Source organism: Moorena sp. SIO3B2 (genome assembly GCF_010692525.1).
In the GTDB taxonomy this organism is placed as follows: Bacteria; Cyanobacteriota; Cyanobacteriia; order Cyanobacteriales; family Coleofasciculaceae; genus Moorena; species Moorena producens.
In genome coordinates, this window is the sequence record NZ_JAAHHE010000023.1 from 1 (window position 1) to 57,671 (window position 57,671).

A 57,671-nucleotide genomic window follows, 5' to 3' on the forward strand; every position below is an offset into this window, starting at 1 on the left:
GGAGCGATTTTACGCCCTTGCAAAAAGCGATTTTCTTTGGTGGGCATGTTAGTCAAATCACTGGAGAAAACTTGCGCTTAACGACCGTTATAACTTAATGAGCAACATTCTGTAATCTCAAGATTGATGGTTCATGATTCATGAAACTGAGCACCAAACTCTATAATTTTTAGCTTTCCCTACAATTAGAGTTACTAGGTAAGTCCTGAGCTTAACTTGCGAGGGGGGTTGGGGGAGTCGATGTATCCTGCCGGATAGAGCGTCGGGATACATCGACTCCCCCAGTATTTTTCTCACCCCTTCAAGGGGTGAGAAAAATACATCTACGAATTTGTGTATTGATGGTAGACTGTAATGTATGTTGATGATGAACTATCACTACCGAATCTATCCAAGTGCGAGCCAGCAAGTTCAAATACTTGAGTGGTTAGAGACTTGTCGCGGCGTCTACAACTACGCTCTGAGGGAGTTGAAAGACTGGTTGGCAAGTCGAAAGTGTGATGTGGATAGATGTTCTTTGTCAAAGGAATACATCATCCCAGCTGATACTCCGTTCCCTAGCTACCATCTTCAACAAAATAGTCACGAACTCAAATAGGTATAACTCCTCAAACTCCGCTCATAATTTTCCAGCAGCCGTTGAGATTCTGCCAAAGTAATTCGGTTCTCTTGCAACGCCTGTTCTGTGCGGCGGCGCATACCTTCCACCAAATCTTCAGCATCATACTGCACATAACCCAAAACTTCCGTGATTGTATCTCCCTTAACCACGTGTTCAATTTCATACCCTCTGGGGCTTAATTTGATGTGAACTGCGTTACTATCACCAAAAAGATTGTGTAAATTCCCCATAATCTCTTGGTAGGCACCGACTAGGAAGAAACCCAAATAGTAGGGTTCTTTGGATTTGGGATTTGGGATTTGGGATTTGGAATTAGAAATTCTCTCTGGCTCCTCGGCTTTGCGCAAAGGATGTAGTTCCAGCAACGATTTAACATCCCGCAGGTCAATAAATTGGTCAATCTTACCATCACTATCGCAGGTAAGGTCAGCCAGGATCCCCCTTTGAGTTGGTTCTTCATCCAGCCGATGGATGGGCATAATCGGAAATAGCTGGTTAATTCCCCAGCAATCTGGCACTGATTGGAAGACTGATAGGTTGACATAATAAATTGATGCCATGATCGTTTCCAGGTCTGCTAGATCCTCAGGAACATAGTCTTGTGTTCTGATAATTTCCCGAATCTTTTGACAGCACGCCCAATAAAGCTGCTCGGCTTTAGCCCGCTCGGTAATGCTCAGATAGCCTAAACTAAACAGGCTTTTTGCTTCTTGGTTAAGCTCGATGGCATCATGATAAGCTTCCTGGTAATTCTCAAGGTCGATAGTACAGTAAGTTTCCCAAAGATTTCGGATAATTAGATGGTCTTGTTCCGTTGCCAGTGGAGGGGATTGAGATTCGACATCACTGGTACTCAAAACATCAAAGATCAGGACTGATTGATGGGATGCGATCGCACGACCACTTTCACTAATGAGTGTTGGTGCCGGAATTTGATGTTCCTCACAAGCTTCCTTCACCGCAGCCACAATGTCATTGGCATAGTTCTGCATGTTGTAGTTTTTGGAGGCATGGAAGTTTGTTTTGGAGCCATCGTAATCCACTGCCAACCCACCACCTACATCTAGATACTGCATATTCACCCCTAATCCCTTGAGCTCAGCATAAATTTGGCTGGCTTCGCGAATAGCATCTTTAATTGCGCTAATGGCAGAGATTTGAGAGCCGATGTGGAAGTGCAACAGCTGCAATGACTCAAGCATTCCAGCCTCTCGTAGCTGGTCAATGGTTTGGAGTATTTCTGGAATTTTCAGACCAAATTTAGCTCTATCTCCTACAGAGTTTCCCCAACGACCCATGCTTTGTGTACTCAGTTTGGCTCGCACCCCCAGCACTGGTGTGATGCCTCCTAACTCAGCAGCTACCTCGATAATTAGCTGCACTTCTTCTAGCTGTTCTAGGACAATTATCGGATTATGTCCCAATCGCCTAGCTAAAAGGGCAGTTTCAAGATATTCCCGGTCTTTGTAGCCGTTACAAATAATTAGGGAATCCGGAGTGAGCAATGTTGCTAGAGCAATCATCAATTCAGGTTTAGAACCGACTTCTAAACCAAATTGATAAGGTTGACCAAAATACACGACATCCTCTACCACATGTCGATGCTGGTTGCATTTAACCGGAAAGACTCCTTGGTAACGACCAGGGTATTTGTAGCGAGTAATGGCTTGGGCAAAACAGGCGTTTAATTGCGCTATCTGGTCTGCCAAGATATCTGAAAAATGGATTAATAATGGTAGTCCCAAGTTGCGCTGCTTCAGGGATTCTACCAGTTCCAACAAATCCAACGAGCCGCCCCCATTGCCTTTAGGGGAAACCATGATATGACCAGCAGTGTTAATGGCAAAGTAGGGTTCTCCCCAGCCTTGGATCTGATAAAGCTCCTCACTTTTCTCAATTGTCCAAGATTTAGAGGTCTTCTGATCTTGGTTCTGGTTAGGGATTTGAGAACAGGATGAGTCTATCAACTTAACACCATAATCTGTAGGATTTTGAGTCGAGAACCCTGTAGTAGTCTCATTAGTAGTCTCAGTAGTCGTCTCAGGGGTTAAATACTCTTGAAACTGGGATTTACGCTGTAGTGTCACCAATAACCTCCTTAAAGACATTGGTCGAACTGACAAGCCATGCTAAAATGCCGTCAGCGTGTTTTTTAACTAATCGTGAGCGTCGATGTCTAAACCATCTGGTCATCAGGCTCAAAAGCAAGATTATTTCCAGTCCATCCAAAAGCTAATATACAATTATCAGATTGCTGTTTGGGTTGGGCTTTGGGTTGTTATGGTCTTAGCCGGTAGCATAGCAACTATTGGTCTGATTGATCCTGGACCGATTGAGGAAGAAGCCAATAATCCACAACCAGCTCTGGCTCAACTGCGGGCATCAGCGGCCAAAGAGGCTGTGCCTCTGTCTTTGTTTGGTGTTGTTGCTGTAGGCTGCGCCAGCGGTTGCTTATTGCTTACTCAGGCTCTAAAATTTCCAAGCCGGAAAACGAAACCGAAAAGACCGATAACATCTAGTGTCAGCAGTAGAAGGCGACGCCGTAATTCTAGACGCCGTAAGGCTACTAGCAAACAACAACCAGTCAAATCATTACCATTATTACCATCACAAAACAAGAGTGATGACCAACAGACCGAGGTAACGGTTTTGCCACCAGAGCCTACTGATCAGACCAATCCTCAAGACGAGACTCTTGCCAACATGATGGATATGCGTAAGCGCCGCTCTCTGTCTTCCTTGATGCGGGATCAATAATCAGCTGATGCTAGTGGTGATTTATTTAATGTGCCCTTAATTTGCCCTTTGTTCACTCTTGACGCTTGACGGTTAACCGTCAATTGTTAGAAGTTCTAACCTCTAACAGGGATTGCCAATCTTTAATCGCTTGCTGTGACCAAAGCCAGTTCTTGCTCAAGGCATCAGGTTTGAAGTTAATGGGGTCATTGGTGAGCACCAGTTGCCGTAGCTTGAGGGATCGTTGGGACAAGCTCGCCCGCTTAGATCCGTTTTGTTCTTGAGCCGATTTCCACAAGCCTAGCCCTAAGCCAGCATAGGTATTCCATTTTTGGGAATTGCTGGATTTTCCAGATCCAACTGTTGTAGGTTTCTTGTTGCTACTCCTGTACAATGCATCATACCAAGCTTGGTTAGCTCGCTCGTATTTGCCTTCAGCGTAATAGGCAAACCCTAGGGCATTGCGGTAAGTCCAAGAGTCAGGTTCTTGTTTGACTGCTCTTTCCCAATAACGTCTGACATCATCGAAACTGTATTCATCCGAGCCTGTCTGGATCGACTGCCATGCCAGACGCCCTCTTAAAAAACTCACCATTGACTTATTCAATTGTTCTGAGGGAACTTCCTGAAGGGCAGCAGAAGCCTGGGGTAATGCACCCCGGTCTAGCAATGCCCTGACAGCTTCGGTTCCTCGAATAATATTCCCCTCACTGAATGCTTGAATTGCGATCGCTGTGACGGTCTTAGTCTTAGCCTTTGTCAAATTCACATTTGAGTAATCAACAGGTTTGGAGAGACCTGGTGGTAATTGTCTGCCTAGCCCAGGACTAGGAGGGTTCTGGAAAAACCAAACCCCCAAAAGTACCAAGGCCAGAGTTCCCGTTGCTCCTAGTCCGATCCACACTGGTGAACGTGGTAACCTTGAACCCTTCTGTTTAGGATTAGTGACCTTTTTCCCCTCAAGTTCTGCTGTAGAATCCTCAAGGTTTGGAGCTGATTGGGTTGAGCCCTCGCTAGACAAAGCCGCTGTCAGGGTTGCAGCTGAAGCTTTCGAAGCAGCAGGTAGTTGACTTGGGGTATGGACTGGTAAGTTCTTCTGAGCAGCCTCTGAGTAAGGGTTTTGGGATAACCCCTCTAAATTCGATGCTGCTATTTGTGATTCCCCACCCTGAGCCTCTGTATTGAGCTGATCCAGCAATCCCTTAATGAAAGCAGCGGGATCGTCTGCTTCTAGTTCATGGGATTCTAAACCCGGTGTTACACCAGTGAGACTTTCATGGTCATACTCAGCTTCTCCCCTAGAGACAAGAGCTGACTCTTCCTCAAATTCTGAGAATGTGGTAGAATTATTATCTGCTGGTGGTGTAAAAAACGCCTCTTCTGGGTCTAACCCTACAGACATTCCAGGAGGATCGGGCAGACTAAATATTTGAGTTCGGTCATAACTGTGGTCATCATTGGTCAGGAAACCATCAAATTCCGGATGCAGATAGAGAACAGGTAATGCCCAATAAAGCTGGTTCGAGCCATAAGCAGAAATGAGTCCTTGTCTAGCTCGCGAGAGGCTTAGGTCAATGGGATAACCCTGATTGATGTTACGGTATAATAGTCGGGTTAGGGTCAGGGCTACCTCATCGGGAATACGCTCTGCCATGGCTAGAACACCAGGAATACCGCGCTTAACCAGTGCTTGGGCGAGATTTTGATCGTTACCGTTTTCTTGGGTATGTGAAGCAGCTGTATGAGCACCACGACAGGAGTTGAATACAGCCAGCTGGACACCATTATTAACTAACAATCCCGCTAGATCATCACCCCTTACGGTCTCTGTCAAACCAGTTTTTTTACTAACCAGGTAGACATCACCACCTGATTCCCCTAGGTTAGAGTGACCAGCATAGTGGAAGACTTGATATTTTCCTTGTTCCAGGGCTTGGGTTAACTGTTCCCGTCCTGGCTGTTCCAGAATTGTCAGATGAATCGCTGGGGGTCCATTGGGTGAACGATGGCGGAGTTCTTCTTTCAGGTGAGATGCTTCTTGTAAGAGTTCTAAACTTTCTTGATCACTTGGACCCGCGATCACCATCAAAATTTTCAGAGGTTGATTCGGTGGAGACAAAGGCTTCGGAACTGGTCTAATCAAGCCTTTGGTCATCTGGTAGCGGGAGAAAGCCACATCAGTTCCTGTGGCTAGGGGACGATCCCCAGCATGGAGTACTTCCCAAGGTAGGCGGGGTAATTCTGTACCTTTCAATCCCAGACGCAGCCGCAAAACCGACCGTTGATTTTGAGCGATCGCTTGCGCCATCATCCAGCTATCGCGCAAGCTTCCTTTAAATAGGGCATTGTATAGCTCCTGACCCAAGGCAACTAAGTTTAAAGAGGATTGAGAGTACGGTTCTCCCCAAGATGGCATGGCAAAACTGCCATCCACCCCAGCTGCCCTACCCTGCAGGACACTAAATAGGGGGTCATTCATCAGTTGCTTGGCCTGGGTTAACCATTCTTCTACCGGCCAACTGACTTGTTCTTCTGCCAATGAGACTCCCGGTGCCACTCGTTCGATGCGCACCAGATAATCATCATGTTTTCCTAAGGGGGTTACGGAGATATGGAATTCCTGTGCCACTGTTGCCCAATTTTGCTCAATTTCAAGGGATCAATTTTGCTCATAGTGACGAGCTTTGGCTGAAGGTTTAAAAATTCTTGAATATTTGTTTAGTATTTGCTTATTGAGGAGTATTCCTTTAGGGGAAAATTCTTGTTGGCTCATGGTATTGATGCCGTTTTTTATTTAAGGTTTCCAAGGCATACTCTGTTAATTGTTTTGAATCAGAAAATTTCCTAATTCCAGCATTTGGGTGCCACTTTACCCAGATTTTTCCGGATTGCTATCACCAATCTCGGAAAAGTGAAATGGTAGATGCACCCTGATTGACACCCCCGGTTCACTTTGGTGAGCTGGGGATTTTTTTTCACTGGGTGGTAAGGTGTTACCCACTATATGTAGCCATCTCTATAGATTAGTTTGCTTGCTCCTTTTCCTCTAAACACGAACTGATTAAGCGATGCAGGGCGGTCTTGGGGAGGCAGTGCGGTCTTGGGGGTTCCACCCATGAGCAACTGCCGTGGTTTCCCCCACTCGCGCTTTGCATCAAGACACGGTTTTAAGCACTTAAAACAGGTGAAATTGCTTTGGCAAGCAGCTAATTTCCCCCTCGGGAATTGGTACTCATACCCAGCCTTGGATGTACTGAATCAGTAAGGTTTCCAGGAGGAAGGATTAGGGTGTAGGTTTATCCATACTATGATAAGCGTGTTATCAACTAGCTTAACATCTGAAATTTTGCCCAAGATACTCTTTTGGGGTTTCATCACTGTCTGCAGAGCATTTTAGTCAGCCTGATCCTCAACTTTGCTAATTCAGGTCAAGAGTGCCTAATCCTTGGTATTAAGCAGTTTTTCAGTCTTAGGCAGAAGCTCTAGGGGTATTCTTTGAGCTTTATTATGGTTTTTGTAAAGATTTTGACAAGACTCGTTGACACTCCCCGGCCTGTTCGCGTAGCGTCGGCTTTGCCGAAAGGCTTGGGGATTCTTGCTTGGCCGTAGGCCACGCTACGCGAACAACGATTCGACTTACTCAATCTGGTCGGAACCAGAAGGAATAGAGGCCAAATCTCCACAAGTGTTCGGGTCTACGACCCAGGTTCCGGTGTGCCCCACCGTACCCAAGGCTATGCGCGAGTATGTTGATGGCGGCACTGTGGTCTCTATCTAGCTGACAACCACACTTGCAGGTATGGGTTCGAGTTAATAGTGACTTCGTGACCACCTCACCACAACTAGAACAATTCTGGCTAGTATAGGCAGGGTTTACTGCAACAGTTATCCTGCCATATTTATCGCCAAAATGCTCCAACCATTTTCTAAACTGATACCAACCTGCATCATTAATAGACTTAGCAAGGCAGTGGTTTTTGACCAGATTTTTTACCCTTAGGTCTTGCCTTCGGCACGCTGCGCGAACGTAGGCGATCAAATCGTTAGACTGAGCTACGCAACGTGCGAGGGATTGCTCGCGCAGTGTTCTTCACGTTGCCTACTTATCCTTAGGTGTGCCCTACCTAGTTTGTTAATGGCTTTTCGACGGTTAGCAGAGCCTTTATTTTTTCGGTAAACCCGACGTTGATAAAACTTGAGACGCTTTTCACCCGTTCTATAAAACCGAGGGTTGGGTTGTGTATTGGCGTCGGAATCCGTATAGAAATCCTTCAGTCCTAGATCTAGCCCGACAGTGTTTCCAGTTGGTTTTAATTTTTCGTTGATATCAACTGAAACACAGAACTGGACGTAGTACCCGTCAGCCCGTCGAACTATCCTAACCCTCTTAATTTGTTTTTTGTCGAAGCGCCACAAGTCCCAAGTACCTTTGAGTTTTAGTTTCCCAATACCCTTATTGTCCCTAAACGTTATCGACTTTTTGTCAGGGGACAATTTCCATCCGGACTGCTTGTATTCAACAGAGCGGCAGTGTTTTTGGAACTTCGGAAAACCCTTTTTTCCAGGTACTTTTTTCTGGCAATTATCGTAGAAACGGGATATCGATGACCGGAGATGAAACCTTAGAATAGTGGAGCCTTTATAGGCGATAGGCTATGCAGAAAAGGGTTAAAACTCATGAAATAAGGCTCCACTATTCTTACGGTAACTTCTAACCATGCCCTTTCAGCCGCAGCTTGGCGGGCAGTAGAGTTTAATTCATTGGCAAAAGGGAACTGCTTAGCTAAAACTTTGCAGTATTTGCTTAAGTCATATTTACCAGTCCCTTTCTTGTCCATCCATAGCCTAATGCAACTATTTCGGATAAATTTCATTGTCCGAATAGCTTCATCAATGGCTTGGTATTGGTGCTTTTTACCTTTGGCTTTAAACTCTAAAATAATCATTTACCTAAGGTCACGCTCCGCGAAGGTATATCCACCTTTACCTGTAACATTTTATTATACCACACGAGCGCGAAAATCGTCAGGATAATTTTCAGTAAAAACCCGTCCTAGAATCCTAGAAGGGAGCAGGTCAATTTTGTAAGAACACTTGAACTACAAACTCTTGAACTATAGTGTTTTCCGGGATTGAGTACCAGTTATCAGTCGTTTTAGTACATTTATTCTACGAATTTGACATGCTCCCGTCCTACAAGGACGGGGCTTTAGACCCAGTTTTTTGGTAATTACTGAGTCTTGGGGTTTCACCCCATCCGTAGGTGAATTTTGAGGATAGCTTTGAGCGGCTGCATCAAGACAACTATAAACCTGGTTTTAACGGTCTTGATGGGTAAGTCCTGATTATCTTGCTTTAAGAGGTAAGATCCTCAATCGAGTAACTCAAAGGACTTGATCTCTAACACCGGACCAATCATCGCAAAGCTCATCACATCCTCTCGCACCTCTCCTGTAACCGTGACCTTTATTCCCGATTGCTTTAACTCTGGGGGAGTGTCCTTGAGTTCATAGGTTTCCCCTGAGTCAGAAACCAGTGCCCAGGCTCCTGACCCCATCTCTTTGCGCTCAATCACGCCTGTGATGCTGATCGTCATGCTGATTGTTTCTCCCCTTGAACGGCTAAATAAGCTAGTCCAAAACAGAGCAAGGCATTGGCAATCAGGAACACCCGAGACAAAACCCCGCCTCCTAGCCAAATTAGCTCAGGTGAAACCACAGCACTCACGGCTAGGCAACTGGCCACACCGAGAGCTGAACCAACCGCTAACCACTTCCATTGCGGATGTCCTAACAGTAGGGCGATTAAAATAAATGGAATCACAACACTGGCAAATAGAGGGTTGAGAAAACTGCTGCTGCCAATAGCGCTACCTAATTCTGGAATCGAACTGCCCATGACTCGGAAAGGCCATTGGGGTAAGTCAAATATATACAAACCTTTCAGGAAGAATAATCCTGAACTCCCCGCTACTAAGCCAGTGGCAAGAGACCAACTCCAAGTAAAAGGAAAATAATTGCGCAAGAACCAGGCCAGCAAATAGGAACCTAGTACCATAGCAATCTTTGGCCACAGGGCGATCACACCACCGTCAATCCAAAAGCGAGGATTGAGATAGCCGTTATCCCGTAACCAGCGGAAGAAGTCTTGGAAAGTAATTTGTCCTTTCAGAGCAAGTTGAACGGCAGCACCAGCATCTAATTGTCCAGCACCATAGTGGTTTAGGGGGTCATCTTCTATAACTCGGGTGGACTGCTTGAGTACATTCAATACATCAGCAGGGTCTTGAATCCCACTAGCTTTGATTAAAGCTGCCACACCAGCAACATGAGGCGATGCCATACTGGTGCCTTGGAAGCCAGCAAATACAGGGGTGCCTGTATCTCCATCAATCGTCTCTTGCAAAATCTTACCATTTTCACTGCCACCAGGGGCTGAGATATCTACCCCAGCACCAAAGTTAGAGTAGGGAGCTTTCAGACCTGCGGAATCAAGGGCAGAAACACCAATAACATGGGGATAGCGGGCGGGATAAGCGGCAGCATTTTGGTTAGAGTTACCAGCAGCAGCCACTAGGACAACACCTTTGTGGTAGGCATAGTCGATTGCCTCTGCCATCAGATTGCTTTCACCAGCCCCTCCTAAACTCATGTTGATCACATCTGCCCCATGATCAGCGGCAAAGCGAATCGCTTCTGCAATATCAGCCACTGTACCACCACCATGGGCTGCCAATACCTTCAGGGGCATCAGGCTAGCTTCGTAAGCAATTCCGGCAACACCGTAACCATTGTTGGTAGATTGGGCAATGGTACCGGCTACGTGAGTACCGTGACCTTGATCATCCCATGCTTCAATCCGGTCATTAACAAAGTCGTAGCCTTCAACAAATTCAGTATCTTTCAAATCTGGGACTGCGCTGACCCCAGTGTCAATCACTGCTACTGTTACCCCACTACCCTTGGTGTCATCCCAGGCAGATTCTATATTAATGCTGCGCAGGTTCCACTGCTTGCTATAGTCAGGGTCATTGGGAACCTCGAAGGCACTATAGGTATAGTTCGGTTCAATATATTCTGTTGCTTGGGATAGTCCTGATTGTTTCAGGGTATTCAGCAGTTGTTTATCTCCCTTTAGGATATATATGTGATCCGCTGCTGAAAATTCACTATTGAGTTGGGGATTCACCTCGTATTGTTGTGCGATCGCTTGCAATTGCTCATTAAGTTGAGCAGCTGGGATATCTTCCCGGAAGTCGATCACAATCGACTCAAAATTCCCCTGATTTGCCAATCCTTTAAAGTTAAACAGGGCAAAACCCAGCCCTACTACAAACAGACACAGTATCAAAAATTTTCTCATGGCAATCTGTCGCTGGTTCGCGAGTCTTTAATCACCACGATAACTTATATAGCAAAGGGAGTAGGGAGTAGGAAGTAGGGAGTAGGGAGTAGGGACTATGGCATCAAAAATTCTTACAATTGATTTAGGTACCCTATACCAATTTTAAAAAATATTGCTAGCTATTAATTCTCCATAAAGGGTGAAGGAGGGAATAGGCAATAGACAACAGGCAAGAGGCAAGAGGCAAAAGGCAAGAGGCAAGAGGCAAGAGGGAAAAAATCCTGTTGACCTCATTACTATGACAAGCGCTATATAAATTTGACCGTGTTGTCACCTGCTCAGGTTGTTGGATTTTCGACGTGAGGCGGATTTTGTGTCTTGGTTATATCAAAATTAACTCAAGTGCAGCACCTTTAAGGAAATAAAGAGCTATTTGAGGATTGAGATGGGATTGTTAGTAGTCGGACAAAAGTAAAATTAACTGTCGAAATAGGGAGCAGGGAGCAGGGAGCAGAGAGACTTTTAGCCACTTTACACAAATTAATACAGCGATGCAGCGCCGCCAAAGGGGGTTTCCCCCACTCGCGCTTTGCATCAAGAAGTGAGGTTTATTTTTGTCCAGGTACTAAGAGGTAAAGATTAATGCGATCGCAAAACTTGGGTTCGGTCAAGCAGGGGACAAGAAGCGGAAAAAGAAGACCTGGTGTCGCGGCTGGGGTTTCGCGGGTTGGGAAAATATCGATCGTTTTTTATTCCCAGTCGTGCCTACACCGGGTTTTAAAACTGCAATTTTTTCCTCCACCCTAATGCTGCAACTGATCTTTCCCTTTCCTCCAAGTAATACCCGCGTTCTTTGTTAAGCGGGTATCCACCTTACTTAGTGCCCTTGCTGCAGGTTCCTTTTGGGACTAAGGGCCACTGTTCGTAAGCCGCTTCATCACCTCCAAACGAATCAACCGAAACTTGACGTTGAGGCATCGGGTTGAGAGGAGCATTGATGGGAGTGTATTTGCAATAGCAAATTACAACAACATCAAACTCACCCATCGGAACATCAGGAGTGTAGGTTTCAACCTGTGTAACTTCCCAATCTCCCTGACGATAGTGAGTGCTGTACCCGTGCTCATCTCGGTTGTGAAGTGCATCAACTCGAATAAACTCAGTCGGTCGGTATCCCGGTTCTGGGATGGGCTGATCGGAAGAGTCGAAGTGTTCAGCCAAGATCCGAGTTAAACCTTGTGTGTGTTGCAGCTTCCGCTCTTTCCATCCTGGTTGACGCTTTTCAGCCCGAAAGATAATGTATTTACGCATCGTCGCCTTCCTCCTTATTGGTGTCATAGTAGGACTTTGGAAACTCGGTCTTGCCTTCAAACACACAATCAACCTCAAGAATGGGGTCCTCGGTTTCTTCAATCCGCACAAGATTCCATCCGTATTTGCGCTCCATTTCTTCGCAGCATCCCTCATCTGCTGCAGCATGACGAGACACATTTTCGTCTTGGTCGTATCTGAGTTTTAGCATACTTAAGCTATTCCTAGTTCGGTATACTCAGACTAGGTCGAAGCCCTCTCGGTTGAGTGTTTTCGCACTCGCAGGGGCGCATTCTATATCTATCATTATACAGCCCAGTGTCTGTATAATAATTCCTGAGGGGCCGCAGGTCAGCTATAATCTTTGTTACTTATTTACAAAATCCTGATTACTTGTAAGCATTCAGCCGTTGGCCACGCTACGCAAACGTTAGAATTTAAGACTTCGAGATTTTACCTCTTTAGCTGAAAGCTGATTGCTGACAGCTGATTGGTTACAATTACTTTAATTCTTTAGCCCGACCTGCCCCTGTTTTATTCACCCAAATTGAATTAAAATTTTTCAGCATAATGTCAGTAGCATTGATCTTTTTATCGGTTCCGATCGGTTCAAATGTTGCGTTGACATCTGGATAAACAAAGAAAGGAATCGAAATCCGACTCCTGGAGAGTGTATGAATCACTTCGTGGGGAGTACTCACAAACAAACCATTTGTCCAAAGTTGCAACATATCCCCCAAATTAATCACAAAAGCATCTTCTAAACAAACCGCATCAATCCAGGCATTTTTCGTATAAACCCGCAGGGAAGGGGTGGAAAAATATTCTTGGATTAACACAGTAAAAATGCCGTTGTCTGTATGTTTTCCTGCCACACCACTTTCAGAGGGGTAGTAAATGGTTCGATGGATCAGGATTGGATCGTCAAAATAAGGGTCAAACCAATCCGGGTCAAGGTTCAAAGCAACAGCCAGTGCCCTGAGAAGGTGGGGAACAATTTTAGTCATAATTTCCCCTTGAAGCTGATAGTGGGATGCCGCAAAACCAGGGGCTACAGTATGATCAGGAATCAAGGTCGGGCCAGTAAACGGCTTGTCTGAAGGTGGATGTTCGATTGCCTTGGTCAAACAGTTCCTTGGAATCAGGACCAACGTCTTCATGGAGGATTTCGCCGTCAACGGGAACGTAGCCCCTAGAGGTGTTGGGATAAACGGTTTGTTTGTCTTGGCCGTAGGCTTTTTTAATGTCCTGTGGCAACTGGAAAAAGTTACGAGATCTGTCGATGGTTTGTTGAAATAAATCAGCAGAAATGCCATGATATTTCAAATAGAAAAAACCATGATCTAAGCAGATGTTGGAAAGGCGTTTGTGTTCTTCGTTACATGAGTTTAAACCATTGATGTATTTTAACTTTGCTAATGAAATTACCGGTAAGGTATTCATTTATAATTCTCCTAATTTATGTAGCAATTAGCGCGATCGCAACTAGGGCAAAACCAATGCCAATCATTTGTTTCAGGGTCAGTGTTTCGTGCAAAACAACTAACCCCAGGACAATGACCACTAAGGGATAAAGGGCTGATAGGGTAGAAACGATTGCCATAGAACCTTTAGAAACTGCCTTGATATATAGCAGAAGTCAGAAGTCAGAAGTCAGAAGTCAGAAGTCAAACTCTTGCGCTTACTTAGGTTTGAGACTTTTGTCATGTCCTAACTGCCCTGGCGACTGCTATAAAATAGCACCCCCAAAAAGTTCAGCATACCTGCAATAATGGCTAAAATAGCGCCTTTTGGATGGTTTTTCAAGCTATTACCAAGGTTTATCAGGATAAGTAAGGCAAGGATTGTTCCCCCTAATCCCTGGTAGACAATGGCACTTTTAGCGCTAATGTACTGATCAGAAAATTTAGGTAAGAAAGCCCAAAATCCCCAAGATAAAACTGTGCCTAATGTGGGTATAAACCATTCTTTAATCTATTTATTTATACACCGCGATCGCTTCACCCAAAACATCAAGTATTGGCTCTACACCCAGCCCTGGAGCTTCTGGCGCAAAGGTTTTACCCCCTTGATTGCGGGCACCACCTGTAGCTGTGTCAATAGTTAGCATATCATTACATAACCAAGTCGCACGCAAAAACATTCGTGGAGTTGCCTGGGCAAGATGCACCGCTGCCGTATCTGCAATCACACTACCCCCAGTTTCTTCAATATTCATCCGAATCCCAGTTTCCACACAAAAATCTCGGATGCGCTTGGCTTTAGTTAAACCAGCAACCCGATTAATTTTTAACCCAATTGCTTCACAAGCATGGTCACCTTGAGCGCGGACAATATCCCCATAGCGCTGAATACATTAATCTAAGATAATCAGATGAGATGTGACGCGACGGACTTGAAGACATTCTTCATAGGTTTCACAGGGTTGTTCAAAATAACAAATAGAGTCAGTAAGTAGGTGGGCATCACAACAAGCCTAAAAGCGATGCACCACGGCCAAAAGGAAGGTGTTTCCCCCATCAACGACTGCATCAAAATAAGTAGACAAGGGTTAGACTGTGAGTCAAATACAAAAACAATCCGAGACAGTTCAAGACAGTTGCTAACGATCGCCTCGATTGTCTTAAGCATTCAGCTATCTTAAGCATTCAGTTATCAGCCATAGCCCAAGACTCACGGCTGATAGCTGACAGCTGAATGCTTAGCAATTGTCTGTTTTCTTAGTCTGATTGGCAATCACTGCGCCTAGTAAAGCTCTACAATCTAACCGTAGCCCCATTCCTCGTGGCCTTAGCTAACACACACGCTATGCCCGCCTATCTGTCATGCTTGATACAAATTCAGTTTTAGACGTATTACGACCGGTACAAGACCCCGAACTCCAGAAGAGTTTAGTGGAGTTAAATATGATCCGCAATGTCAAGGTTGACAACGGTACAGTCAGTTTTACCTTAGTGTTGACCACCCCAGCCTGTCCCTTGCGGGAATTTATTGTAGAGGATTGCCAGAAGGCAGTGAAACAACTATCGGGAGTAGAAGAGGTAGTGGTGGATGTTACCGCTGAAACACCTCAGCAAAAATCCTTGCCTGACCGCACTGGTATTGAGGGGGTAAAAAATATTTTAGCCATTTCCAGTGGTAAGGGAGGCGTCGGTAAGAGTACTGTTGCGGTAAATGTCGCAGTTGCTTTGGCTCAGTTGGGGGCTAAAGTCGGTCTCCTAGACGCTGATATCTATGGTCCCAATGCTCCAGCCATGCTGGGATTAGCTGATGCCAAAGTCATGGTTCAGAAAGGAAAACAGGGGGATGTGATCGAGCCAGCCTTCAACCACGGTGTCAAGCTAGTGTCCATGGGATTTCTAATTGATCCAGACCAGCCAGTTATTTGGCGCGGACCAATGTTAAATGGAATTATTCGCCAGTTCCTCTATCAAGTAGAGTGGGGTGAATTGGACTATCTGATTGTGGATATGCCACCAGGCACTGGGGATGCTCAGCTAACCTTAGCCCAAGCAGTACCGATGGCAGGAGCAGTAATTGTGACAACACCCCAAAATGTCGCTCTTTTAGACTCCCGCCGAGGCTTGAAAATGTTTGAGCAAATGGGAGTCCCCGTGTTGGGAATCATAGAAAATATGAGTTACTTTATCCCACCAGACTTGCCCGATCGTCAGTATGACCTGTTTGGCTCTGGAGGAGGTGAAAAAACATCAAAAGAACTAGGGATTCCCTTGCTCGGTTGTATTCCCCTAGAAATTTCCCTACGGCAGGGAGGGGATCAAGGATTGCCCATCGCTGTTGGCAATCCAGAGTCAGCCTCCGCTAAAGCACTGGTAGCGATCGCATCTCAGATTGCAGCCAAAGTTTCCATTGCTGCCCTTTCTAATTAACAAAGACTTGCAGGCAATAATAACTCAAAAATAGAACATGGAAAATCACCATTAACAATTTTGTAATCCCTAATGCCTAATAGCTCATACCGTCAGCGGTCAGCGGTCAGCGGTCAGCTTTCCCTAACTTAGATTAAACGAATGCTTACTTGTTTTATTCAAAAGCTGTTCGGTGTAGCGTGCCCTATGCCCACGCTACTTGAGGTGCCGTCAGCCGTCAGCTCTCAGCCGTCAGCTTATTTTATTCAAAAGCACCTCAAGTAGCGTGTGCGTAGCACATAAGCTGATAGTTGATAGCTGATAGCTGAAAGCTGATAGCTGAAAGCTGATAGCTGAAAGCTGATAGCTGAAAGCTGATAGCTGATAGCTGATAGCTTAGCTCATACCTAATCGCTCATACCTCATAACTGATGGTACAAATTAATAAATTTAGAATTAGAAATAGTATTCGTTGGCGGCTGTTGTGGGCCCCCTGGCAGGACTTAGACTGGCAACTATTATTCCTGACTGTGGGGCTAACCATCTTTGGGGCAGTGATGATTCGCTCTGCAGCCATCGACAATGGTGGAAACTATTGGGTCTCCCACTTGCTCATTGGTAGTATTGGATTGTTCATCGCTCTATTCATCGCGCGATCGCGCTATCATTCCCTGATCCAATGGCATTGGGTAATTTACGCCATCACCAATCTGTCCTTAATTGCTGTAATGATGATCGGTGCCAGTGCTAAGGGGGCTCAGCGTTGGGTTACCATTGGAGGGTTTAATGTTCAACCCTCAGAATTTGCCAAGATCGGGTTGATTATTACTCTAGCTGCCATCTTGCACAAACGGCCCGCTACTACCATTCCAGCAGTAATAGCAGCTTTAGCAGTAACTATATTACCTTGGGCATTAGTGTTTGGGCAGCCTGATCTGGGAACATCCTTGGTGTTTGGGGCAATTACCTTGAGTATGCTTTACTGGGCAAATGCCAATCCCGCCTGGTTGCTCGTGTTGATTTCCCCTCTGGTGTCAGCCATTGTCTTCAGTCTATCTTCACCTGCATGGTATACCTGGGCTGCTGTAATCACACTGATTGCTTTCCTCAGTCTCCCTTGGCGCTGGTTGGGAGCCTTGGGTACCCTGGTTATTAACCTAGTTGTCGGACCGTTAGGAAAAGTCTTCTGGAATCTGTTGAAGGACTATCAAAAAGACCGATTAACGCTCTTTTTGAACCCCGATCTAGACCCTCTTGGAGGAGGATATCACCTAATTCAGTCTCGGATTGGGATCGGTGCTGGTCAACTTTGGGGAAGGGGACTAAACCAGGGAACTCAAACTCAACTCCACTTTATCCCGGAACAGCATACTGACTTCATTTTCTCAGCCATTGGTGAAGAACTAGGCTTTGTAGGTTGCTTGTGTATTTTATTAGCCCTGTGGTGGTTGTGCCTACGCTTGGTGCTGATTGCTCAGAATGCTAAAGACAACTTTGGCTCTCTGGTAACAATTGGCGTGCTCTCAATGATTGTGTTTCAAACCGTGATCAACATTGGGATGACTATTGGCTTAGCTCCCATCACAGGAATTCCTCTACCTTTACTCAGTTACGGTCGTTCAGCCCTACTAACCAACTTTCTTGGTCTAGGGTTGGCTCAAGCAGTGGCCAATTATCGACAGCGATTGAAGTTTCAATGAGTTATGGGTTATAAGATACTGGGTCAATAACCCCACCCTAAGAGGATGGATGGGGCTTGGTAGACAACCAACTACCGTGATTGACTAGACCATTGAGCCGAATCCTGGTAAGAACTTCCAGATGCTTCCCCAGTCTGGATCTCTTTAAAACTGTGTTGTCAGTTGCTGCTTTGGGCAGGACATCTTGGATTCGGTGGTCAAGGGGACAGGGTAACCTAAATACTTTTCTCGTGAGGTTTATCACCATGTTACGAGTTCCAGTAATTTCACCTGATGGCAAACCATTAATGCCGACAAAAGCTTCTCGCGCTCGCCGCTGGCTGCTATGCGGTCTTGCCGTTGTTTATCCAAACGATCTAAATGTTTTTGCTGTTCAGCTAGTTAATCAACCATCTGGAAATCAAACCCAGGATATTGCCATTGGTATTGACCCCGGAAAGATGTTTTCTGGTATGGCTGTTCAGTCAAGTAAAATCACTCTTTGGACAGGACATCTGATCTTGCCTGACAAGAAAGTTCGAGAACGCATGGATACTCGGCGAATGATGCGTTCGCGTAGCGTCGGCTTCGCCGAAAAAACTCGTAGAAGTCGTCGAATAGATCGCAAGGTTGCTTACTCACAAAGGTCTCATCGGCAAAAACGATTCTCAAACCGTAGAGTAAAAAGGGTTCCCCCTTCAATTAGGGCAAACCGTCAACTAGAAAATCGGGTAACAAAAGAGCTTTGTTTTTTGTATCCAGTAAATGTCATCGTCTATGAAGTGGTCAAGGCAAGAGGGAGCAAAGGGTTTTCTCCTGTGATGGTAGGCCAGTATTGGGCAATCTCTCAGTTGGAGCAAATAGCCCCAGTAATTCAAAAACAAGGCTGGGAGACCGCTTTAAAAAGAGAGGCATTAGGACTAATAAAAGACAAAACTGACAAAAGTCAGCAAACAGTTAATACCCATGCAGTAGATGGAATAGCCCTAGCTGCTACTCATTTTTTTCGACGCAAAAATTATTATCACCGCAACGGAAAACTGAGTGTTCCAAAAAACTGTGATGTAACTAATGCTGTGTTTTCAGTCATTAGACGTGCCCCCATAAGTCGTCGCCAGTTGCATCTATTGCAGTTTTCTAAGAGGTTGTCTGAGAAGTCTCATTTGCTACATCCAAGCCCCCTAAATCCCCCAATTCTGGGGGACTTTTAGAAGCAAATTGACTCTTGTTCCCCCCAAAGTTGGGGGGTCAGGGGGGCAAAATTCAGTATCAAAAAACTTTTCAGATATCCTCTAAGGGTGGGAAACGACGTAAATACGGTGGGACAACCACTAGCCATGGTTTTCGCAAAGGAGACTATGTTGAGGCGGTTAAGGCTGGGATAACCTATCGAGGTTGGGTGAGCGGTGAGACAGTAAGGCAAGTTTCTGTTAGCGATGTTAACTGGAAAAGAATTGGACAATTTACTGCCCGAAAAGTCCGACTTCTAAAACGTTCAACGGGATTAATTGTAAACCACTAATTGGAGGCGCGGCTTTCCTCCCCACTTTAAGAAGGATGGGGTATCCAGCCGCGAAGATTTAATGACTAATAAGTCCAATATCTCCTATCCTAGTAAAGGAAATCTAAGTTTTGAGGCAATCATGATTTTTCCAGGTTCTATAGTTCGCGTAATCAATGTTGACGATACCTATTATCGCTTTGAGGGGCTAGTACAGAGGGTTAGTGATGGTAAAGCAGCTGTGCTGTTTGAAGGAGGTAACTGGGATAAATTAGTGACGTTTCAGCTGTCGGAAATCGAAGAGGTGAAACCAAAAATTGGTAAAAAGGGTTAGTGGACAGGCATAGATCAAAGAGATCAATAATTAATGACTAATGACTAATCATGACTAATCGCTAAACCATGCGCCTTCCCTTACCCCAGTTTACTCCCAGCAATCGCTCAGAAAATCACCTTGCTGAGGTGATTGAAACAGCAACTACAGAATTTCTCGCTCAATGTTTAGAGCCAGAAGATCTAAGCTTTCCAGTCATGCCTCCCTTTGGCAGCTGGGTAAAATCTGTAGATGATGAGTCAGGTAATCAAATTTTTGCTGTAGTTTATTATGCTACCACTAGCCCCATTGACTCGGTTCATCGAGCAACAGCTTTAGGATTGTCACTGGCAGAATTACGTGAGCAGCAGCCTCAGATTTTTGCCATGCTCAAAACTGAGTTCCGTGCTGGCATCGTTGGGTTTATGTCTTCGGAAGAGGGTGTTAATGGTTTTAGCAACCATCACGGTCGAGTCTATCAGTATCTTCCACCCCGTCCACCGCAAATTCATCAACCTGTCTACCAGTGTGAACCATCAGAGGTTATTCACTTTAGTGAACAGTTGGATTTTTTGCGAACACTTTTGGAAGTGAATGGTGCCCCAGTAGACCCCCTGACAGCAGCTGTGATTAGAGAAGTTTATCGTCTTCGTCAGACTGACCGTGACTGGTTAGTCAAGGCCGGACGAACCTTGAGTGTCTTACTTAAGGATGATTATGACCGCTTGCGGTATATTTTGAGTCAGATTCATTGGTAGTAACCTCCTCCCTCGTTATCCCTTATGGGGATAACGGGTTACCCTACCCATTACTTATTGAAAGAAAAGAATTGAAAGTTTGGAAATTTTCCCATGCTGCATAAGCTGATAGCTGATAGCTGATAGCTGATAGCTGATAGCTGATAGCTTACGTTCCCTGTTCCCCGTTCCCTATTCCCTTTACTCATTACCGGCTTCATCAATTTTAGCCTCCAATTGAGCTACCTTTTGCTCCAGCTGTTTCTTCTCCAATTTCAAGTTTTCTGCTAAGGCTTCAATTTTTTCGCGACGTGCTTCTACTTCTAAATCGCGGATATCTAACCCTTGGCTTTTCAAGGTTAGCTCTTGCCGCCATTGTTCAGCCCGTTTCATTTCTTCTTCTAAAAAGGTAGACTTAACCTCAGCTGTTAAATACTTCTTGACTAAATCTAACACCCAATCGGTGGCAGATTGAATAGAGATTACCTCTTGAGTTTCAGCCAGATCGATTAAGACTAAGCAACCTTCTTTTAAAGCTTGGGAATTAGTAAACGCGACAGGTCTTGGCTCAATGACTTCCCAGAATTGATCAGAGTTTTGGCGGGCAAGTAGTTGCAATTGGAGCCCGCCAAAATCGTTATTGTCTTGAACTTGAGCTAGGTGTAGCATTACCGGTTTGATTGAAATATGATTAAAGTCTATTTAAGCGATCGCGTAAAATAGACTCTTGCTTTTTCGCCTCAGCTAATGCCTCTTGAGCACCCTTAACCACTGCTTCTGGAGCTTTACTCACAAAGTTCTTATTACCCAGACGCCCAGACAAGGATTTGACTTCCGCCTCCACTTTACCTAAATTCTTTTCTAACTTAGCCCGTAGAGCATCCACATCCACCACACCAGTTAGGGGAATTAGCACCTCGACAGTGCCGACTACACCCGCCATGGTATTCTTGAGCTCTTGGTCCAAGGCTGGAGTGATGGTTAATTGATTGACCTTACCTAAGTCTTTGATATAGGCAAGACCCGCCTCCAAAATTTGACGTTCCTCACTGTTGCTGCTTTGCAGAATAACAGGTGCGGTCACCCCTGGTTTAATCTCTGCCTCAGCCCGGAGGTTACGGATAGTACGGATTGTACCAATCAGCAGCTCAAACCTTTGCTCTAGTTCTGAGTCAATTAGAGAACTTGGCGATATAGAAGAGCGGGTATTGCTTATTGACGAAAGGTCATGGTCTATTTTAACGTCTCCCTCTTCTATATCTTTGAGATCTTCTATATCTTTAATATCTTCTCCCTGTTTGATATTGCCATCAATAATTGCCATTTTCGACTCGATTTCCTTCAATTCCGAGGATTGCTGAGTTTCTTCCTTACCAACAATTTCTGCTTTGATGGATTGAATTTTTTCGGATAACTCTTGACGATTCTCAGCCTTGAGCACATAACGGGAAACAAACCAAATGGCATATCCTAGACCAATCAGTTCTAAACTAGTTGAGACTAAGGAAATGCGATTGAGCGCACCCACGAAGGCTGTGAGGATATTCAGGGCAATAATTACTCCCACAACCAACCCTGCTGCGATTATCGGTTCTTTGTAGTCCTCGAACAACTTCCTAGAAATTTCTGGCACTTTAAACAATACAGCTACACTTTGCTTAGAGATTTCCTTTTCCTTAGACAAAGATGTTCCTGACCTCGGTGATTGGGCATCAGGATAATCGGATGTATTATCGGTTAGCAGTTCGCTCTCCGTTGTCTGTAGTTCCTCTTCCCCAGTTTGACCATCTAGGTACTCTATAGGATAAGGTTGTAGCGCCAACACCTCCCCAGATTTATGGGTCAAGGTGTGCCAGATTTCTTCAGTAATATGGGGCATGAAGGGATGGAGGAGCTTTAGGATACCCTCTAAAACGTAAGCTAGAGTTTGCTGTGCCACAACCCGCGACGGAGAATTGGCATCCTGACGCAGCCTAGGTTTTACCAGTTCAATGTACCAATCACAAAAATCACCCCAGATGAACTCATAAAGTCCCTTAGCCGCTTCTCCCAAGCCATAAGCATCTAGATCATCCCTAGTTTGACGCACCACTTGATGAAAACGGGAAAGAATCCAGCGATCGCATAATTCCAATGCCTCTACTGTTGGTTGACCCAACTCTTCGGGAGTCTTACCATCAAGGTTTAGCATTACAAACCGGGCTGCATTCCACAGTTTATTGGCAAAATTGCGGGATGCTTCTACAGAAGCTGACTCATCCGTCTTGCGGTCATACTCTAATCGGATATCTTGACCTGCACCTGCCACTTCCCGAACCAAGGTATAGCGCACGGCATCCGTACCATACTTGTCAATCAGGATTAAGGGGTCAATACCATTGTTAGCGGACTTAGACATTTTCTTATTGTTCTCATCCCGCACTAGCCCGTGGATGTAAACACTCTTAAACGGCATCTGACCCGTAAAATGTCTTGCCATCATGGTCATGCGGGCAACCCAGAAGAAAATGATGTCAAAACCTGTTACCAGGGTGGTAGTGGGATAGTAAGTCTTCAAATCCTTGGTCTGATCAGGCCACCCCATAGTAGAGAAGGGCCACAATCCTGAAGAAAACCAGGTATCCAGCACATCTGGGTCTTGCTCTAGCTTGACATTTTCTCCAAATTTTGCTATGGCTTTTTTCTTAGCCTCTGCTTCATGGTGAGCCACAATAAACGGAGTCTCGCTAGTGATTGTGCCATTGGTTTCACTCACCACATACCAAGCCGGAATTTGGTGTCCCCACCAGAGTTGGCGGGAAATGCACCAGTCTTTTAATTTCACCAGCCAATCTCGGTAGACCTTTGTCCAACGTTCCGGGATAAATACTGGTGAATGGTGCTGGTCAAGAGACTCTAGGGCTCTGTCAGCTAGGGGGCGAATTTTGACAAACCATTGCGTTGAGATTAGGGGTTCAACAGGAACCTTTCCGCGATCGCTATAGGGTACCGTATGTTTGTAGTCCTCTACCTTAAGCAACAGCTCTTCTGCTTCGAGCTGCTTCACCACATTTTTCCGGGCTTCAAACCGGTCTTGTCCTTGGAAAGGGCCAGCCTTTTCATTTAAGGTGCCATTCTTATTCATGATGTTAATGAATGGCAGACTATGACGCTGACCCATTTGAAAGTCATTAGGGTCATGGGCAGGAGTTACCTTGACACAACCGGTGCCAAACCCTGGATCAACCAACTCATCAGCAATAATCGGAATTTCTCGTCCCATAATTGGCAAGGTTACAGTTTTACCAATTAAATCCTGGTAGCGTTCATCATCAGGATTAACTGCAACCGCCGTATCCCCCAACATAGTTTCTGGTCTAGTGGTAGCTACTTCCACAAAACCATTGCTATCAGTCAGGGGATATCGAAAATGCCACAAATGCCCATCAACTTCCTTATTTTCCACTTCCAAATCTGATACAGCCGACTCCGAGGCTGGACACCAGTTGACCATATATTCGCCCCGATAAATCAGTCCCTGATCATAAAGTTGGACAAAGGCTTCAATTACCGCTTTCGATAAGCCTTCATCCATCGTGAAGCGTTCCCGCGACCAATCCACCGAGACTCCCAAACGCCTCAGCTGGTTAACGATGGTGCCACCTGATTCTTCCTTCCACACCCAAGCCCGTTCAAGAAACTTTTCCCGTCCCAAGTCATAGCGGGTTTTGCCTTCAGCTTCTAGCTGTCTATCGAGAATGGTTTGTACAGCAATACTAGCGTGGTCAGTTCCCGGTAGCCACAGGGTATTGCGTCCTGTCATCCGGTGGTAACGCACGAGGGTGTCAATCAGGGCACTCTCGAAGGCATGACCCATGTGCAACTTCCCAGTAACGTTAGGTGGGGGGATAACAACGCAGTAGGGTTCACCCTGGTGATTTGGGTCAGCTTTGAAGACTTGGTTTTCTTCCCAGTATTTTTGCCACTTGGCTTCGGTGGTTTTGGGTTCGTATTTGGTTGCCAGGGTGGGTGTGGTTGCGGTCATGCTGGGAATGGTGAATAGATGGGCTTACCTCAATTTTGCCACAGGCTCAAGGTATAGTTAAGGGAATGAACTGCAAAGACGGGAAGGATGCGTGCGGCATAAAAGCAGGGGAGCATGAGTTGGTGGGCAGTCACCAAATACCTGTGCAGCTAATATATCGATAAGTATAGAAAAGCGAGTCGTCTTCGCGGTTGATCAATCGAGATCAACACTTGAGAGTTACCCTATCAGCATTTACAAAAATTTCCACATCCACAGTCAGATAAAGTGTCATGCTTATCATATAACAAATGAATAGCAGAACAACTGAGGAGTTAGGAGCTTGAAAAAAGTAGAAGCCATCATCCGGCCATTTAAGCTGGACGAAGTCAAAATCGCCCTAGTCAACGCTGGCATTGTAGGAATGACAGTGTCTGAGGTCCGAGGCTTTGGACGCCAGAAAGGTCAGACTGAACGTTATCGCGGTTCAGAGTACACTGTGGAATTCCTACAAAAACTCAAAGTAGAAATCGTCGTAGAAGATGAACAAGTCGATATGGTCGTAGACAAAGTGATCGCTGCAGCTCGCACCGGTGAAATTGGCGACGGTAAAATTTTCATTAGCCCCGTCGATCAGGTGGTCAGAATTCGTACTGGGGAAAAAAATCTAGAAGCCGTCTAAATATCCTATATACCAATATACCAAGGGAGCTGAGGGATACTCTTAAACCGGTATAAGTTGGGATAAACCCAGATAATCCGGTCAAGGTGCAATTTATTGTTGTCCAAGTGAGGAGTGGTCGTACAGTAATTGGAGTTGAACCTCCCACTCGTCTATTTGGACGTTCCTGGCATCCCGGTCAGGAGTTGCTTGAAAGCCTGAGTTTTGCTATGTTTGGAGTCAAGCCAGCCAAGCTCAACTGCATCTAGCAAGCTCAGTCCCATACCTTTCAAGAAACGCGCGGTACGACGCAACAACACTGCCTGAACCTCAGCCCTAGAAGAGAACCGAGAAATTTCCTTGTCCGCACCCCTAGCAAGGATGTTCTTGGCGGCATTGTGGTCAGCCTGTAACACGACCCCATCAAATCCGGTAAAGTTATCCCCAGTCCTTTTCCCTAATAGGGTTCCATTCCTGGAGTCAACTTGCGACGTGTAACTAGGCTGAACTTCCGTGACAACCGAGCCAGTCCAATTCGCCCATTTATGCAAGGAGTCCCGCATAACTCCAATCATCCAACTATTGAGTTTGCGGGACATAGCCTTAGACTGACGCTTATTCTTAAACGGTTGTGTTAAATCTTCTGCAAATACTTTTAAGGATTTTTCATCAAAAAGAGACTTTGAGGCAGCTCCTATTATTGCCTTTAGTTCTGATTGGTTTCTCCTGTATCGTTTATTCTCGGTCTTTCTGCTCAGATTGTTTCTTAGTATTCTAGCAGACTTGGCTGAGTCTATCTTTTCTAGTTTCCGGTGAATAGCCCACAGCTTTCCTCTGTTTCGATTTTTTTTACATATTCTATCTGATTTTCTTGTAGCTACTTTACCTAGTCCTTTCCCGTGTCCCTGACCTTCTGAGTCATAGAATGCTTCAGTGTATCCCTTGTCTACTCCAATACTCTGACGGTCGGCAGGTATTTCTGAAGTGCCATGGTTTACTAAGAAGTGAATTTCAAATCTTTGCTGAAGTTTGTTGTAGATCAACCTAATCTGTCCTTTGATTTTTCGATTAGATCTGACCACTATCCTGTTCCTCTTCCCTCTCCTTAATCCCGCCAATTCCAGTTGATAGGTATTACGAGAGAGTTGCTGGCAGCTATAACCTCCTTGTTGATAAACTATCTGGTTCCTAACCCAAGAATGTCCTTTTTGGAACTCTTTTCTTACGAGTCTGTGCAGCAATGAACTTTCTAGGAAAGTCAAGGTTTTTAGTTGTTGACAAAGCTCTTTTCTGGTTTTTTTATTCTTATCTCCAGGAAATTTACGATAGACCTTCTTTATTACTACCTCTATACAGGCCGCCTGGCTCGCTGTAATGGCCTTGGCTACATCGCTAACCGTCCATTCCATCAATTTAGAGGGTAGTCCCAATGATTCGGGAGGTCTAAAACTTCTAACTTCTGGGTAAGCTTTCTTCCAGTCAAGTCCCCAATAGCTAATGCTACCTAGCTTGTTGTAAGACTCAGACCTAACTACCCCCAGCTTTTTCATAGTAGACAGCAACTCAATTTCAACCGATCCAGTCATCCCCACTACTGGGACAACTTGAGTTGATATCTTTTTTGTTGCTCCTACTTTCTTTGGCATTATCAACAGCTAAGTCCTATACCTTGATTATACACTAGCGCTATAAAAATATCCATGTCCATTTCATGCTGTTAAATACTGATTTATCCCTATTTTTAGGGGTTTAATTGCGAGGCACAGTTTACCGAGTTAGCGTGCCTCAGTTGATTTTTATAGGGAATTGACGGTTTAAGAGTATCCCACGCTAGTTAACCTAAATGTTTCAACTGAGGCAGTAGTAATTCAAAAGCCTTGCCACGATGAGAGCAGGATCGCTTGATCTCAGGCTCCATCTCAGCAAAGGTCAACCCCTGCTCTGGAACAAAAAAAATTGGGTCGTAGCCAAAGCCACCAGTTCCCCGAGGAGCTGGCAAAATTTCCCCCCGACAAATCCCTTCAGCTTGAAAAGCGATCGCACCATCTGGACGAGCAATCGCCACTACACAAACAAACTGGGCTTGCCGATTCACTTCCAAACCTAGCTCCCCCAGTAGCCGCTCAATTCGCTCTTGGTCGGTTTTGCAATAGCGTCCAGAATAAATCCCTGGAGCACCATCTAGGGCATCAACTTGCAAACCAGAATCATCAGCAATTGCCCATTTTCCAGTTGTCTGGGCTACTACTGATGCCTTCAGACAAGCATTGGCAGCAAATGTATCCCCAGTTTCTTCAATCTCTAGCTCTGGTGGCTTTAACTGCAATTCCCAGTCCAAAGAATCTAGGTATGTCTGCATCTCCCGCAGCTTACCAGGATTGCCTGTAGCTACAACCAGCAATTTTGGCAGCAAATTTGGGGTTTGATGTTGGGATTTTGGATTACTCAAAGCAACAAGGTCAGATTGTTTGATCAAAGGTTAACTGGCAATCAGAGTCAATTCGATACAGTTCAAGCAGCGTTTAATGCCCGATTGTGATCTTACTTAACCATTGCCCAGATTTTCAATATCGCACCCAAAACCAGCTAACCCAAAATCCAACACTAATCCAACATTTCAACTCTAAAACTGACTGGCCCAATCTTTAGCCCAGTTCAAGGTTTGAGTTACCTGTTCAAGGGTAGCTGCTTCACAGTAGAGTCGCAATAAGGGTTCAGTGCCACTAAAACGAATCAGCAACCAGCTGTCGTTAGCTAAACGGAATTTGTACCCATCGGTGGTTTGGCAATCCACCACTGCCTGACCATTAATTTCTTGGAGAGGCTGAGTTTGTAATTGTTCTTGTATACGCGATCGCACTTCCATCCCCGATAGATGTAAATCGATCCGGTCATAGGCAGAAGCATAGCCAGTTTGCTCTTGGAGACTCTTGTAGAGTTCACTTAAGTCTTTTCCAGATTTAGCGATCGCTTCTAATATGTACAGTGCTGATAATAAAGCATCTCGCTCAGGAATATGGTTGCCATAGCCAATGCCTCCGGATTCCTCACCCCCTAGCAAAGCAGGAGTGGATAACATCCGGTCAGCAATATACTTGTAACCGATAGCAGTCTCATAAACTGGCAAATTATACAGTGCTGCCACTCTAGGAATTAGGTCAGAACCACTAAGGGTTTTGACCACTTCACCACTAAAGTTACGTCGTGATGCTAGATGTTCAATCAGGATGGGAATCAGGATTTGGGGGCTAAGGAAATTGCCCTGAGCATCAGCCGCTGCAATGCGATCGCTATCCCCATCAAATGCCAACCCAACCGCTAATTCAACACCCGGTTCGCGGTGGTGACTCTGGAGCGCTTCAAATAGCTCAGACAGATAACCGGGTAAAGGTTCTGGGGATTTGCCACCAAATAAGGGATCCCGTTCGGCCTTAATTTCGATAATAGGTACCCCAAGAATCTTGTTCAAGCCTCCTGCTGCTGCACCATTCATCACATGGGCAAAGACAGTCAGTTTACCCTGACTAATCAGCTGTTGAATCAGGGCAATATCAACCTTTTGTCTTAAGGCATCACAGTAACTTGACCATGGGTCAAAGGTCTTGATACTACCCTCTTTCTTAGGTGTAGCTGGTGCTTGAGAAAGTTTGGCTTCAATCTGTTTAGTTATTTCTAGAGGAACTGATCCACCAAACGCTCCTTTGACTTTTAAGCCTAGGTAATTGCCAGGATTATGACTAGCAGTAATTACCAAAGCTCCCAAAGCATTTTGGGACTTGGCTGCCCAACTGAAGGCTGGTGTAGGAGCATAACTGTTAGAGAGTAAGACATCAAAACCAGCAGATTGAACCACCTCTGCAGTTTTTTTGGCAAAGTCTTCTGCCATGAAGCGTCGGTCATGACCCACTATAATCGTTTGGCTACCCGTGGTTTCCCCATAAGCATCTGCCAGAACTTGAGCAGCAACAGGGGCAACTATTGCCAAGCGCTCGAAGGTAAAATCGGCGGCAATGATACCTCGCCAGCCGTCTGTCCCAAATTTAATTGAATCTCCGGCAATCGCCATAATAGTAGTATATACTTACTTAAATTTTAATACTCTGACGGCAAAATCCTAGCATTGGAAAGAGTTAGTGTCTTGCTGACCCGCCAAAGCTTGATCTGGCTTGTCTCGCTATTTTGTCGTCATCTAGTAGTACTGATAGTAGTTACTTAACTTAAGTCACTCTGTCGGGATTTTGTCCAGTGGGTGTATTGGCTCCCACCATTGACGTTGGGCTATTGCCTAGCACCGATGACTTGCTCAGCAAGCAAGGTTTTTCCTAAATTTAAGCGGGATATAGTCTGGTTTTCACGCTCTTCCGGACTCTTCGGTCTGTTCTAAATCTCTATCAATCATCCCAGGACTTGGGCAACAGTTTCCTAGTGGTCGTCAGTGATACCCTGCTTAGATCGGGCTGACTCAGGCAGCTTATTAAGTACAGAGATTAGATTCATGCGTTCAATATAGGGCCAACCACCCTTTTCTTCAATATCCTTTAGAAAATCATATAGTTTCTGGCGAGTATCCGGCAATGAGGCTTGAAATAACCCGTCTCGAATCTCGCCATGGACTTCCTCTAAACCCCTGAGTATAGCCAACAGCGCTAAGTTATCATCTTGGTAATTCTTTGCCAAAGAACGAAGATCAGCGCTAATCTCTAGTAATTTAGCCTGTAATTGCTCTGAATCCAAATCTTTATCCCGATCCATTCCATCAAATAACTGTCGCAGTAAAGGCGGCTCTTCCCGTGTACAATGCTCTAAAGAACAGCTGAGGCTCACGGAATCGGTGCCATTTTTGCATGCCCTATGCCCAAATGGCAGTAGTTCAACCAAATAACAAGCTTCCCGATAGTTTGTGTGTAGCCCGACTTATAACATGGGTGTGGTGTGAATTGTGGATCATACTGGTCAATGCCTAGAGGGCAGCAGCTGTTTAACTCCTATGGCACCAGCAACCCAATTCCAGAACCAACCTAACATACATTTTTAGATCTGATTATTGACGATTGAGATTGACTATGAAGTATCGTGCTTTGATTTGTGCCTTCCTCGCGTTATGTCTGGGGGTCTTTACAGCTTCCTGTTCTCCAGATGTAGCCAGCTTGGAAAGTATCGAAGGACTTACCTATGACCAGATTAAAAACACTGGTTTAGCCAATAACTGTCCACAGCTGTCAGAAATGACTCGGGGTGCTATTCCTGTAGACCCTGACCAGTCCTATGAGATTGTCGATATATGCGTACAGCCAACCAACTTCTTTGTCAAGGAAGAAGGAACTAAGCGCAAAGAGGCAGAATATCTTCCCGGCAAATTATTGACCCGTTATACCTCTAGCCTGGTTCAAGTGCGAGGAGACTTAGTTTTTCAAGAAGATGGTAGTCTGAAGTTTTTGGAAAAGGATGGTATAGATTTCCAACCCATCACTATTCAGTTGCCTGGAGGTGAGCAAGTCCCATTCCTGTTTACCATTAAAAAATTGGTTGCCACAACTGAGCCTGGTTTGGAGAGCATCAATGCTTCCACCGACTTTGTTGGTGATTTCTACGTCCCCTCTTATCGGGGTGCTGTTTTCCTAGATCCCAAAGGTCGAGGTCTGGCTAGTGGTTATGATAATTCGGTTGCTCTGCCATCTCAAGCGGATAGCCAAGAGTTTGCCAATGTTAAGAGCGCAGATGTGGGAGAAGGCACCATTGAGCTGCGCATAGCTCAAGTAGATAGCGAGAGTGGCGAAATTGCTGGTACATTCATAAGTGAACAACCCTCAGATACTGACTTAGGTGCTGATGAGCCAGAAGAAGTGAAAGTTCAGGGAATATTTTACGGTCGCATTCAACCAAAACAAGCATAGCTGACCTTGGTTTGAGTCTTGGAAGCCACTGACTCCCAGCATGGGAAATTGGCAAAAACGTTAATTGCTAAGGGGCGTATGCCCCTTTTTTGATCGGAATGTGGCGTTTTCGTTATCCTGTATGTATTATTAATAAACTTTCATCGTTTCTAATTCGGGATTCGGGTGAAATTACTGTTTTAATAAACTTAATGGTAAATCTACAATTAAAGCAATAACACTATGACCAGGGCGGTGCTTTTGGAGATTAATAAACTAAATTAACTAAATCACCTATGTTATCAAACAAAACTTTAGCATAAACCCACGCCAATAAAACTGAACCCCTTGATCGAAAAGGAATGCAACATAAGATCTTCCGGGGATTGGATCCGGGAAATCGTCAATCGGGAATCCGACAACCATTACCAATTCAACCTGACCCATTAGCAAAAGGGAGTAAAAATTTGTTGCAGCCATCCAGGATAATTGGCACGAGTTAGCGGTCTCATAGCCGATTGTGATCTAATTGTGATCTACTTGTAATCTACCACCTTCAACTTTGTTATGGCGACTAACCTTAACCATAAACTTAAGTATCAAAGCTTAACATTATTACAAAAGTACCAGCAATATCCTGACCCTGAACTTCGCAATCAGCTAGTTGCTCTCAATTTAGGACTAGTGAGGAGAGAAGCTCATCATTGGGTCAAGCAGTGTAATGAAAGCTACGAAGACTTACTTCAGGTTGGCTGTATTGGCTTAATTGTTGCCATAGAACGATTTGATTCCACCAAGGGCATAGCATTTAGTTCCTTCGCTATCCCCTACATTCGTGGTGAAATTCAGCACTATTTACGAGATCGGGGTTATTCAATTCGCATTCCTCGACGCTGGCTAGCCCTACGGCAAAAATCTGTGGAAATTACTCAAAATTTACGAGCAACGTTAAACCGGCAACCGACAGAAGAAGAAATAGCAGCAGCATTAAACATTTCCCTAGAAGAATGGCAAGAAATTACCCTAGCTCATCAAAATCGGGAACCTCTGAGCTTAGATACACCAGTGGGAGATTCAGAGGACAGAAACACCAGCTTGGGTGAGTTAGTGCCAGATCCTCGCTATCGCAGTTTTCAGCTGGCACAGGAAGACCAAATCCGCATTCAACAAGCCCTAGCTCATTTGGAAAAGCGCACTCGTGAAGTGCTGGAATTTGTTTTTTTACATGACTTGACCCAAAAAGAGGTAGCACAGCGCTTAGACATCAGTGTAGTAACGGTATCCCGCCGCGTTAAAAAAGGCTTGGAAGCTTTGCAAAAGTTAATGACACCGACACAAGATTAAGATTAATTTTCACTACATACATTATTATAAATATAATATAAAATTATCTAGAATCCTATACAGCTGGCAAAGTAACTGGACTCTAGTTGAGGTGCTTTTGGATAAAATAAGCTGACCACTGACGGCTGTTCGCATTCGCGCAGCGTAGCCTTTGGCCAAGGGTGAGCCTTTGGCAAAAGGCTGACGGCTGACCTGCCCACAGCCTTTTGCTTAGAGTCTCCAGTTTTGGAAATTTGCCAAAAAAATCCTATCTTCAAAGAAGTTGGTGCCACAGATCGATAACTTCAAGGGTATGCTCGGATAAAGCGTTATTTTTAGGTGGTCATGGGTAAAGTATCATGCATCGTATGGGTGAGTGTGCTGGCTCTGCTTATAGGAGGCTGTCAACCGGGGAGAAAGGCTGATCAAGTGGAGCCGACTACCCCTAAACCTACTCCGGTGGCTTCCCCGGATAGCACCAAACCTTCTCCTCCTGTAGCTGAATTTGCTCCTAAATCCCCGGAAAAACCGGAGCAGGAAAAGGTAATACCAATACCACCGTTGATCACAACCTTGCCAAGCAATGAAGTAAGAAATCGGATTGATAAGGGACGTCTTGACCCGTTTGCAGCAATTTCAGTGCAACCAGAGGTGGAGATTTTGCCCAATCCTGGCAGACCAAGTAGTTCCCCTACGAGGGTACAGCCTCTGATTCCTACACCACCAAGACCGGCTTTGCGTCCGCGTCCTGGGACAGGAAGTAGTGTAGCAGTAAAACCCACCAGCCCCTCAAGAGCTAGCAGGCCGACCAGCCCTTCAAGAGCTAGCAGGCCGACCAGCCCTTCAAGAGCTAGCAAGCCCGACCGTAAGGCTCCAAGCTCATCAATCCCTAGAAAGTCTCCTGGCTCATCAAGAGGAAATGTTTTGCCACGGCCCCAGAAAACTCAGCCTACACAGACGAGCAAAGCTAAGCCTGGTTCAAAACCAGACAATAGCTCTGTTGTCAAGGATGGTATCCCCCCTATCCCTCCTGAATTTGATCTGCAACTGCCAATCCTACCAGAACCAGAACTGGCATATAAGATCAGTGTCACAGGGGTAGTTGACAATGGTAGGGGTGTCTATTACGCTATCCTAGATGTCCCTAATGAGCCTAGTCGTAGCGTTCAAGCTGGACAGTTTCTATTAGGTGGACAAGTGCTAGTCAAGCGGATTGAAATGTATAGAGGCTTAGATCCAGTGGTGATTCTGGAAGAAAACGGTGTTGAAGTCTCTAGACGAGTTGGAGAAACCTCAACATCAGCTTCTTGAGGTAACCTTAGGGCACGGTGTTAGGTGTTAGGTAAGCATTCAGCTATCAGCCGTCAGCCATCAGCCATTCCCGTACCGTGGCCCAAAAGCCTTTGGCCTTGGCTGACGCTACTAATTGTGCTGATTTTATGAAAAAGTATTAGTAGCGTACGCTATGGGCATAAACTGTTGCAGTAGCGTTGCCACAGACCTTTGGCTGATAGCTGATACGCGACACGCTGATAGCTAAAGGTGTTAGAAATTGGGTTAATGGTTCTGCTACTTAATCCCTAATACAAGGTACCCTAGGATCATGGAGCAGTGTAAACTATTGCGTTATCAAATTAGTTGTCCTGGTTTACCCTTGGCAGTATATCGAGAGGTAGCTGCCCATTTACGGCAAGTGACAGGGGTAGACGCTGATTTACTACCCCAAACATCCCAGCAGTTTGATTACAATCAGAGCCAAGTTGGTGGATTGTGGATTGAGTATGCCGAGACTGCTGATAAATTAGAAACAGAACGGGTCAAGCAAATTTTGTCCTATTATCAAAATCGCTATGGTGCCTGGGAAGAAGACACTTCCGATGGTGGACAGCAGCTCACATGATGGGGAAGCAAAAGGTTAATGGGTTTAATCCAGGCTTTACGAGGAACACGGGATATCCTGCCAGACGAAGTGGGATATTGGCAGCAAGTAGAAGCGATCGCACAACAGATTCTCAATAGAGCGGCTTATCGAGAAATTCGTCCTCCCATTTTTGAGCGCACTGAACTGTTTGAACGGGGGATTGGGGAAGCTACTGATGTGGTGGGGAAGGAAATGTATACCTTCAACGACCGGGCAACCCCTCCTCGTTCGGTGACACTACGTCCAGAAGGGACAGCGGGAGTAGTGCGAGCTTATATTCAAAATAGCCTCTATGCTGCTGGTGGAGTACAACGGCTCTGGTATACCGGTCCGATGTTTCGCTATGAAAATCCCCAAGCTGGACGACAGCGACAGTTTCATCAATTGGGGGTAGAGGTGATTGGTTCTCGTGATCCGAGGGCAGATGCAGAAGTAATTGCGATCGCAATCGATATCCTAAATACCTTGGGTCTAGTTAACCTGAAACTTGACCTGAATTCTGTCGGTAGTACCGAAGACCGTCAACAGTATCGACAGGCTCTGGTAGATTACCTCACTCCTTACAAAGATGAGTTGGACGAAGATTCTCAAGACCGTTTAACTCGCAATCCCCTCAGGATTTTAGATAGTAAAGACAAACGTACTCAAGAGATTGCTCAGGATGCTCCGAGCATTTTAGACTACCTCAGTTCAGAGTCCCAAAGTCATTTTGATCAGGTAAAGCAGTTGTTGCAGGATAATGGGATTAGTTACCAGCTCAATCCTCGCTTGGTGCGGGGGTTGGATTACTACACCCACACTGCCTTTGAAATTATCTCTGATGACTTAGGCGCTCAAGCAACAGTTTGTGGTGGTGGTCGCTATGACGGATTAGTCCATGAATTGGGGGGAAATAAAACTCCAGCCGTTGGTTGGGCCATTGGTTTGGAGCGTTTAGTGATTTTGCTGCAACAACTGCAAGCATCACCAACCCTAGCGCTAGATTTTTATCTAGTATCCAGAGGTGAAGTAGCTCAAGCTCAAGGGTTGAAACTGGCTCAACAACTGCGCCAAGCTGGGTTGGCTGTAGAACTGGACTTGAGTGGAAGTGCTTTTGGTAAACAGTTTAAGCGAGCTGACCGCAGTGGTGCGGTGGCTTGTTTAGTGATCGGAGATGCTGAAGCTCAGAGCAACACAGTGAATTTGAAATGGCTGGCCTCTGGGGAACAAGAAACTATGACCCAAGCTGATTTATTGGATAAAACTGACCAGTTAAAAGGGCAGATAGAACAATTGCGTTGAGTGTTGAGTGTTGAGTGTTGAGTTGCTTAGGGTGCGTTAGGGGGGCCTTCATATTTCGCCTCGTAGCCAGGGTTAGGTTGTTGCCCGTAACGCACCTTCGTATGGGTAGGGTGTGTTAGGGGGGCCTTGATATTTGGCCTCGTAGCCAGGGTGAGGTTGTTGCCCGTAACGCACCACTGCTGGGTCAAACTGTTAGGAGATGCACCCTTGACTATTCAGTGTTAACACTCAATAACCTCCTATTATTTCGTAGTTAAATATCAATGGTTTGAGATAAGTCTGGGTATGCTTAGGTTATAAAGAAATGGGTTATCATCCTGAGGATGCTGCGCTACCATTTCACCTATAGAGTTCCCCAGCTGCTGCTATGCTACCAATACCTGATTACTTAATTGCCCTGACTGTAGTACTGGTGGTAATCCCATCAGTATTCGTAATTTTACTACGTTTTGCTCTCCATACCCATCTTTTATCCCTAGGGAAGCGAGTAAGAAGACTAATCCATGGACAGCCTCGTGGGAAAAAACCCAGAATTGTAGAGGAGCTAGAAAGACGGTTCTCAGATGCTAGCCGACATTTAGAGCAGGTCAATACAGGCGCATTAATTGACCAAGCCTACAGCCACGAGAAAGTTGTTGGCATCTCTTGTGACCAAATTGATTACATTGGTCGGATTATGCCTAGCTTACTGTTATCCTTTGGCTTACTAGGTACCTTTATCGGCATCACCATCAATTTGTTAGCACTGAGTCAAACAATCAGTCAGTCTGATGCTACCGATATCAATACTTTAGTTAACCAATTACAGCAACCCCTAGAAGGGATGGGGATTGCTTTTACCACTAGCTTAACTGCGATCTTTTTTAGTGCTGTCTTAACCGTAGTTAATGTCGCCTTCAATACAGGGCTAGCCAAAAATAATCTAATTAGTTACTTAGAAGACTACTTGGATAATATTTATCAGCCGACTTTAGTAGGGCAAACACGCCTGGATGTATTGGTTCAGGGGATGTCCAATATCTTTGACAACTTTTTGGCGAAATTTGGTCAGACTGTTCGAGAAGCAGTGGAATCCTCACTACGAGAAAAAGTTCAAGAAATTGCTGATGCTAACACTCAAGTGCTTAAAATAGCAGAAAATTCTTACAATAGATTCTTCCAAGCTGCTAGTACTATCGCCAGAAGTGCTGAGGAATTTCAGTTAGCTGCTGCTCAATTTACCCAAGTGGCTCAAACCTTCGAGCATAGCCAGTTTCCTCAAAAATTATCTAAGGCTACAGTAGATTTAACTAGAACCCAAAGCAGTTTCTCTGAGTCAGCCAGTATGCTATCCCAATCAGTCCAAGCTATGGGAGTAGCAATGGCTGAACTTCAACTTCATGGGGTTAAGTTGGTAAAATTGGCAGAAGAAATCAGTGCCCTCAGACAATCTTCTATAGATGTAGTGAAGCAGCATCATCACAGTCAACAAGCCTTAGGGAAGATTATCCCCCAACTTCAGCAAGGAGCACAGGGATTTCAGTCAGCGATCGCTAGGCTTGATCAATTAGAGCAACGGATTGTTTCTCGAAGCGATAGCTTGAGTGACGTTCAGGCTGAATTGGCTAAGTTAGTGTCAAATGTGAAAAGCTATACCGAAGGAGTAAGTCTGGGCATTCAGGCTTTAGGCGATCGCCTTGATCAAAGTCTTACTCAGCAAGCTAATACTGACCAGCATAATTATGAAATTATGCGACACAATCTTGAAAAAGTTGTCAATCATCTCAATAACACTAATCAGGAAATTGCTAAGATTAGCAAAAAAATGATTGAGTCCAATCAAGTCGATGGTTCAACTCGCATAACCCAAGATATGACTGTAGGAGAGCTAGTCAGGCGTTTGAGCAGTGAACGATAAACCTGGCAAATGACAAATAATCACGTAAGCTATCAGCTATCAGCTATCAGCTTTGTGGCACAGGCTTCGACGCTGGAACCTAACTCAAATTAAACGAATGCTTAGCTCTTTTCTTGATGCAAAGCGCGAGTGGGTAGGGGCTGCATCGCTTATTCAAAAGCACCATTAGTAGCGTGCGCTATGGGCATAAGCTGACGGCTGACGGCTGACGGCTGAATACTTACATAATAACTATAAAATTGACAGGAAATTGATAAAATGCGTCGTTCACGAAATAATGATTGGAATGAAGAGATAAATCTCTGGCCAGCCTTTACAGACTTAATGTCTAATGCCTTCATGATCCTGATCTTATTTTTGTTGCTGTCTATTTTGAAGTCTGTGCTGGCACAAACTGCCTTGGAATCAACCATTGATGATCTCACCAGAAGTGAAGATGAAGTGGTGCAATTAGCAAGGGAGAATGCGGAATTACGAGCTAAGGCAGTTCGGGTTGATCAACTTGAGCGTGGCGTAGCGATTTGGAGAGCTAGGGCAAAGCGCTCAACTGACCGCCAAAAGGCACTAGAACAGCAGGTTAGGGCTTTGCAGGTACAGATTGCTGCAGCACCAAAACCACCAGATACACCTCCAATTATTGTAATCAAAGATCAGGGGGCTTACCGATTTGATTCCGGCAGTGCGGAAATTCCCTCAGCGATGAAAGACTATATTCGGCAGCAAATTGTCCCTGCGATTGAAAGCAATGCCAAGGACTATGAAATTAATGTAGTAGAACTGATTGGTCACACCGATGGTCAACCTAATCTTGGTGCTGGCAATATCGACCAGACCATTGGGAATGTAGTTAATAAAAATTCCTCTATCAGTCAACTTAGACCAGGATCTAATGCTGATTTAGGACTGATGCGAGCTTTGGCAGTTGTGCAATTACTCCGTGAGATTCAATCTAAGGAAGGGCGGCTGAAGGGGTTGCAATTTCGGGCTTATTCTGCAGCCCAGTTAATTTTACCTAATGGAAAAATTGCTCCGATTAGTTTAAAGGATGATCAAACTAGGCGCAGGATTGAAATTCGCTTTACTCGTCTCGGTAAGGTAACAAATGTTCAATAGCTGAAGAGGACATAATCTCGCTAATCTGGTAAGGAAAGATGCGTCAGCTGTTAGCCGTCAGCTGTCAGCCCTCAGCTGTCAGCTGAATGGTTACAAAGATGGTAGTCAGGAAGTTTGCGATCGCAAACTCCATGATTAGGCTTTCTATGGTGAACAAGGAATAATCGCCATGACCTATGTCGTAGATAAACAAACAGACCAACGGCTAGTCCACTCCGGGGTAAGTTGGCATAACTTCAAATCAATTCAAGCGGGGTTCGTCAACTCCCCAGGAATTCGACTGTTCTACTACAGGGGTGAGGTAGAAATATTGGCAGTTTCCCAAGACCATGAAGTCTTCAGTGGTGTCATAGCACTGTTGCTGGGTACTTATTTTGTTGAAAAACAAATTGAGTTCACTCCAACCGGTAGCTTTACCCAAGAGAAGGAAGGGGAAGCATCTGCACAAGCAGACCAATCTTACCTAATTGGTAGAGCGTCAGGAGTGATTGCAGACCTCTCTATTGAAGTTGTCTTTACCAGTGGTAATCAGAGCAAACTAAGTCGTTACCAATCATTAGGAGTACCCGAAGTTTGGTTTTGGGAGGATGGTGTATTTGCTTTGTATCACTTGCGCTTTGATGGTTACGAAAAAATTTCCCAGAGTGAAGTCTTGCCAGATTTGGATATTGACTTATTGTCTCGGTGTCTGATGATGGCTTCCAAAGTTGAAGCTATTAGGCACTTCAGACAAGCTATCTCTGAGGCTTAGAAAAATCCTTAAGATTAGTCGAGTAGGGTGCCTTAGGGGAGCCTTCATGTTCCTCCTCGTAGCCAGAATTGGGACAGCCCGCCCCGTTCCACCCACGGGCAAGATGCCCGTTCCACCCACCGGATCAAACAGCATGCATTGAGATTTACCCCCTACGGTTTTATAGCATTTGTATTTGAGATGTAAACTGAAAATGTCTTTTTTGAGTTTCCTATAAAACTCTGGAGCTCTTTTCCCTGTTGCTTTTTGCCTCTTGCTTCTTGTCTTTTTCGACAATCTATAATTTTACAACTCGTTTGAAAACGCTATTATCTATTTTAATTCAGCAATGCCTTAAATTTATACCCAATAAATATTAAGTAATTTTAAGTTTTTAAAAAACATCTTATTCTTATTGATTATTAAGAATAATCAATAAGAATAAGATGTTATAAAATTAGTTAACAAGAGATAAGGAGGAATCACGATGTTAAATAAATTAAGCATTTTATCTGTTGCAACTATTGTAAGTATGACCCTAAACCAAGGATTAGCTAATGCAATAAGCGCAAATGGAGGTAGTACAGGTTGGCATTCCGTTAGTAGTGGGAGTGAGACAAGCTGTAACAAGAAAGGTATAGAAAAAATGAATATTCTTGTAAATGGAGGAGAAATCGAAAAAACTGAATTTCACCCATGGCGCTATAAAAGAGGAAATAACGTTATTTTTAATCTTGTATGTGCTCCCAAAGGTGATTATGTCAGGGTAGATGTTATTTGTGTGAATCCTTGTGACCGGAACACTTATCGTATTCGCACTGTAATAGATGAACTGATGAATTGGTAAATTCTAGCTTTCGAATCAGCAACACTTTAGGCAGGAGATCTCTCAGGCTTAGAATAATCCTTAAGGTCAGCATTCAGCCGTCAGCTGTCAGCCGTCAGCCCTGAGCCATTCCCGTAACATGGGTACAAGCCTTCGGTTCATAGCTGATAGCTGATAGCTGAATGCTTACTTCTTAAGATTAGCCCTAAAATTTAGTATCAACAAGCACATCTTAAAGGTTAATTTTGTGGTATTGCTTTCTTATCCCCTTAAACAGAGTAGATGTCAGTCACTCTGTCGAATCCGGTGGTTGACAAATCCCGAGGGTGGGGATAAGCAAAATACTCGACTTAAAGTGTAAGCTAATTGGAAAAGCAATCAAGTCCATTAGCAGGTCTTTGGGTCATAGATATCGACAATGGCTAAGAAGTACTGGGAATTTCTACTACAGAAAGAGGGGGAGCGCTCCTGGAAGCCAATCAAGTCTTCTGAGATGGAGATAGAATCCGGTCGGTATCGGATAGTGGCTCGTTCCAACCGGCCCAATACTGATGTAGAAATTTGCGTCAGCTATGATAGCACAGAGCAAGTGCCACCCAAACGCAAGTCCCAGAAACGATGGCGTCGCACCAACTCAGAAGGGTTAATGGTGGTTATTCCTTTCACCAAGCTTAAACCTGGTCTGTGGAAGTTACGTTGCAGTAACGATATCATGGACGATTTTCTGGGTGAGTCCTGGCGAAAATCTTTAGCGCTACAAGTCATACCCAAAGTCAAAGATGTAGAGACACCCCCGAAAACCTCTGTATCCTCATCAGTAGCAGAATCCACGCCAGTAGAATCTACCCCAGTAGAATCTACCCCAGTAGAATCCACCCCAGTAGAAGCCACCCCAGTAGAAGTCACCGAAACTGATACTCAGCCGCCTCAACTAGACAATTCCCTGAGTACACCTGAGCTAGCTGTTGATTCTCCCTCCACCAATACTATTGCTAATGACCTGAAAGTAACAGATGCTAGCTCAGATGCTAGATCAGAATTATCTAACCCTCAGGAGTACGAGAGTCAGATAACACCACCAGAGCAACAACCCATAACCATTGCTGCACCAGAGTTACCTGTTGACCAAGCCCAAGCACCAATTGGGGTTAGCCCAGAGGAATCTAGTCCTAGCCCAGAGACAGTTTTGGAAGAGGTAGAAGAGGTTTACCCAGAGGCACCGGTTAATTCTGAGACCAACCAACAACTAACAGCAACTATCTCGGAAGACTTACCACTCCAATCGACTGTTGAGAATTCCATCATGGAGGAATCTCTGGAAACTTTGGAGCAACTACTACAACAGGTGCTTCAGCCAGTATTGGATGAGTTGGAAGATAGGGAATCTGAAGATAACCAACAGCTAAGAAAAACCTCTGATTCAGATTGGGTTTCAGATACAGATGTTAATCAGTACGGTTTAACCCTAAGACTAGATAAGGAAATTTTCCTGGCAAAGCGAGGAGAGTCGTTGACTATCAAAGGAGCATTGGTAGTAGATAATGATAAAATTAATAATAATGGTGATAGTATAACAGTTAGTGTTTTAGATAGTGTTTTAGAAAACTTATTCCCTGCTACTCTACGCTATCAATTGCGGTTTCCTCAAACAGGAAAACGTTTGTTAGATATTGAGTACTCACTATCTCAAGAGGAGTTATTTTTAGGATTTAGCCATAGTCTAGATATTCCGACGGATTGCCAAAGTGGTCTAATTTTAGGAAAAATCACCCTTTATAATTCACAGTCAACTCCTTTAGCAACTCAACAATTTACTGTTACAGCTAATGTAGAGGATTTATTAGAAGTAATTGTGCCAGGGAATCAGGGGATGCCCATGGAAACCATGGTAGTACTTGCTAATCGCATCGCTCAATCTGCCAAACCTGATCAACCTGATCAAGACCTTCTATTATTAGATGAATACCCCTTAGAGGAGACTACGCTGGATCTGGTTGAGCTACCCCAAAACCATCCATCTCTGTTCTTGCAACCTATCTCTGGACGGTCTTTACCACCAAAACTTTACCAGCATCAGCCGAGTGACATAACTGTTAAATCCCTCGAATTGCCCAATTTGCCTACAATGCAGTCGGTGGCTGACCCTGAGGCAAAGCACGAAGATGTCCAAGATCAGTCTAAAGGATCTGATTCCGTTTCCCTAGATGATCAAGAATCCTCGACTACAGCCAATCCAGAACTAAATAATCGAGAGCAAGATACTGGGTCAGAGTTACAGCCTCAAGACACAGTAGTTCAAGACACAGTAGTTCAAGACACAGTAGTTCAAGACACATTAGTTCAAGACACATTAGTTCAAGACACAGTAGAACAGTCCAAAGATAGTACTAAAAATACTACTGAAGATAGTAACTTAGAGATAAATTCTGAGGTCTCATCTAATTCTAATGATGCTTCTGAAGTGCTGATTAATTCCCTAACGGAATCTGAGGCAATCCAAACTATTGAGATTAGTGAGATTGATCAATCTCAGACAGATGTTCAGTTAGAGGATTCAGAATCCCTTGATACCCAGTTCAAGAATTCCAAGCTAAACCAATTATTGAATACTACTCGGTGGGAGACTCCAGATTCTGTACAAGATCCTGAGTCAATCGCTTTAGAAGATGCTTTCCGAGCCTTAAACATGGAAGAGCGTTTTTGGTCACGGTTGAGTGCTTTAGCGGAAGATGATGAATTGATGGAATTGCTGAGGTTAGAATTATCCCCAGAGAGTAATCCTGCTGGGCAAGATCACTCAGCAGTGGAAGATGAACAGAGGAATCAAACGGCTAGCAACCAAGAAGAGGTTAGGGAATTTCCAGAAAAGGTCTTGGAGTCAATGACAGAATCTGAGGATTTGTCGCTAGTTAGTTCAGAATTAGCAATGCCAAAGACACCCCCTAGAGTTGGTATTACTAGTCACGATTGGAGCACTCAGGAAATTGTAGTAGACGATATAGAAATAGCCCCACAAGCTACAAAAGCTACTGCAACTAAGCAACATGACGTTAAGGCGAAACTGGAGAATCTTTCATCCCTAGAGTTGGATGCGACCTTAACAGCACCCACTTTATCAATACCGACTACTAGGGAGTTGGTTGCTGGAGAAAAGGTAATGGTTACCATAAAACTTCCTCCTAGTCAATCTCGTCTATGTATTAAATTGTGGGTTAAAGACGTGCAAACTCGCTCTCTGCTCCAGGAAACCCGTTCTATTATAGATTTACTCCCCAATGCGGCTGGGGAGCTGGAGGCAATGACTCAATTAGTTATACCCGAAGGCACGACTCAAATCAGAATTGAAGCGATCGCAATTAATTTGGAGAACCAGCAGGAGAGTCACAAGGCGGAGTTGGAGTGTGTAGTTGTTCCTACTGATTTATCGAGTACGGTTGAAGGATGAAGTATTTTACATAGCATTTCTCAATTGGTTGAGGTACAACTTCCTAAGTTTTAGGAAGCAGGGAGCAGGGAGCAGGGAATAGGGAAAAAATCCTGTGTACCTCATAAGTATGAAAAACGCTAGACTGAGGCAATACCGTTTTGTTCCATATAATTCAGTAACCAGTTTGCTGCGGTAGCTCGGCGAGTTTGTCGAGGACCAAATTCCCCGATTTTGTAACCTTTGAAACCTAATTTTTCTTTCAATAGCTGTTTATTTTCTTTGGGTATTGAACGGGTTAGTTTTACCGTAGCAGGGCGGCTTTCTAGGAAATTGGGTGGCTCGGGATAGTCTTCTTGCCATTCAGGATTAACCTCAGTTATATCCCACTGCCCGGTAGTTGAGTTATAACGATAACCTAGATAGTACCAGAGTAGTTTATTAACGGTATCGTCATCAATTTCTTCGTTTAAAATTGACCAAATTGTATTAGTATTGAGTGGCGGTAGTTCAAACATAGTTTAAATTCTAAATTAGAAATTATCAAGGATTAAGTAGACTTCTTCACTTCTCACCTGGTACCTCTGGCGGAATAATGGTAATGGTTGGGGATTGAAGCTGTATGGCTATGAAAATTATAAAGCAGCCGCTGCGGTGGCAGGTGGGATTGGTTTTCTTGGCTGGTGTGTTGGCGATTTCGACATCAGCTATTTTTGTGCGATTAGCGATCGCATCGGCTGGGGTGAGTGGGGTAGGGTTTAGCCTGTTCGTGGCTGGGTCTCGCCTTACTATTGCGTCTATGCTACTGTTACCAGCTTGGCGCAATTTCAGGCAAGCTCAGCTAGGTCCAGGTGCATTACTCTATGCCAGTGGGGCTGGTATTTGTTTAGCGCTACACTTTGTGACTTGGATTACTTCCTTGTCTTTTACTTCCATTGCGGCATCTACTACCTTAGTTACCACAACTCCGATTTGGGTTGCTCTAGTTTCTTGGCTGTGGTTCAAGGAAAAACTAACTAGGCTGACGGTTTTGGGGATTGGTGTAGCCTTTGTAGGTGCTGTGCTGATTAGTTTGGGGGATGGGGGTGCTATTAGTGGTGGGAGTAATCCTCTGTTGGGGAATTCTCTAGCATTGATGGCAGCAGTGATAGCAAGTTTGTATGTACTTTGGGGACGTGAAGCACAGCAGCGGGGTTTGAGTATCGGTAGCTATAGTGCTGTCGCCTACAGTATGGGGGCTTTGGTGTTGTTACTGTTATCCTTACTCTGGGGTGTCAGTTATCTCAATTATCCGGTAGGAGTTTACCTCTACATCTTGTTATTGGCACTTTTCCCCCAAATGGTGGGACATACCAGTTTTAACTGGTTGGTACGCTGGATTAATCCTACCCTGGTGACCCTGGCTATTTTGTTTGAACCGGTTGGTGCTTGTTTTTTGGGCTATCTGATTTTTCAGGAAGTGCCGGGGGTATTGGTCTTGGTAGGTGCCGTGGTATTGTTAGTTGGGGTTGCAGTGGCAGTTTATGGAGCGAATGTGAAAATAGGTTGAAGGTTAATCGGTTGAAGGTTACTGGCGCACGGAATAAGAATATAATGATTTATTTGCAGCGAGTGGTTTTAAACTCGAACAACTCGTTTATACTGATAAAATGAGAAAAGTCCAACAGTGCTCGATTTTAGCCTTCAATAAAGATTTTTTTGACCTCAACTATTAGGTTTTACACCTCAACTTTCAGGTAGAAAACGTAGTAGTGTTAAAAAATTAGTTAATTGACTACAGTCGGCCAAAAGTAGGAGAAGCAAAAAAGAAATGAAAAAAATGATCAAAACTTGTTTTGTAACGTTATTAACCTGTATGCTAGTGCTAACAATCAATGGGATGAATGCCCTGGCGAGTAGTGAAACTGAGATGGAAATATGTGACTTAACTCTACATTCATTTTGTGACCGTGATCTGTTGCCGACGCAATATGTGGAACTTATTGCTCCCCCTAACCATATCTCATTTCTTCTTTTGAAAAATGATGCTCCAGGAGATAGAAACGGTCAAATAGAAAATGATGATGATTATGTTACTTACAGCGCTAGCGAAATAACAACTTACTTAGCCACGTTTTCCAATAGTGAAGACATCACAAAAAGGCTGAAAATATCCAACACTGACGCTATAACAGAGTCTCCGCAGCATTGGACATTTTATCATAGACCTGCACAAGTGGTCAAATTGGTTAACGTATTTGCTGCCAATAAAAATTAATCAATTCGGGAGCATACTATTTTGGTAAATATCTCTTATTCTATAGGCATTAACATCACGTTAATACAGCTTAATGTGGTATGTTTATTCCAAATTTGGATGCTCCCAGAAAGTCTGTAATGACTCATAAAGCTTGAAAAATAAATTGTTTTCGGCCTATTTATTACATCTTTATAAGTCTGACAAAATCTGGCAAAGTGGTATAGCAGAAGTCAAAAGTCAGAAGTCAGAAGTCAGAAGTCAAACTCTTGCGCTTACAAAGGGTGTGAGACTTTTGTCATGTCCTAACTGCCCTGTCTTGATGCAGTCGCTCATGGTTTGAAGTTACCGTAAGACAGTTGAGCCTTAATCAATAAGTTTTAACCCTTTTTTGCATAACCTACCAACCATAAAGGCTCAACGTAATCAGGTTTCGTCTCCGGGGGAAACCACGGCAGTCGCTCATGGGGGGGACCCCCAAGACCGCGCTGCCTCCCCAAGACCGCGCTGCATCGCTGGCGACTGCTATATTTTAAAAATATACTTAGTAATGTAAAAAATAAGTCGTCATAACAAGTAATTTAAATATGATTAGCTAGAAAGGGGGATTAAGTTAAAAGCCAATTATTTTTCATTTTCCGTTTCCCCAATGAATAGTAAACTACTTCAACAAGTCCGGGTTTTAGACCCAGTTTCTGGAATTGACCAAGTCGCTGATGTGCTGATTACTGATGGTGTAATCACGGCAGTAGAAACTCACATCAAGGAAATCTCTGGCGATACAGTGGTGCAAGATTGTCAGGGACACATTTTAGGACCAGGACTAGTAGACCTCTACAGCCATTCTGGTGCACCAGGACATGAGCAACGGGAAACCTGGTCTTCACTACTGGCAGCAGCGGCAAATGGAGGCTTTACTCGCTTAGCCATTTTGCCTGACACTAAACCCCCCCTAGACAATTCTGCTGTTTTAGCACAACGGCAAGAACTCCAAAACTCTCCCTATCTAAGCCTCCCCCCTTGCTCACCTCAACTCTATCACTGGGGTGCCTTCACCATCGGGTTAGAAGGACAGCAAATGACTGAATTAGCTGAACTAGCTTTAGGGGGAGTAGTGGGCTTTACCGATGAAGGTCCTTTATGTAATTTAGCACTAGTTCGACGGTTGTTGGAATACCTACAATCCTTGGGTAAACCAGTGGCACTTTGGGCTTGTGACCCTAAGTTGGCAAATGGGGGAGTGATGCGAGAAGGTATCCAGTCAATTGCTTTGGGTTTGCCAGGGAATCCTGCGATCGCAGAATCATCCGCTATCGCTGCCTTATTAGAAGTGGTAGCAACCACTGGCACGCCAGTCCATCTCATGCGTATCTCCACCAGTCGTGCTGTCCAATTGATTGAATCAGCCAAAGCAGCGGGGTTGCCAGTAACAGCCAGTACCACTTGGATGCATCTATTGCTCAATACGGAAGACTTATGCAGTTACAACTCCAATTTGCGCTTGGAACCGCCGTTGGGAAACCCAGTTGACCAAGCCGCACTGATCCGAGGTGTTCGGGAGGGGATTATTGATGCGATCGCAATTGACCACGCTCCCTACACTTATGAAGAAAAAACCGTTGCCTTTGCTGAAGCACCACCAGGAGTGATTGGTTTAGAGCTAGCCCTACCCCTGCTCTGGCATACTCTAGTCGAGACAGGGGATTGGTCAGCTTTAGAACTTTGGAAAAGTCTTAGCACAAATCCTGCTATTTGTCTACAGCAAGACCCCCCTAGCACTGCTACTGGTCAATCCGCTGAGTTAGTCTTATTCAATCCTCAATCCCCTTGGATTGTTCACCAAAAAAACCTCAAATCCCTTTCTAGTAATACCCCCTGGCTAGGGCAAGAATTAATTGGTCGTGTCGTGCAAACTTGGTGTCCAGCGAGCGAAGCGAGTGTAAAATATGAATAATGAAGTACTTAGACTTCATAAGTCAGTTGACTGATTTAATCCTTCAGGATAAATCGGATTTGGTTTCAATTTCCCCATTCGATTTAACGGCCAAAACCGCACTACAGCACGACCGATAATTTTGTCACGAGGGACAAAGCCCCAGTGGTGAGAGTCGTAACTATTGTTACGGTTATCTCCCAGTACTAGGTATTGGTCTGGTGGTACTGTTTGTGGTCCAAAATCGTACTGTGGTGCTTCTTCGATATACTTTTCCTCTATTTCTTTATCATTGATATAAACTCGCCCATTTTTCACCAAAACCTTGTCACCGGGTAAACCAATTACACGCTTGATAAAAGCATCTTTAAAGTTTTGCTCTTTCAGCCTTTCAGTGGGAGCAAATACCACAATTTCTCCTCGTTGTGGGTCTTGGAAAAAGCGATAACTTATCTTATCAATAATCAAGCGGTCGTTAATCTGTAGTGTCGGTAGCATCGATCCCGATGGGATGTATCGCGCTTCAGCCACAAACGTGCGAATCCCAAAGGCAAGAACAGCACTCAAGCTAATCGTTTTGATTCCTTCTACCCAAGCATTGTCTTTAGAAGGCTGTGTAGGTTTTTTTTCTGGTCTTTTATCTGGTACACGACTCATATCCATTCAACTACTACCGATACACAAGTTTGAGGAAATTTAAACAAATAGCTGATTGGGAAATTATCAGCAAGTTTAACAGCAAATTTAACAGCAAATTTAAACCTCTGGGGTTTTCTAGCTAGATCTTAAAAATTTAAAGTTAGTAGGGGAGCCTAAATCAAGATTATGTAAAGTTTTGTGAATAAAGTCAATTTGGCAGGACAACCCTGTTTGTTTGTGCCATGGTGGTAGGTTAGCTGCGGTTGTCTGTATTTAGCTATATATCAGGTTTGTATCTACTGTATCTACCTAGACACCGAGCAGGGAAACTGTCAAATTCTAACATCCTCCTATGTTGTCTGACTTTTGCTTGTTTATCCGCCATGCTCGTATTCTATTGCCCTCTGGTGAATTTTTACTGGGGGATATCCACACCTGCGGTCGAAGGATTGTTCAGGTTGCCCCAGAAATCCCAGTGCCAACGGACGTTACGGCATATAAAGAAATAGACGCTCAAGGCTTAACTTTGTTGCCAGGGGTAATTGATCCCCAAGTCCATTTTCGGGAACCAGGTCTAGAACATAAAGAAGACTTATTTACTGCCAGTTGTGCCTGTGCCAAGGGTGGAGTGACGTCCTTTTTAGAGATGCCGAATACTCGTCCGACGACGACGACCCAAGCCCCACTGGATGACAAGCTCAAGCGAGCGGCAGATAAGTGTTTAGTTAATTATGGCTTTTTTATCGGCGCAACACCAGCAAATCAGCCAGATTTGCACAATGCCCAGCCGACTTGTGGGATTAAGATATTCATGGGTTCAGCTCATGGTGCACTATTGGTAGATCATGAAGCAGTGATAGAACCAATTTTTGCTCAAGGTTTTAGCGAAGGTTCTCGGAAGTACAATCGCTTAATTGCAGTACACGCTGAAGACCAAGCTAGAATTAATCAGCGGCGTAAGGAATTTGCTGGAATTACTGACCCTGCTGTTCACTCTAAGATTCAGGACAATCAAGCTGCCCTTAATGCCACCAAGTTAGCCCTGAAGTTGTCTAAAAAATATCAGCGGCGCTTGCATATTTTGCACCTATCCACAGCGGAAGAAGCTGAATTGCTTAGGGAAGACAAACCTAGCTGGGTGACGGCGGAAGTCACTCCCCAGCACTTATTACTAAATACCGATGCCTATGCAGAGATTGGTACCCTGGCACAGATGAATCCGCCTTTGCGCTCCTGCCACGACAACGAAGTTCTTTGGCAAGCTCTACTCGATGGCGTGATCGATTTTATCGCTACAGACCATGCTCCTCATACCTTGGAGGAAAAAGCCAAAGGGTACCCCCACACTCCTTCGGGAATGCCTGGAGTAGAAACATCTCTGCCACTGATGCTGACTCAAGCCATAGAGGGACGGTGTAGTGTGGCTCAAGTATCTGACTGGATGTCTACAGCAGTTGCTAAGGCTTATGGAATTCCCAACAAAGGTGCGATCGCTCCTGGCTATGATGCGGATTTGGTACTGGTAGATTTGGAAAATTACCACCCAGTGTTACGGGAAGAACTTTTAACGAAATGCGGCTGGAGTCCTTTTGAAGGTTGGAACTTAACCGGATGGCCAGTGATGACCATTGTTGGTGGTCAAGTAGTCTACGACAGAGGAAAATTGAACACAGATGTGCGAGGTGAAGCTTTAACTTTTACCAGTTAAACACTATCGGATTTAACTATAGGATTTAATAATAGGATTGAATAGGTAGTGGGAAAAAATTAAAGTTGACTGTTGATATCAAGAAATAGGGAACTTCGGATCAGGAAACAGAAAGGGGTTGAGTAACTCTAATCAAGTTAACAACACAGTTAACGGAATTTATGTCCAGGTACTTAACCTTGGCCTTTCGGCCACGCGATCGCGTTCAACCTTTCTAACCTTAGACCTTAAACCTTCTAACTTATCAAACAGGCAACCTCAATCCCACTAACCTTTAACCTACTCTACACTCGACGCCAAGGGCGAACAACCAGATAACCTATCCAACAGCCAACCTAAATCAAACTGACCGTTACAGGTGAATTGAGCCTGACGTCCACCGTCCTGGGAATAGGTTAGTGTCAGATGTAGATAACTGGGTGGCAAATAGTGTAGGCGCTCAGCCCACTCGATGGCCACAATTCCCGGAGCAACCTCAATTCCCTCCGAGTAGTGTTCTGGGTTTAATGACTCTACTTCTGAGGTGGATAAGCGGTACAAATCGAGGTGATACAGGGGAAGACGTCCCTCTGTGTACTCATTGATCAGAGTAAAGGTGGGACTAACAATGGCATCAGAAATGCCTAGTCCCTCACCAATACCCTGAACTAGGGTTGTTTTGCCAGCCCCTAAGTCTCCCTCCAGCAAAATGATGCTACTAGCTGGGAGAGTTTTCCCCAATTCCACACCTAGCGTACGGGTTGCTTCAGCATCAGCTAGAAAAATTTTGGTCATTAGTTATTAGCAATAGAGTACCTCGAATAATGGTTATTCTGAGTTAACATCTCAGCTTTTATTTTCCTTTAAAAATTTTCATCGCACTCACCTTATCTAAGCATGCGCTCGACTATACCATCGTAATAAAACCCTTGCCAGCCTTTCTGAATTGTGCCGCACTAAATTAGTTTCCTCATCTTCATACATTACATTGGTCACTACAATCCGACGCCCTAATTTAGAAGTTTCTTCTCGATCTAGAAATACTGGATGAGACTTAACTTGAGCATACTTAATCAGTGAGCCAGCTGAGGGGTATTTTCGATTCACCAGTATCGCGTTAAATAGCCTTTTACCACAGGCTTCATCAATAGCTTTGATATGATCAGAGACACTATATCCATCAGTTTCCCCTGGCTGGGTCATGATATTACAAACGTAGATGCGGGGTATCAAGCGAGCTGCGATCGCATCGGTAATTTCTGGCACCAACAGATTGGGAATAATGCTGGTATAGAGGCTACCGGGTCCTATTATAATATAATCTGCTTCCTGAATTGCCTTGAGTGCTGCTGGTAAAGCAGGTGGATGTTCGGGAGTACAACCAATTTTTTTGATCACTCCCCGAGCATCAGTAATATTAGACTCTCCTTCAATCCGACGTCCATCAGCTAATTCAGCCCAAAGGCTGACATCAGTTAGGGTAGCTGGCAACACTCTTCCTCGCACTGCTAATACCTGAGAACTAGCAGCAACAGCTTGTTCTAGATCCCCAGTAATATCACTCATTGCGGTCAGGAAAAGGTTTCCAAAACTGTGACCGACTAAACCACTACCAGCTCGAAAACGGTATTCAAACAGTTCGGTTAACAACTTTTCTTGGTCTGCCAGTGCCGTTAAACAGTGACGAATATCCCCCGGTGGTAGCACTCCAATTTCCCGTCGCAGCCGTCCACTGGAACCGCCATCATCAGCTACCGTAACAATAGCAGTGATATTAGCACTATAAACCTTTAGTCCTCTAAGTAAGCTAGAAAGACCAGTGCCACCCCCAATGACTACAATTTTCGGTCCCCGGTTTAACCGACGATGATCCATCAGCACATCAATCAGTTTTCGATCGTGGTCGGGTTTTAAAACTTCCGTAATTGATCCTACCGTCCGGGTTTGCCCCCAGAAGATGAAAACCAGACCCAAGATCAGCGCAATTGGACCAGACACATGGTTAGGAATAATGGTGGTAATTTTCTCTAAAACTTGGGCTGTGAATTTAATGATGTAAAAAACTGGGGTCAGCTTTACCCAAATCGCTAATCCCAAACTTGTTAGCACTACACCACCAGCACTTAAAAGTATCCAACGCTTCACCAGTAATCCAGGGGCTAACCACTTAAACCAACGGTTGACCCGCTGAGGAATTCGACCTCTCGATTCATTTTGTAGGGTACGTAGAGCTCTTTTGAAAAGACTGATTGAGGACATAACTACACTGAGTATGGTAAGTACAAAAGCTGGATAGACATTGCTGGTCGAACTCCAGCACTTGACAAGGAGGCGATGCATGTAGTGAGGAACGGCTAAGGCTCCGGAAGTGCCTGTCAGATTGGTACTTTCTTTGCCTAATCAAACATTCGTGTGAAAAGCGCGTGATTCACATAGCCGCTCACCCTTCAGGTATAGCGGTTTTCATTGATATTACTGATCAAGGTGCGCGCCTCCAAGGGCGCGAGGGATTGCTCGCGCCCTTGGGTCGCACCTCAATGGTGAATTCACCATGAAGCTGGTACTGATCACCACAGTTTCAGATAATTAGGCTAAGGTGTGATTAATACAATATCCGGTACCTAAACGTTATGATCAGAATTTACCCGTGGATATGCCGAAAGTGGTGAGGTCGATTGAGTTGCCATTTAGGGTATGAGAGTAGTAGCGTAACCCCAAAAAATACGGGGTGAAACAGAATAATCCCAAGTAGTCAGCTACCCCAGACTTCTTTGATTCCCGTTAAGGTGTGGCTGCTTAGAGGTCATGACTTAATGCCGAACGCTACAGGTACTAGGGATCATAGCACTAGGTAATAGGGATGATAGCACTAACACCATTAACCTAATTTAGTGATTACACTCGAAAGGGATTAACTGCAGTGAGCCAGATGGAAAAGCGAATTTTGGGAATTGACCCAGGACTAGCTACTTTAGGTTTTGGCGCAATTAGTTGCCAAACCACCAAAATTAGTAAGTCAGCAAACACAAAAGGCTCCTTAGGAGTGGCCAAGCCTTCTAGGCAGTCACTAATACAGGCAACCCTTGAACCATTGCAGTTGCTAGATTTTGGCATCATCCAAACCCCTGCCAAGACTGATTACGGCTCACGACTGTGTACGATTTACGAGGATTTACACACCCTGCTTGAACACTGCCAACCGGATCTGGTGGCGATTGAAAAACTTTTTTTCTACCGTATGAGTACTACGATCTCCGTAGCTCAGGCACGGGGTGTTGTGGTGTTAGTAACAGCACAACATCAAGTTCCAATGGTAGAGTTTACACCGGGTCAGATTAAACAGGCAATGACCGGATATGGTAATGCGGATAAATATGAGGTTCAGCAGGCTGTTATGCGGGAGTTAAACTTAGACACCATCCCCAAACCAGATGATTTAGCAGATGCCTTGGCAGTCGCATTGACCGCCTGGTTTCATATGTCTTGAACACTTTACTATATCTGTGAACTATATCTTTGAACTATATATTATATTTGTGAACTATATCTGTGAACTATATCTGTGAACTATATCTGTGAACTATATCTGTGAACTATATCTGTGAACTATATCTGTGAACTATATCTGTGAACTATATCTGTGAACTATATCTGTGAACTATATATCTGTGAACTATATATCTGTGAACTATATATCTGTGAACTATATCTGTGAACTATATCTGTGAACTATATAGGGCGGTTTGCATAACTATCAGGTACACAGGATTGTTGTCCCTGTTCCCAGATCCGCTGTTCTCTGTTCCCTAAAAACCCAGAACTTTGTACCTAACTGAATTGCAAACCGCCGTATCTGTGAACTATATTTATCAACTATATTTATTAACTATATTTGTTAACTATATTTGTTAACTATATTTGTTAACTATATCTGTCAACTATATTTGTCAACTATACCGATAGCAAACCAATACACTTAATCATATTCATATATGTAATATTAAAAACCACTGTCAGCTGTCGGTGTTGCCAGTTTCACCTGAATTTTATCTAGGTATTAAGTTAAGTTAACCCATGACAAGCAACGGTGTATTCAACCCTTGAGCAAAAATATCGACGTCTTCGCCAAGAGCTGATTGCCGGTGCGATCACTCTCGGGGGTGTATTTCTGATTGGAACTCTGTGGTATCGGGTGGTTGAAGGCTGGGGCTGGTTGGAGTCAGCCTACATGACGGTAATCACCCTTTCGACAGTGGGCTATCAAGAAGTACGGCCGATGGGAGATCGGGCAAAACTATTTAGCATTTGTCTGATTTTTATGGGCATTATTAGTATCGGTTACATTGTTAACCGGTTTACAGAAGCCCTAATTCAAGGCTACTTTCAAGATGGAATTCGCATGAGGCAACAGAAGCGCTTGCTAGATAGTTTGACGAAACACTACATTTTGTGTGGGTTTGGACGGACTGGGCGTCAGATTGCTCTGGAATTTAAGGCTGAGGGCATCCCATTTGTAACAATTGACTCCCGATTGGAACAGGTTCAGGCTGTCCAGGATATGGGTTGTATTTCTGTACACGGAGATGCCACCTTGGATGAAACTCTGCTAAATGTGGGGATTGAACGGGCAATTTGTCTGGTGGCTGCCCTGCCCTCAGATGCTGAAAATCTCTATATTATCTTGTCTGCCAAAACCCTCAATCCTCGAATTCGAGCCATCGCTCGTGCTAGCTCCGAAGAAGCTGTTCAAAAGTTGCAGCGAGCTGGTGCAGATGCTGTAGTCTCTCCCTACATCACTGGTGGTAGACGCTTGGCAGCTGCAGCCCTTAGACCCCAAGTCATGGATTTTGTGGATGGGATTCTAACCGGAACTGATAGCTCTTTTTATATGGAAGAGTTTCTGCTAGACCCCGAAACCTGTCCTTGCGTGGGCAAAACCCTCAGGGAAGCCCGACTGCGATCGCAAACTGGTGCTTTGGTTTTAGCAATTCGCCGGGATTCCGGTCGTCTGATTGCTGGACCAGACGGTGACACTAAACTCATACCAGGAGACCTGCTGATTTGTATGGGGACAGCTGATCAATTGCGTGAGCTAAACCGCATTCTCGGTCCAATCCGTTCCAATTTGCTACGACTGCCCAAGCCAAAATAGATCTTAGGCTGAGAATGTGGCGTTGCTGATTCTCAGTATGGTTTCGCCCCCCTAGCCCCCCAAGCGAGGGATTGCTCGCTTGGGGGGAAAAACTCTCAAAGTCCCCCAAGCGAGGGATTGCTCGCTTGGGGGACCAACGGGGGCTTTAATAAAACTAGATGATCGCGCATTCATTCCTTAATTCAGCAACGCCGAGAATGTAGAATGCGCGAATGTAGAATGCAGAATGTAGAATGTAGAATGCGCGAATGTAGAATGCAGAATGTAGAATGTAGAATGTAGAATGTAGAATGAATGTAGAATGCAGAATGTAGAATGTAGAATGAATGTAGAATGTAGAATGAATGTAGAATTCTCAATTCTTCATTCTCAATTCTCAATTCTCAATTCTTCATTCTCAATTCTCAATTCTACATTCTACATTCTAATTAAGTTTCAAGGTATTCACCGGCACTTCATCCCAAGACTTAACTGTGCGTAATCGGGCAACCCAACCCGCTGCTTTTTGCTGATCAGTCAAGTTCTCCTGAAACGACTCGTGGCAATCCTTAGCCTGCTCTTCGTTGCAAGTGGCAATACAAGAGTAGAGAAGACCCGATGGATCAATCTGCTCGTTTACCCAAATAGTCATTTGTGATTTTTTTTATATCAACCAATATGTAAATTACCCTATGTCCTTTTTGCAGTTTACCTGCAACTAGGGGTTTAGAGTCGCAGCTGCATATACTTCCTAGTATAGCATTTAAGCAACATTAGTCAGTCGTTGCCGGATCAGTATACTCAGCTAGCTGATTGAGACCTATCCCAGTCACTCGACAAATTCTCCAGTCTGGCAATACTGCTGCTCCCATACGTTCATAAAATGCGATGGCAGGTTCATTCCAATCCAGTACACTCCATTCTAAACGCCCATAGCCACGGTCCACTGCTAGCTGAGCCAGGTAACTGAGTATAGCTTTACCGATGCCTTGGCGGCGAAATTCCGGTAATACAAATAAATCTTCTAGATAAATTCCTGGCTTAGTTAGAAATGTGGAATAGTTGTTAAAAAACAGTGCAAATCCCACTCCTTGACCACCCTGTTCAACGATAATCGCCTCTACGTAGGGTTTAGCGCCGAACAGGTGTTCTTTCAGGTCATCAGCATTGCCAGTGACAGCTTCGGAGAGTTTCTCATACTCTGCTAGAGCCTTAATCAAATTAAACAGAATCGCTACATCAGCTTCTGTGGCTGGTCTTAAGGTAAAGTTACCCATAGTGCTGGCAAAGGGACAATCAAAAAGACAATTTGATTAATTATCATATCCCTTCTCTGGTAATGGGTAACTAATTAACTGGAATTACCTGATTTCGACATAACCTTTATCGTAAGCATATGCGCTACGCCCAGGCTACGCCAACAGCCGTCAGCCGTCAGCCGTCAGCTTATTTTATTCATCAGGCGTCAGTTTATTTTATTCAAAAGCTGTTCGGTGTAGCTTTGGCTATGGGCATAAACTGTTCCGGTAGCGTGGCTACAGCGCTGATAGCACCTCAAGTAGCACCATCTGTAGCGCTAATCGCTGTTCGCTGATAGCTGATACGCGACACGCTGATAGCTTACCCTTTATCTATAAGTCAAGAGCTGACCTAAGACCTGCTGCACTAGGTCAACCAGTCTCTAAGCCGTCGAGCCACTTGGGGACGGCGTAGCTTACGCATGGCTTTGCTTTGAATCTGACGCACCCGTTCCCGAGAGAGATTGAACATGCCTCCTACTTCTTCTAGGGTGTAGGGTTCACTGCTGGCTAAACCATAGCGTAGAGAAATCACATCTTTTTCCCGCTCAGTCAGAACATCACTGAGAACCTCCCAAATCTCCTGGCGCATCATGGATTCATTCATCTTATCTTCGGGCAATCGTAGATCATTGTCTTCGAGCAAATCCATCAGTTCTGTGTCTTCCCCTTTACCAACTCTGTGATTCAAAGAAAGGGAGCGCCTACGCAGTTCTAGCAACTGACGCAAATGGGAGAGGGAAATTTCTAGCGCTTGAGCAAGTTCTAGTTCATTAGGATTGCGCTGCAGTTTTTGTTTAAGTTCCCGCTGAGCTTTTTTAAGTTTATTTAGCTTTTCGACAATGTGGATTGGTAGACGAATAGTTCGGGCATCATTGGCAATAGTACGAGTAATGGCCTGACGAATCCACCAATAAGCATAGGTAGAAAACTTGTAACCCTTATCTGGGTCAAACTTTTCCGCTGCTCGGTTTAAGCCCAACGCACCTTCTTGAATCAAATCTAGAAATGGTACACCCCGATTTATATATCGTTTAGCAATTGAAACCACTAAGCGCAAGTTCGAGCGAATCATCTTGCGTTTTGCCACACGACCACGATATAAATTCCCCTCCAACTGACGTTCTGTCATCTCGACCGCTGCAGCTACCTCAGCCTTAGTTGGTTTACGGTCTAATTTTTCCTGTAAGCTGTTGTGGAGATGGTCTATTTCTACTAGGAACTTAACCCGACGGGCTAAATCTACCTCTTCGTCTGGCTTGAGCAATGGGTAACGAGCCATCTCCTTAAAGAACGCACCCACCGTGTCATCAGAGCCGCTTTTCCGGAAATTATGGGAAGTAGAGACCACTAGTTCATCGTCTTCGGTGAATTCGACGGCTACACGCTGTAAATCTGTTTCCTCTGGCTCAATGTGGTCAGTAACATAAAAATCTTTCTCTTCCGTAGAAGGCATTGTATGAGTCTGGTTTAATTCTGTAATATTCATAGGGATGTGTGAGTTGCAAGTGTATTTTAAGTTTGTTAAAACCGTTGCCCTGAGGGATTGAGGCTGTTTGTTGCTGAAAATTGGCCTTTAATGA

Annotated in this window: 52 protein-coding genes and 3 pseudogenes; 28 read left to right on the plus strand and 27 right to left on the minus strand. The window is 44.5% G+C overall.

Features of this window, described 5'->3' with window-relative positions; genetic code table 11:
• Positions 1-358 precede the first annotated feature (358 nt).
• A pseudogene (locus F6K38_RS07725) lies at positions 359-583 on the plus strand (helix-turn-helix domain-containing protein); the annotation flags it as partial.
• On the opposite strand, the gene speA reads toward F6K38_RS07725, so the two are convergent.
• Positions 583-2,730 carry a biosynthetic arginine decarboxylase gene (speA, locus tag F6K38_RS07730; protein ID WP_008186202.1) on the minus strand — a complete coding sequence of 716 codons (2,148 nt, stop codon included), beginning with the start codon at positions 2,728-2,730 and terminating at the stop codon, positions 583-585. The pseudogene F6K38_RS07725 and the gene speA sit on opposite strands and share 1 nt — an antisense overlap.
• A gap of 64 nt (positions 2,731-2,794) precedes the next feature.
• On the opposite strand from speA, the gene F6K38_RS07735 reads away from it, so the two are divergent.
• A complete protein-coding gene (locus tag F6K38_RS07735) occupies positions 2,795-3,379 on the plus strand; it encodes a hypothetical protein (RefSeq protein WP_008186201.1) in 585 nt (194 codons plus the stop codon).
• Between the two features lie 79 nt (positions 3,380-3,458).
• On the opposite strand, the gene F6K38_RS07740 is transcribed toward F6K38_RS07735, so the two are convergent.
• The 11 genes and pseudogenes from F6K38_RS07740 to F6K38_RS07795 form a co-directional block, all read right to left on the minus strand.
• Positions 3,459-5,987, minus strand: a complete 2,529-nt coding sequence (locus F6K38_RS07740; RefSeq protein ID WP_008186198.1) for a CHAT domain-containing protein — start codon at positions 5,985-5,987, stop codon at positions 3,459-3,461.
• Positions 5,988-6,994: 1,007 nt separating this feature from the next.
• Positions 6,995-8,304, minus strand: a pseudogene (locus F6K38_RS07745) (RNA-guided endonuclease InsQ/TnpB family protein).
• A 425-nt stretch (positions 8,305-8,729) separates the two neighbouring features.
• Positions 8,730-8,954 carry a hypothetical protein gene (locus F6K38_RS07755; RefSeq protein WP_008186190.1) on the minus strand — a complete coding sequence of 75 codons (225 nt, stop codon included), beginning with the start codon at positions 8,952-8,954 and terminating at the stop codon, positions 8,730-8,732.
• Positions 8,951-10,720, minus strand: coding sequence for a S8 family peptidase (locus F6K38_RS07760; RefSeq protein WP_287264931.1), 1,770 nt, complete (start codon positions 10,718-10,720; stop codon positions 8,951-8,953). The genes F6K38_RS07755 and F6K38_RS07760 overlap by 4 nt, the downstream gene beginning before the upstream one ends.
• A gap of 144 nt (positions 10,721-10,864) precedes the next feature.
• The gene (locus F6K38_RS07765; RefSeq protein WP_287356411.1) at positions 10,865-10,996 is read right to left on the minus strand and encodes a hypothetical protein; all 132 of its coding nucleotides are present in this window, start codon (positions 10,994-10,996) and stop codon (positions 10,865-10,867) included.
• A 579-nt stretch (positions 10,997-11,575) separates the two neighbouring features.
• On the minus strand, positions 11,576-12,013 hold the full coding sequence (locus F6K38_RS07770; protein ID WP_287356413.1) for a hypothetical protein: 438 nt from the start codon (positions 12,011-12,013) through the stop codon (positions 11,576-11,578).
• Positions 12,006-12,224: a hypothetical protein gene (locus tag F6K38_RS07775; protein WP_287356415.1), complete on the minus strand. Its 219-nt coding sequence runs from the start codon at positions 12,222-12,224 to the stop codon at positions 12,006-12,008. Before F6K38_RS07775 ends, F6K38_RS07770 begins: the two co-directional genes overlap by 8 nt.
• Before the next feature lie 289 nt (positions 12,225-12,513).
• The gene (locus F6K38_RS07780) at positions 12,514-13,140 is read right to left on the minus strand and encodes a 2OG-Fe(II) oxygenase family protein (RefSeq protein WP_287356417.1); all 627 of its coding nucleotides are present in this window, start codon (positions 13,138-13,140) and stop codon (positions 12,514-12,516) included.
• Complete coding sequence (locus tag F6K38_RS07785) at positions 13,076-13,456, minus strand: 2-oxoglutarate and iron-dependent oxygenase domain-containing protein (protein ID WP_287356419.1); 381 nt, start codon at positions 13,454-13,456, stop codon at positions 13,076-13,078. The genes F6K38_RS07780 and F6K38_RS07785 overlap by 65 nt, the downstream gene beginning before the upstream one ends.
• Before the next feature lie 16 nt (positions 13,457-13,472).
• The gene (locus F6K38_RS07790) at positions 13,473-13,649 is read right to left on the minus strand and encodes an EamA family transporter (RefSeq protein ID WP_353737175.1); all 177 of its coding nucleotides are present in this window, start codon (positions 13,647-13,649) and stop codon (positions 13,473-13,475) included.
• A gap of 342 nt (positions 13,650-13,991) precedes the next feature.
• A complete protein-coding gene (locus tag F6K38_RS07795) occupies positions 13,992-14,366 on the minus strand; it encodes an enolase C-terminal domain-like protein (protein WP_081431823.1) in 375 nt (124 codons plus the stop codon).
• Positions 14,367-14,838: 472 nt separating this feature from the next.
• Here F6K38_RS07795 and F6K38_RS07800 point away from each other — a divergent pair, with 472 nt between their 5' ends.
• From F6K38_RS07800 to rodA, 3 genes are all read left to right on the plus strand, one after another.
• Positions 14,839-15,903: an Mrp/NBP35 family ATP-binding protein gene (locus F6K38_RS07800; protein ID WP_008186161.1), complete on the plus strand. Its 1,065-nt coding sequence runs from the start codon at positions 14,839-14,841 to the stop codon at positions 15,901-15,903.
• A gap of 141 nt (positions 15,904-16,044) precedes the next feature.
• The gene (locus F6K38_RS07805) at positions 16,045-16,167 is read left to right on the plus strand and encodes a hypothetical protein (RefSeq protein WP_287249107.1); all 123 of its coding nucleotides are present in this window, start codon (positions 16,045-16,047) and stop codon (positions 16,165-16,167) included.
• 146 nt (positions 16,168-16,313) lie between these two features.
• Positions 16,314-17,582, plus strand: coding sequence for a rod shape-determining protein RodA (gene rodA, locus F6K38_RS07810; protein ID WP_008186160.1), 1,269 nt, complete (start codon positions 16,314-16,316; stop codon positions 17,580-17,582).
• A 37-nt stretch (positions 17,583-17,619) separates the two neighbouring features.
• Here rodA and F6K38_RS07815 read toward each other — a convergent pair whose 3' ends face one another.
• The gene (locus tag F6K38_RS07815) at positions 17,620-17,829 is read right to left on the minus strand and encodes a hypothetical protein (protein WP_008186158.1); all 210 of its coding nucleotides are present in this window, start codon (positions 17,827-17,829) and stop codon (positions 17,620-17,622) included.
• On the opposite strand from F6K38_RS07815, the pseudogene F6K38_RS07820 reads away from it, so the two are divergent.
• From F6K38_RS07820 to F6K38_RS07835, 3 genes and pseudogenes are all read left to right on the plus strand, one after another.
• A pseudogene (locus F6K38_RS07820) lies at positions 17,828-19,083 on the plus strand (RRXRR domain-containing protein). The gene F6K38_RS07815 and the pseudogene F6K38_RS07820 sit on opposite strands and share 2 nt — an antisense overlap.
• A 121-nt stretch (positions 19,084-19,204) precedes the next feature.
• Complete coding sequence (locus tag F6K38_RS07830; RefSeq protein WP_044493740.1) at positions 19,205-19,396, plus strand: NAD(P)H dehydrogenase subunit NdhS; 192 nt, start codon at positions 19,205-19,207, stop codon at positions 19,394-19,396.
• A gap of 68 nt (positions 19,397-19,464) precedes the next feature.
• Positions 19,465-20,133 carry an HAS-barrel domain-containing protein gene (locus F6K38_RS07835; protein WP_287356421.1) on the plus strand — a complete coding sequence of 223 codons (669 nt, stop codon included), beginning with the start codon at positions 19,465-19,467 and terminating at the stop codon, positions 20,131-20,133.
• A 180-nt stretch (positions 20,134-20,313) separates the two neighbouring features.
• On the opposite strand, the gene F6K38_RS07840 is transcribed toward F6K38_RS07835, so the two are convergent.
• Both F6K38_RS07840 and F6K38_RS07845 read right to left on the minus strand, forming a co-directional pair.
• The gene (locus tag F6K38_RS07840) at positions 20,314-20,781 is read right to left on the minus strand and encodes an HmpF-related protein (RefSeq protein ID WP_287356423.1); all 468 of its coding nucleotides are present in this window, start codon (positions 20,779-20,781) and stop codon (positions 20,314-20,316) included.
• A 22-nt stretch (positions 20,782-20,803) separates the two neighbouring features.
• A complete protein-coding gene (locus F6K38_RS07845; protein WP_287356424.1) occupies positions 20,804-24,136 on the minus strand; it encodes a valine--tRNA ligase in 3,333 nt (1,110 codons plus the stop codon).
• 322 nt (positions 24,137-24,458) lie between these two features.
• On the opposite strand from F6K38_RS07845, the gene F6K38_RS07850 reads away from it, so the two are divergent.
• Complete coding sequence (locus F6K38_RS07850; protein WP_008186144.1) at positions 24,459-24,797, plus strand: P-II family nitrogen regulator; 339 nt, start codon at positions 24,459-24,461, stop codon at positions 24,795-24,797.
• Between the two features lie 152 nt (positions 24,798-24,949).
• Here F6K38_RS07850 and F6K38_RS07855 read toward each other — a convergent pair whose 3' ends face one another.
• The 4 genes from F6K38_RS07855 to F6K38_RS07870 form a co-directional block, all read right to left on the minus strand.
• Positions 24,950-26,422, minus strand: a complete 1,473-nt coding sequence (locus F6K38_RS07855; protein WP_287249093.1) for a zinc ribbon domain-containing protein — start codon at positions 26,420-26,422, stop codon at positions 24,950-24,952.
• A 188-nt stretch (positions 26,423-26,610) separates the two neighbouring features.
• Complete coding sequence (gene rdgB / locus F6K38_RS07860; RefSeq protein ID WP_353837853.1) at positions 26,611-27,186, minus strand: RdgB/HAM1 family non-canonical purine NTP pyrophosphatase; 576 nt, start codon at positions 27,184-27,186, stop codon at positions 26,611-26,613.
• A 213-nt stretch (positions 27,187-27,399) separates the two neighbouring features.
• The gene (locus tag F6K38_RS07865; RefSeq protein ID WP_008186138.1) at positions 27,400-28,842 is read right to left on the minus strand and encodes a phosphoglucomutase/phosphomannomutase family protein; all 1,443 of its coding nucleotides are present in this window, start codon (positions 28,840-28,842) and stop codon (positions 27,400-27,402) included.
• A gap of 356 nt (positions 28,843-29,198) precedes the next feature.
• Entirely contained in the window at positions 29,199-29,654 is a 456-nt protein-coding gene (locus F6K38_RS07870; RefSeq protein ID WP_229414579.1) for a hypothetical protein, read from the minus strand.
• Positions 29,655-29,839: 185 nt separating this feature from the next.
• Here F6K38_RS07870 and F6K38_RS07875 point away from each other — a divergent pair, with 185 nt between their 5' ends.
• From F6K38_RS07875 to F6K38_RS07885, 3 genes are all read left to right on the plus strand, one after another.
• Positions 29,840-30,670: a photosystem II manganese-stabilizing polypeptide gene (locus tag F6K38_RS07875; protein ID WP_008186133.1), complete on the plus strand. Its 831-nt coding sequence runs from the start codon at positions 29,840-29,842 to the stop codon at positions 30,668-30,670.
• Between the two features lie 341 nt (positions 30,671-31,011).
• A complete protein-coding gene (locus F6K38_RS07880; protein ID WP_154659842.1) occupies positions 31,012-31,152 on the plus strand; it encodes a hypothetical protein in 141 nt (46 codons plus the stop codon).
• 64 nt (positions 31,153-31,216) lie between these two features.
• Complete coding sequence (locus F6K38_RS07885; RefSeq protein ID WP_008186130.1) at positions 31,217-31,993, plus strand: RNA polymerase sigma factor SigF; 777 nt, start codon at positions 31,217-31,219, stop codon at positions 31,991-31,993.
• A 47-nt stretch (positions 31,994-32,040) separates the two neighbouring features.
• Here F6K38_RS07885 and F6K38_RS07890 read toward each other — a convergent pair whose 3' ends face one another.
• The gene (locus F6K38_RS07890) at positions 32,041-32,265 is read right to left on the minus strand and encodes a hypothetical protein (RefSeq protein ID WP_131826839.1); all 225 of its coding nucleotides are present in this window, start codon (positions 32,263-32,265) and stop codon (positions 32,041-32,043) included.
• A gap of 52 nt (positions 32,266-32,317) precedes the next feature.
• On the opposite strand from F6K38_RS07890, the gene F6K38_RS07895 reads away from it, so the two are divergent.
• The 8 genes from F6K38_RS07895 to F6K38_RS07930 all read left to right on the plus strand — a co-directional run bounded on the left by F6K38_RS07895 (position 32,318) and on the right by F6K38_RS07930 (position 43,185).
• On the plus strand, positions 32,318-33,283 hold the full coding sequence (locus F6K38_RS07895; RefSeq protein WP_287356426.1) for a hypothetical protein: 966 nt from the start codon (positions 32,318-32,320) through the stop codon (positions 33,281-33,283).
• Positions 33,284-33,575: 292 nt separating this feature from the next.
• Positions 33,576-33,872, plus strand: coding sequence for a hypothetical protein (locus tag F6K38_RS07900; RefSeq protein WP_008186125.1), 297 nt, complete (start codon positions 33,576-33,578; stop codon positions 33,870-33,872).
• An 18-nt stretch (positions 33,873-33,890) separates the two neighbouring features.
• Positions 33,891-35,174, plus strand: a complete 1,284-nt coding sequence (gene hisS / locus F6K38_RS07905) for a histidine--tRNA ligase (RefSeq protein ID WP_008186123.1) — start codon at positions 33,891-33,893, stop codon at positions 35,172-35,174.
• A gap of 367 nt (positions 35,175-35,541) precedes the next feature.
• Positions 35,542-37,071 (plus strand): hypothetical protein, encoded by a 1,530-nt coding sequence (locus F6K38_RS07910; protein ID WP_008186121.1) that lies wholly within the window; start codon positions 35,542-35,544, stop codon positions 37,069-37,071.
• 258 nt (positions 37,072-37,329) lie between these two features.
• Entirely contained in the window at positions 37,330-38,184 is an 855-nt protein-coding gene (locus F6K38_RS07915; protein WP_008186118.1) for an OmpA family protein, read from the plus strand.
• Between the two features lie 169 nt (positions 38,185-38,353).
• The gene (locus tag F6K38_RS07920) at positions 38,354-38,935 is read left to right on the plus strand and encodes a Uma2 family endonuclease (RefSeq protein WP_008186117.1); all 582 of its coding nucleotides are present in this window, start codon (positions 38,354-38,356) and stop codon (positions 38,933-38,935) included.
• Positions 38,936-39,401: 466 nt separating this feature from the next.
• Positions 39,402-39,761, plus strand: a complete 360-nt coding sequence (locus F6K38_RS07925) for a hypothetical protein (RefSeq protein WP_008186115.1) — start codon at positions 39,402-39,404, stop codon at positions 39,759-39,761.
• A gap of 397 nt (positions 39,762-40,158) precedes the next feature.
• A complete protein-coding gene (locus tag F6K38_RS07930) occupies positions 40,159-43,185 on the plus strand; it encodes a hypothetical protein (protein ID WP_008186113.1) in 3,027 nt (1,008 codons plus the stop codon).
• Between the two features lie 119 nt (positions 43,186-43,304).
• Here F6K38_RS07930 and F6K38_RS07935 read toward each other — a convergent pair whose 3' ends face one another.
• Positions 43,305-43,682: a DUF1823 family protein gene (locus F6K38_RS07935; protein ID WP_008186111.1), complete on the minus strand. Its 378-nt coding sequence runs from the start codon at positions 43,680-43,682 to the stop codon at positions 43,305-43,307.
• Positions 43,683-43,786: 104 nt separating this feature from the next.
• Between F6K38_RS07935 and F6K38_RS07940 the strand changes: the two genes are divergently transcribed.
• From F6K38_RS07940 to F6K38_RS07950, 3 genes are all read left to right on the plus strand, one after another.
• The gene (locus F6K38_RS07940; RefSeq protein ID WP_008186110.1) at positions 43,787-44,713 is read left to right on the plus strand and encodes a DMT family transporter; all 927 of its coding nucleotides are present in this window, start codon (positions 43,787-43,789) and stop codon (positions 44,711-44,713) included.
• Positions 44,714-44,974: 261 nt separating this feature from the next.
• A complete protein-coding gene (locus F6K38_RS07945) occupies positions 44,975-45,421 on the plus strand; it encodes a hypothetical protein (protein WP_287250814.1) in 447 nt (148 codons plus the stop codon).
• 628 nt (positions 45,422-46,049) lie between these two features.
• The gene (locus tag F6K38_RS07950) at positions 46,050-47,354 is read left to right on the plus strand and encodes a dihydroorotase (protein WP_287250812.1); all 1,305 of its coding nucleotides are present in this window, start codon (positions 46,050-46,052) and stop codon (positions 47,352-47,354) included.
• Positions 47,355-47,369: 15 nt separating this feature from the next.
• Here F6K38_RS07950 and lepB read toward each other — a convergent pair whose 3' ends face one another.
• Positions 47,370-47,990 (minus strand): signal peptidase I, encoded by a 621-nt coding sequence (lepB, locus tag F6K38_RS07955; RefSeq protein ID WP_044493708.1) that lies wholly within the window; start codon positions 47,988-47,990, stop codon positions 47,370-47,372.
• 334 nt (positions 47,991-48,324) lie between these two features.
• On the opposite strand from lepB, the gene F6K38_RS07960 reads away from it, so the two are divergent.
• Together F6K38_RS07960 and F6K38_RS07965 are read left to right on the plus strand one after the other, a co-directional pair.
• Complete coding sequence (locus F6K38_RS07960) at positions 48,325-49,680, plus strand: dihydroorotase (RefSeq protein ID WP_287312913.1); 1,356 nt, start codon at positions 48,325-48,327, stop codon at positions 49,678-49,680.
• 118 nt (positions 49,681-49,798) lie between these two features.
• Positions 49,799-49,951 (plus strand): hypothetical protein, encoded by a 153-nt coding sequence (locus F6K38_RS07965; RefSeq protein ID WP_154659841.1) that lies wholly within the window; start codon positions 49,799-49,801, stop codon positions 49,949-49,951.
• An 8-nt stretch (positions 49,952-49,959) separates the two neighbouring features.
• On the opposite strand, the gene tsaE is transcribed toward F6K38_RS07965, so the two are convergent.
• Together tsaE and F6K38_RS07975 are read right to left on the minus strand one after the other, a co-directional pair.
• Positions 49,960-50,454: a tRNA (adenosine(37)-N6)-threonylcarbamoyltransferase complex ATPase subunit type 1 TsaE gene (gene tsaE, locus F6K38_RS07970; protein WP_287250809.1), complete on the minus strand. Its 495-nt coding sequence runs from the start codon at positions 50,452-50,454 to the stop codon at positions 49,960-49,962.
• A 96-nt stretch (positions 50,455-50,550) separates the two neighbouring features.
• Positions 50,551-51,918: a gluconeogenesis factor YvcK family protein gene (locus tag F6K38_RS07975; RefSeq protein ID WP_008186098.1), complete on the minus strand. Its 1,368-nt coding sequence runs from the start codon at positions 51,916-51,918 to the stop codon at positions 50,551-50,553.
• A gap of 670 nt (positions 51,919-52,588) precedes the next feature.
• On the opposite strand from F6K38_RS07975, the gene ruvC reads away from it, so the two are divergent.
• The gene (ruvC, locus tag F6K38_RS07980) at positions 52,589-53,146 is read left to right on the plus strand and encodes a crossover junction endodeoxyribonuclease RuvC (RefSeq protein WP_008186095.1); all 558 of its coding nucleotides are present in this window, start codon (positions 52,589-52,591) and stop codon (positions 53,144-53,146) included.
• A gap of 600 nt (positions 53,147-53,746) precedes the next feature.
• A complete protein-coding gene (locus F6K38_RS07985; RefSeq protein ID WP_008186093.1) occupies positions 53,747-54,811 on the plus strand; it encodes a potassium channel family protein in 1,065 nt (354 codons plus the stop codon).
• A gap of 424 nt (positions 54,812-55,235) precedes the next feature.
• Here F6K38_RS07985 and F6K38_RS07990 read toward each other — a convergent pair whose 3' ends face one another.
• Together F6K38_RS07990 and F6K38_RS07995 are read right to left on the minus strand one after the other, a co-directional pair.
• Positions 55,236-55,442, minus strand: a complete 207-nt coding sequence (locus F6K38_RS07990; RefSeq protein WP_008186091.1) for a hypothetical protein — start codon at positions 55,440-55,442, stop codon at positions 55,236-55,238.
• Between the two features lie 121 nt (positions 55,443-55,563).
• Positions 55,564-56,067 (minus strand): GNAT family N-acetyltransferase, encoded by a 504-nt coding sequence (locus tag F6K38_RS07995; RefSeq protein ID WP_008186089.1) that lies wholly within the window; start codon positions 56,065-56,067, stop codon positions 55,564-55,566.
• 119 nt (positions 56,068-56,186) lie between these two features.
• Here F6K38_RS07995 and F6K38_RS08000 point away from each other — a divergent pair, with 119 nt between their 5' ends.
• Positions 56,187-56,384, plus strand: a complete 198-nt coding sequence (locus tag F6K38_RS08000) for a hypothetical protein (RefSeq protein ID WP_287356428.1) — start codon at positions 56,187-56,189, stop codon at positions 56,382-56,384.
• A gap of 71 nt (positions 56,385-56,455) precedes the next feature.
• Here the strand turns inward: F6K38_RS08000 and F6K38_RS08005 are convergent, their stop codons facing one another.
• Positions 56,456-57,577: an RNA polymerase sigma factor, RpoD/SigA family gene (locus F6K38_RS08005; protein ID WP_008186088.1), complete on the minus strand. Its 1,122-nt coding sequence runs from the start codon at positions 57,575-57,577 to the stop codon at positions 56,456-56,458.
• Between the last annotated feature and the right edge of the window lie 94 nt (positions 57,578-57,671).

What these genes read in the sequence shown, in the direction of transcription:
- F6K38_RS08000 (WP_287356428.1), top strand. Translation starts at nt 56,187, where the DNA reads ATGCGCTACGCCCAGGCTACGCCAACAGCCGTCAGCCGTCAGCCGTCA.
- F6K38_RS07910 (WP_008186121.1), top strand. Translation starts at nt 35,542, where the DNA reads ATGCTACCAATACCTGATTACTTAATTGCCCTGACTGTAGTACTGGTG.
- tsaE (WP_287250809.1), bottom strand. Translation starts at nt 50,454, where the DNA reads ATGACCAAAATTTTTCTAGCTGATGCTGAAGCAACCCGTACGCTAGGT.
- F6K38_RS07865 (WP_008186138.1), bottom strand. Translation starts at nt 28,842, where the DNA reads ATGGCGATTGCCGGAGATTCAATTAAATTTGGGACAGACGGCTGGCGA.
- lepB (WP_044493708.1), bottom strand. Translation starts at nt 47,990, where the DNA reads ATGAGTCGTGTACCAGATAAAAGACCAGAAAAAAAACCTACACAGCCT.
- F6K38_RS07900 (WP_008186125.1), top strand. Translation starts at nt 33,576, where the DNA reads ATGGAGCAGTGTAAACTATTGCGTTATCAAATTAGTTGTCCTGGTTTA.
- F6K38_RS07760 (WP_287264931.1), bottom strand. Translation starts at nt 10,720, where the DNA reads ATGAGAAAATTTTTGATACTGTGTCTGTTTGTAGTAGGGCTGGGTTTT.
- F6K38_RS07935 (WP_008186111.1), bottom strand. Translation starts at nt 43,682, where the DNA reads ATGTTTGAACTACCGCCACTCAATACTAATACAATTTGGTCAATTTTA.
- hisS (WP_008186123.1), top strand. Translation starts at nt 33,891, where the DNA reads ATGGGTTTAATCCAGGCTTTACGAGGAACACGGGATATCCTGCCAGAC.
- F6K38_RS08005 (WP_008186088.1), bottom strand. Translation starts at nt 57,577, where the DNA reads ATGAATATTACAGAATTAAACCAGACTCATACAATGCCTTCTACGGAA.
- F6K38_RS07940 (WP_008186110.1), top strand. Translation starts at nt 43,787, where the DNA reads ATGGCTATGAAAATTATAAAGCAGCCGCTGCGGTGGCAGGTGGGATTG.
- F6K38_RS07975 (WP_008186098.1), bottom strand. Translation starts at nt 51,918, where the DNA reads ATGTCCTCAATCAGTCTTTTCAAAAGAGCTCTACGTACCCTACAAAAT.
- F6K38_RS07755 (WP_008186190.1), bottom strand. Translation starts at nt 8,954, where the DNA reads ATGACGATCAGCATCACAGGCGTGATTGAGCGCAAAGAGATGGGGTCA.
- F6K38_RS07770 (WP_287356413.1), bottom strand. Translation starts at nt 12,013, where the DNA reads ATGCGTAAATACATTATCTTTCGGGCTGAAAAGCGTCAACCAGGATGG.
- F6K38_RS07990 (WP_008186091.1), bottom strand. Translation starts at nt 55,442, where the DNA reads ATGACTATTTGGGTAAACGAGCAGATTGATCCATCGGGTCTTCTCTAC.
- F6K38_RS07995 (WP_008186089.1), bottom strand. Translation starts at nt 56,067, where the DNA reads ATGGGTAACTTTACCTTAAGACCAGCCACAGAAGCTGATGTAGCGATT.
- F6K38_RS07765 (WP_287356411.1), bottom strand. Translation starts at nt 10,996, where the DNA reads ATGAGGTCAACAGGATTTTTTCCCTCTTGCCTCTTGCCTCTTGCCTTT.
- F6K38_RS07895 (WP_287356426.1), top strand. Translation starts at nt 32,318, where the DNA reads ATGGGTAAAGTATCATGCATCGTATGGGTGAGTGTGCTGGCTCTGCTT.
- F6K38_RS07785 (WP_287356419.1), bottom strand. Translation starts at nt 13,456, where the DNA reads ATGAATACCTTACCGGTAATTTCATTAGCAAAGTTAAAATACATCAAT.
- F6K38_RS07960 (WP_287312913.1), top strand. Translation starts at nt 48,325, where the DNA reads ATGTTGTCTGACTTTTGCTTGTTTATCCGCCATGCTCGTATTCTATTG.
- rodA (WP_008186160.1), top strand. Translation starts at nt 16,314, where the DNA reads ATGGTACAAATTAATAAATTTAGAATTAGAAATAGTATTCGTTGGCGG.
- F6K38_RS07930 (WP_008186113.1), top strand. Translation starts at nt 40,159, where the DNA reads ATGGCTAAGAAGTACTGGGAATTTCTACTACAGAAAGAGGGGGAGCGC.
- F6K38_RS07950 (WP_287250812.1), top strand. Translation starts at nt 46,050, where the DNA reads ATGAATAGTAAACTACTTCAACAAGTCCGGGTTTTAGACCCAGTTTCT.
- F6K38_RS07805 (WP_287249107.1), top strand. Translation starts at nt 16,045, where the DNA reads ATGCTTACTTGTTTTATTCAAAAGCTGTTCGGTGTAGCGTGCCCTATG.
- F6K38_RS07800 (WP_008186161.1), top strand. Translation starts at nt 14,839, where the DNA reads ATGCTTGATACAAATTCAGTTTTAGACGTATTACGACCGGTACAAGAC.
- F6K38_RS07920 (WP_008186117.1), top strand. Translation starts at nt 38,354, where the DNA reads ATGACCTATGTCGTAGATAAACAAACAGACCAACGGCTAGTCCACTCC.
- F6K38_RS07835 (WP_287356421.1), top strand. Translation starts at nt 19,465, where the DNA reads ATGCGCCTTCCCTTACCCCAGTTTACTCCCAGCAATCGCTCAGAAAAT.
- F6K38_RS07775 (WP_287356415.1), bottom strand. Translation starts at nt 12,224, where the DNA reads ATGCTAAAACTCAGATACGACCAAGACGAAAATGTGTCTCGTCATGCT.
- F6K38_RS07815 (WP_008186158.1), bottom strand. Translation starts at nt 17,829, where the DNA reads ATGGTGATAAACCTCACGAGAAAAGTATTTAGGTTACCCTGTCCCCTT.
- F6K38_RS07945 (WP_287250814.1), top strand. Translation starts at nt 44,975, where the DNA reads ATGAAAAAAATGATCAAAACTTGTTTTGTAACGTTATTAACCTGTATG.
- F6K38_RS07925 (WP_008186115.1), top strand. Translation starts at nt 39,402, where the DNA reads ATGTTAAATAAATTAAGCATTTTATCTGTTGCAACTATTGTAAGTATG.
- F6K38_RS07855 (WP_287249093.1), bottom strand. Translation starts at nt 26,422, where the DNA reads ATGCCAAAGAAAGTAGGAGCAACAAAAAAGATATCAACTCAAGTTGTC.
- F6K38_RS07875 (WP_008186133.1), top strand. Translation starts at nt 29,840, where the DNA reads ATGAAGTATCGTGCTTTGATTTGTGCCTTCCTCGCGTTATGTCTGGGG.
- F6K38_RS07735 (WP_008186201.1), top strand. Translation starts at nt 2,795, where the DNA reads ATGTCTAAACCATCTGGTCATCAGGCTCAAAAGCAAGATTATTTCCAG.
- F6K38_RS07830 (WP_044493740.1), top strand. Translation starts at nt 19,205, where the DNA reads ATGATTTTTCCAGGTTCTATAGTTCGCGTAATCAATGTTGACGATACC.
- F6K38_RS07885 (WP_008186130.1), top strand. Translation starts at nt 31,217, where the DNA reads ATGGCGACTAACCTTAACCATAAACTTAAGTATCAAAGCTTAACATTA.
- F6K38_RS07915 (WP_008186118.1), top strand. Translation starts at nt 37,330, where the DNA reads ATGCGTCGTTCACGAAATAATGATTGGAATGAAGAGATAAATCTCTGG.
- ruvC (WP_008186095.1), top strand. Translation starts at nt 52,589, where the DNA reads ATGGAAAAGCGAATTTTGGGAATTGACCCAGGACTAGCTACTTTAGGT.
- F6K38_RS07840 (WP_287356423.1), bottom strand. Translation starts at nt 20,781, where the DNA reads ATGCTACACCTAGCTCAAGTTCAAGACAATAACGATTTTGGCGGGCTC.
- speA (WP_008186202.1), bottom strand. Translation starts at nt 2,730, where the DNA reads ATGTCTTTAAGGAGGTTATTGGTGACACTACAGCGTAAATCCCAGTTT.
- F6K38_RS07845 (WP_287356424.1), bottom strand. Translation starts at nt 24,136, where the DNA reads ATGACCGCAACCACACCCACCCTGGCAACCAAATACGAACCCAAAACC.
- F6K38_RS07880 (WP_154659842.1), top strand. Translation starts at nt 31,012, where the DNA reads ATGCAACATAAGATCTTCCGGGGATTGGATCCGGGAAATCGTCAATCG.